Origin of the sequence: Erwinia rhapontici (assembly GCF_020683125.1) — a bacterium.
In the GTDB taxonomy this organism is placed as follows: Bacteria; Pseudomonadota; Gammaproteobacteria; order Enterobacterales; family Enterobacteriaceae; genus Erwinia; species Erwinia rhapontici.
Window position 1 is genome coordinate 1,778,359 of the sequence record NZ_CP085627.1, and the last position, 55,056, is coordinate 1,833,414.

The window sequence follows — 55,056 nt, forward strand, 5'->3', positions numbered from 1 at the left end:
CGGGCGCTCAATAAAGGCTTGTCCTGCATCAAGAATCGACTGTGTAAAGGTTTCGACGGCGGCTTCTTCTGCATGTTGATCGAACGTCAGGCCGTTCATGGTCGCTTCATGGTGGTAGATTTCCATCATATCCAGCGCATTGCGATAATAGGTTGCTTTCAGTACGCGGAAGGAATCGCTGGTGATACTGACCCCCATCGTGGCCATCTTGCGCAGTAACGACTGCACAATGTCGTTGCTCATGCGCTTCAGACCGCCAGTGCCGTCCTCTTCTGCCAGTGGCTGATGCTTATGATCGTAATTATCCGCGATCTCTACCTGGCAGCTCTGGCGGGTGGTGTAGTTGCGATATATTTCTGACAGTACGCCGATCTCCAGCCCCCAGTCGCCCGGCAGCTTGATGCCGTTGAGCACATGCGTGCGCATGGCGAACTCGCCGGAAAGAGGGTAGCGAAAGCTGGTCAGGTAATCCAGATAGTCAGAGTGACCGTATACTTTTTGCAGAGAACGTAACAGCGGTCCCACCAGCAGCCGTCCCACACGACCGTTGAGCTTGTTATCGGCTACCCGCGCATAGAAACCTTTGCAGAACTCATACTGAAAGCCGGGGTTAGCCAGAGGATAGAGCAGGCGCGCCAGCATTCCCCGTTCATAGGTAACAATATCGCAGTCGTGCAGGGCGACGCAGGCCGACTTGTCTGACGCCAGGGTATAGCCGGTGCAAAACCAGACGTTACGGCCTTTTCCCGGTTGCGAAGGTGATAGCCCCTCTTTGTCCAGCTCCGCATCCAGCGCCTTCAGGCGAGGCCCATCGTTCCACAAAATACGATGACGCTGTGGCAAACGTGAAAAGAACTCGCGGGCGAGCAGAAACTGGTCACGGTCCGCGCGATCCAGCCCGATAACGATCTCAGACAGGTAGGGGACTTTTGCCAGTTCATCGACAATATGACTGAGGGCGGGGCCTTCCAGTTCGGAAAAAAGTGAAGGCAGGATCAACCCCATTTTGCGCTTGCGCGAAAAGCGCACCAGATCTTTTTCCAGCGCCTCTACGGAGCGTCCGGTCAAATTATGAAAATTCGTTATTACGCCATTTTGGTAAAAATCGCTCATCGCTTACCCCTTAAAAATCGCCTCAGTTTACTGAGTGATAAAATGCGCCAGCCCTTCGCTCCAGCCTTCGGGGCCAAAATGCGCGGTATGATAGATATGATGTTTGTCCTGCCGTTGCAGGATGATGGGATTTTTACTGTAGCCTTTGATCACGACGGCATAATCGACGGCATCGAGCATCGGCGCATCGTTGGGGCCATCGCCCAGTCCGATGGTGACGGGCGTTTTGTCTCCCTGTGTGGTGTGCTGAAGCAGCCAGCGCAGTGCGGCACCTTTGCCGCTGCCCTGACGCATGACATGCCAGAAGCGTCCGCCCTGAACTAACGTCAATGCCCGGACTTCCAGTTGCTGGCAGAACAGGGCGAACTGTTCACTGCTATCACGCCAGATAAGGCTTTCGGAGGCTTCGCGCAATCGGGCCAGAGCAGCATCATGCGGCGTCAGTCCCGTCCATTCGGAAACCTCTTTTTCGCTCACCTCAGAAAAACCGGTGAACTTAAAGCCATACTGCAGCTTCAGTTGTGCTAACTGCCCGCACAATGCCGCGTAGTTAACGGTGCTTTCAGGAAGATGCGGTGACGGCGTACGGGCATGACCATCGCTCACAACGGCACCGTTTTCAGCAATAAAAGGGGTGCCACTTAGCCCCAGTGCTCGCTGTAGCGGAATGATTTCTGCTGCGGTTTTGCTTGAGCAGATCACCAGCGGAATGTGGTGCGCTTGCAAACGCGCCAGCCAGGGCTCAGCAGGCTGCCAGCTGTAGGTGTGGTGATCAAGCAGCGAGCCGTCGAGATCGGTGACGATCATCAGTGGGTCCTGCAACGTCGGCATAAGCCCTACCTCAGAGTGATATTTGGCAGTAGAACCGTCAGTATAGCTCAGCCATCGCATTGAGAAGGGTAGGGAAGGGATTGAGGCAAGGCTTCCACTCACTCCAGGAATTATCTTAAAAAAAACAGTGTTAAATAACGGGCGTGATTATCCCGGTAGGAAGAAGAAGCCAGATGTGGTGCAGCTTAGCGTCGTTTAAGCTGTACGAAAATTCTCAGGCTGTACACATTAGGCGGTGTATTAAGACTTATCCGAACGTGAGGATCGGTTAGTCTGCTAACGTTAAAGAATTCCCAGATGTAACGAACTTCATTTCCTGTGAGAAACACTTTTATCCCGGCCTGGTTTGGTCGGGATTTTTTTTGCCCATTGATATCAGGTCAGGGATTCAGAAGGGATGTACATTATTCAGGGCAAAAAAAAGCCCGCGCTGCGCGGGCAAAAATCCTTGTTACTTAGGTGCTGCCCATTGAGTGGACATCACCGTCTGCCCCTTTGGGGTTGGCGCAGTAAGAATATTCTAAGGGTTTACGCCGTGAAAAATCTCACTATGAATCGTAAAGAAAGTGAAAAAACCTGATGGGATAAGGCTTTACCCAGCTTTACCCGCCGCAGAGAGTGATGTGAATCCAGACTGGCTATACTCTTTGTGCGGGTCATCCCGTGCGATAAAACAGATAACGGAGAATTTATGGACTTTTTACGAATTGTAATTGCGATTCTATTACCCCCACTGGGTGTGTTTATGCAGGTCGGTTTTGCAGGTGCCTTCTGGCTGAATATCCTGCTGACGATATGTGGTTATATCCCGGGCATTGTCCATGCTGTCTGGGTCATCGCCCGTCGCTAATCATTGATGTGAGTGCCTGTGCAGAGTGAGATTTTCGGTTAAACTCATCCAAAAATGGCGCAGGAGGGGTTATGAAGGTCAATGAACGGGTAACAGTGAAAACGGATGGCGGACCGCGTCGTGAAGGTACGGTTCTGGCCGTTGAGAACTTCAGTGAAGGTACTATGTTTCTGGTCGCGCTTGAGGACTACCCATTGGGGATCTGGTTCTTTAATGAAGTCGGTCATGACGACGGCATTTTCGTCGAGCCGCATTCGTAATCTGCTGTACGGGGCGACCCTTTTTCGGTCGCCCCTCCGCCCTGTGATCAACGACTCAGAACGTTTCCCAGTGGTCATTGCTGGTGGATGCCAGCGCAGGCCGTGGAGCCGCTAATGCTTTGGATTGACTGCCTGTGTTGCTGGTTTTTACCGTGGCTGCTGCGGCACCATTCAATTTAAAGGCTGATACCGCCTGAGTCAGACGCGCCGCTTGTTCTTCCAGAGACGCCGCCGCAGAAGACGCTTCTTCTACCAGTGAGGCATTCTGCTGGGTGACGTTGTCCATCTCGGTCACCGCCATACTCACCTGCTGAATGCCTTTACTCTGCTCGTCAGAGGCAGCAGCAATCTCCGCCATAATATCGGTCACCCGACGGACGGCATCAACAATTTCACCCATCGTATTACCGGCGTGGCCAACCTGTGCCGAACCTTTGCCGATCAAATCTACCGATTCAGCTATCAGTCCTTCGATCTCTTTCGCTGCACCGGCGCTGCGCTGCGCCAGATTGCGAACTTCGCTGGCCACCACGGCAAAACCACGACCTTGCTCACCGGCGCGTGCAGCTTCAACGGCGGCGTTCAGTGCCAGAATGTTAGTCTGGAAGGCGATGCTGTTAATCACCGTAGTGATTTCGGCAATTTTCTTCGAGCTGGTGGAAATATTATTCATGGTATTCACCACGCCAGTGACAATATCGCCACCCTGGCGTGCTTTGCCGGAGGCATCCGAGGCGAGCTGGCTGGCATGATGAGCATTCTCAGCGTTCTGTTTCACCGTCGCCGTCAGTTCTTCCATACTCGCGGCGGTTTGTTCCAGCGCCGAGGCCTGCTGCTCGGTACGGGAAGAGAGGTCGGTATTCCCCGCTGATATTTCGCTGGAGCCTTGATAAATCGCCACGGCCCCTTCACGCACGGTGCCAACGGTTTTCACTAAGGCCTGCTGCATCAGTTGCAGGTTATTCCCCAGACTGCCGATTTCACTGCGTCCCCAGTTTTGCAGTGGCGCGGTCAGGTCGCCACGCGAAATATGTTCAATGCGTTCTACCGCCTGGCGTAATGGGGTAATAACCACACGGCGCAAGAAGATAAAGGTCGCCAGCGTTAATAACAGCGCAAGGCCAAACGCGCCAGCCATCATAATAAAGCCAACGCGGGTCTGAGACTTCGCCGCGTTATTAAGACCTTCAGCGCGTTCAGTACGCAATTTGATGGCTTTGAAAAGCAGTTCATTATAGGCATCATCCAGCTTACGGGTGTAGTCCGTCTCCTGGGCAATAACCCCTTCGAAGCTGCCGTCGCTGGCACTTTTAACCATCGGTATCAGCCCCTGGTTGATATAGGACTCAAAGCGTTTTTGCAGATCGATATCCAGTGCTTCTCCCTCCGGGGTTTTTACCGGACGGTGAAGGTAAATATTGAAGCTGTCGCGCGCCATTTTAATGCGCTTTTCCGTTGTCGCCAGATTCGCCTTGAATTCGTCCATTTCACCGATACGGGCAGAGGCCCCTGCATGGATCACCGTTAAACGGGCGGTTCGCAGGTGGTTAGAGCTGTTTGAGAGTGCGGTGCGTATCTGGATCTCTTCCGTCACATCATTCAGTGACTGATTACTCTGAATCAAAAAGTAGCTGGCGAGGCCGATACACAGGGCAAAAAGTAGCAAAATTCCGCCAAGAATGGCGGCGAACAATGGAACCAGACGCAGGTGTTGCCAGAAGCTGATAGCCTGATGTTCGTTAGATTGTAATTGTGATTTCATATCCATTGCTCTCTGTCAGGTAGGGACGAAGTCATACTCCGGTCGTCTACAAAACATCGGCATACGGGCTAAAAGGATTAGGGCTGGAAGTGCGAGCAGGCTCACAAAATGAGTATTATCTGATAGGAGGCGGGGGGCCGGTGAGTACCAGCCTCCCCTGGATGATTATCTTACGTTGACATAAATACCGCTGGTAACGTTATCAGTTAAACGAACCACATGATAAATAACCTGCTTGTTATGCGTTTTTATTTTACGTTTGATATTACCTTTGTGTGATGACACCGTTTTCGCTTTTATTTGCATTTTATCTGAAATCTGAATGGTGTCGTGACCTGACATCCACATCTTCAGCATGTTTGACTCCGTCTGACTGAGCGTCAGTGGATGTACGTCGAAGCCCGAAGAATAGCGAGGTGACAGATTAAGTTTCTTTTGAAAGTACGTGCTAAGTAATGAATCCAGGGTCGACGGCTTTATCGATTTTGATGTAATAATCAGATTCTTACGAACGTAGAGGTATTCCTCAAAATGGATATTAGAGATGGCCATAAAAATGAAAAACAACGTATCAGGATGCTGCATAATAATGTTTCTGATTCGTTGGCTTGCATCGGATTCATGAATGAAGCAATCTTCATTAATAAAAACAACGCCGGGTTGAAGCTGCTGGCACTTTATTTGTAACTGCTCAATATCGTTAACTGAGGTTATATTTTTCTTTTTAACCCCTTTCACTGCCATATAGTCAGTTAAACCTAGCCGTGTATAGTTACATGAATCCATAATAATCGTTGGCATAATAGCGACCCTCACCAATTTGTTATCCGTTTAAATCAACGATGAATTACGCGCGTTCGGTACGAGAGCAAGAGTTCTGTTTCACGGTCTTGTTATATTTACCCAGCGTTAGCAAAGCTTGCCATTGACGGCGAGGGTACTTAATTCATCCTTGCTGACAGGTAGTTTGAGTTTTGACGAGGTGAAAACCTGTCTGAGTACCAGGGTCAGTGCAAAAGCAGAGGTTCCGCTTAGCAATCTGACTTAACACAGCATTTGACGCAGCTTTCTGCCTGCATCGACACACTATCGCGCAGAAAACAGAAAACTCTGATAGGACGATTCTTAAAAACATTCATTTTCCGAAAGTGTAGACTCACGGAGTGCATTGACAATGCCGGAAAATGTATTTTAAAACAAGGAAAACCGCGAAAAATAAAATTCCCATAAAAAACAGTCGTTTGAGTGTTTTTTAACCGTTAACTCTTTCGCAACAAATCATCGGTTTGAGGGGATAAAATACGCTAAGTGCGTTTTAATAAGAATGATTTTCATCGTGCTAGTGCATTTATCAGAATTTCCTTAAGGATATTCTGCAAATAATGGCCCAAAAAATACACAGATGTATTTTCAACGCTTAACAATAACTTTGCACAAAAATGAGAATAGGTAAGTTTACTTACCGGGTAATTCACTGAGCAACGTTGCCAGCAAGTCGAACACTTCACTGAACAAATGTTCGCAGAAGGGCGCTAGCAGCGGCATCATCAGGCTAATGAACACCATACCGATTGATAAGGTAACAGGGAAACCAATAGCGAAAACGGAGAGTTGAGGTGAAACGCGGTTTAACAAACCCAGGGCCAGGTTTAAGGTGAGTAACAGAGTAATTAACGGTAGCGCTAATCTCATGCCATTAAGGAAAATCAGGCCTGCGGCTTTGGTCAGGGCCATAAACGCATTGCCGTTAAGCGGCTCCCCGCCGATGGGCAATGTATGAAAACTGTCAGCAACCATCGAAATCAGCCAAAGATGACCGTTGAACGACAGAAACAGCAGCATGGCCAGCATATCCAGAAAGCGTGCCAGCACCGGCATATTCAGGCGGCTGCTTGGATCGAAGAAGGTGGCAAAGGATAACCCCATCTGCAAACCTATCACTTCACCCGCTGTGCGCACGGCTGCAAAAGCAAACTGCATGGTAAAACCAATCGATACGCCAATCAGTATCTGTTGGATTAGCAGCCAGAAACCACCGACGGAGAATAATGTAACGGTAGTGGGGGGTAAGGAAGGCACCAGTACCCAGGTAATCATCACGCCCAGCCCGATTTTGACTTTACGGCTGATGGATTTTTCATTCAGTAACGGCGCAGACATGATCAAAGCCAGCACGCGGGCGAGGGGCCAGAATAGCTGACTTATCCAGAACAACAGCTGACTACTGTCAAAAAGAATCATTATCCGATCATATACGGCAGGTTACTGAACAGGGTGCGCATATAGTCGAGCACCAGATTCAGCATCCATGGACCGGCAATCACGATAGTGGTGACAACCGCCAGGATCTTAGGAATAAAGGAGAGCGTCTGTTCGTTGATCTGGGTTGCTGCCTGCAACAGGCTGATAAGAAAACCGCTGACCAGCGCAGCCAGCAGCAGCGGAGCCGCCAGTGCCAGCGCAATCAACATGGCATCATGCCCCAGTACCATTACCGATTCAGGTGTCATTGTCGTGGCTCCGCGTTAGGAATAGAAACTTTGGGCCAGCGAACCGACCAGCAACTGCCAGCCATCGACCAGCACAAATAGCATGAGCTTAAAGGGTAACGATATGGTCGCTGGTGGCACCATCATCATCCCGAGAGCCATCAATACGCTGGCGACCACCAGGTCGATAATCAGGAACGGAATAAAAACGGTAAAACCAATCTGGAACGCCGTTTTCAGTTCACTGGTCACGTAAGCGGGCAGCAGAATACGCATCGGTACGGCTTCGGGGCCGGCAATTGGCGGTGTGTTGGCTAAACGGGCAAACAGCGCCAGGTCACCCTCACGCGTCTGACGCAGCATAAACTCACGCAGCGGCTGGGAACCTTTCTCAATGGCTTCCTGCATGCTGATTTTGTCTTCGCTGAACGGCTGATAGGCATCGGTATAAATTTTGTCGAACACCGGGCCCATAATAAAGAAGGTCAGAAACAGCGCCAAACCCAGTAAAACCTGGTTCGGTGGTGCAGACGGTGTTCCGAGTGCACTTCGCAGCAGACCAAATACGATAATGATGCGCGTAAAGCTGGTCATCATCAGTAAGATGGCTGGCAGGAAGGTCAGCGAGGTAATAAATACCAGTGTCTGTACCGGCAGTGACCAGCTCTGGCCGCCATTGGCCATTGGTTTGCTGATCAGGCCCGGTAACTGGGCATAAACATCAGGTGCCAGCATCAGCAGGCCGAGCAGCAGCAGTGGAAGGGTGCGTTTCATTTTTTCTTCCCGGCGCTTTTCATTAATGACTGGAGAACCTGACGGAAATCGGGCTTTGGTTCCGCAGAGTCGGATGTCTCTTGCTGAGGTTTGGCAGGCAGCGTGTGCAGATGGGTAATCTGCTGTGCAGTAACACCCAGCACCAGACGCGCATCATCAACGTCGACAATCACGACACGTTCACGTTGACCCAGCGAGCAGCTTGCACTGATATTCAGTGTCTGACTGCCGCTGCGTCGTGAAGCAAAGCCGAAGCGTTTTGCCACCCAGGCACAAGCGAGAATAAGAATAATAATCGCTGCCAGCACGCCACTCACCTGAGTGAGCATAGAGCCGGTTGAAATGGCCGGCTGTGGGATGACCGGCTGCTGCTGCGTGGTATTCATTTAGCGACTCAGGCGACGCATACGTTCAGACGGGGTAATAATGTCGGTGATGCGTACGCCATACTTATCGGCCACCACGACCACTTCACCCTGAGCAATCAGATAACCGTTAATCAGGATATCCAGTGGCTCACCCGCTAATCCATCCAGTGCGACAACCGAACCTTGCGACAAGCGCAGCAGCTCTTTGATTGTCATTTTGGTACGGCCCAGTTCAACGGTCAGTTTGACCGGGATATCCATAATCATATCGATATCTTGCAGAGAACCGGACACATCGCCCACATCCAGCGATTTAAATACGCTGTCGGTGGAAGAGGATTTTACCTGTTCATTCATTGCGTCAGCCCACAGGTCGTCCGCAGAGATGTCGTCATCGGACGGCTTATTCGTATCACTCATCGGGCTGTTCCTCATTCAGCGAATTCAAAATCGGGTTGATCAGGTGTTCCACGCGCAGAGCGTACTGCTTATTCAGCGTTCCGTACTGGCTGGTCAACACCGGCACGCCATCCACATGGGCGATAATGCGGTCCGGTTTTTCAATCGGTAATACGTCGCCAGGCTTCAAGGCCAGCAGACGTGAAATTCTCATCGATACTTCGGCAAAATTCGCCACCAGCTCCAGCTCAGAGTGCTGAACCTGCTTCACCAGCGTGTCACGCCAGTTTTCATCTTCGCTGCGCGAGTTTTCTAACGGTGGGTTCACCAGCGTTTCACGCAGCGGTTCAATCATGCTGAATGGAATACAGATATTGAACTCACCGGTCAGGTTACCAATCTCAACCTGGAACGGCGTGGTAACCACGATATCGTTAGGTGAGGTGGTGATGTTGGTGAACTTCACCTGCATCTCTGAACGAACGTACTCGACATCCAGCGGATAGATTGGCTTCCAGGCCTCACTGTAACAGTCGAGCGCCAGCTTCAGCATACGACGGATGACGCGTTGTTCAGTGTGGGTGAATTCACGTCCCTCGACTTTCGTCGGGAAACGGCCATCACCCCCAAACAGGTTATCTACGGCGATAAACACCAGACTCGGCGAGAAAACCACCAGCGCCGTGCCACGCAGCGGCTTGAGGTGGATAAGGTTAAGGTTAGTTGGCACCGGCAAATTGCGGGCAAACTCATGGTATGGCTGAATCTTGATCGCGCCGACCGAAATATCCGGGCTGCGGCGCAACAGATTAAACAGCGCCATACGATAAGAACGCGCAAAACGTTCGTTAATGATCTCCAGTGCCTGCAGACGCTCACGAACCACGCGGCGCTGGGTATTGGGATCATAGGGGCGAATGTCGCTCTCGCCACCGCTACTGACCTTATCTTCTGTCACACTATCGCTGTCGCCATTGAGTAGTGCGTCAATTTCTGCCTGAGAAAGAATGCTATCGCCCATAAATATCCATCACCGCAGAATGAAGGCCGTGAAGAGGATATCTGTCACGACCTGCTGTGGTTGTCCCTGCACCAGCGGAGGTGCCAGTACCTGTTTTATCTGTGCTACTAATGCCTGCTTGCCTTGTTCATTCGCTAACGCCGAGGCACTTTGACGTGAAAGCAACAGCAGCAGACGACTACGGACTTCCGGGAGATAATCATTCATACGACGACGCGATTCTTCGTCTGGCAAACGCAGCGTAAAGCCCACGTACAGCACACGATCCGGGTCGTTATCTGGGTTGATCAAATTAACCGTAAAAGTATCCAGAGCAAAAAACACCGGCGCAGGTGGCGGCTCCGGCTTTGCTGCCGCAGCGGCATCAGCCGGAGTTTTCATCATGCGCCAGACTGTATAGCCCGCCACGCTGCAAGCGACCAGAGTCACAATGAGTAACACCGGTATCAGGAGCTTACGTTTGCCGCTTTTGGCTTTAGCGTTATCAGTCATATTAGCTGTAACTTCCTGTGATTATTTTCGGGGGCGGTGCCACGTAATCCACTGTCCCACGGCGTTATGACAAATTATCCCGCGTCTTGCGCCAAACAATAGGCAGAAAAGACGCGAGTTTTGCCATCAGCTTACGCGTTTGTTGCCGTCAGGCGAAAATATCAACAGCATTGGAGCCGGCTGCGCGCGCCTGCAGGGCGGCAGGAACGGCAATTGGCGTCACATCACTGTCATTTTCTGTAGCAAGACTAAACGGGCTTCCGTTGTTATTGCGCTGCTGTTCCTGCTGACCAGCAAAAGACTGGCCTTGCTGGAACGCATCGCTACTGACATTACTTTGACCCAGGTTGATGCCACTCTCAGCCAGAGAGGCGCGCAGTTGAGGCAATGCTGCCTCCAGTGCGGCCCGCACCTGGCTCTGATTTGAGACCATACTCAGCTGGGCCTGGTCATTATCCAGTTTCAGGCTGATCTGGATACTGCCCAGGTCCTGCGGATGCAGATGCAACTCGGCGGTCTGTTGCCCGTTGCGACTGAACATCAGGATCTGTTGTCCCAGTGCCTGCTGCCATTCCGGGCTTCCCAACTGAGAATTCAGCAGAGGAGTTGCCGGTGCACTTACCATCGAGGTTGACGTCGGGGTAAGTAATGAAGACGCGGTACTGATCACATTATTGGTTATCGTCGCGGTAGGGGCAGAACTTGAATTTTCTTTATCGATATCTTTGCTGACGTTGCTCATAACCTGCTGAAAAGCCGGGTCGAGAGTCACCGCGCCTGGATTTACGGACGCTTTACCAGTGCCCGTGCCGTCAGAAGATTTTGCACTAACGGGAACCAAAAGGGCGTTATTGCTGTTTTTAGCGTCAGCGCCAGTGGCATCACCTTCTTCCGTTGTCACTTTACCCAGAGCCGCACTCAGCGCATTCAGCGTCGATTGTTTATCGCTTTTATTCAGCCCAGCGGTGAGCAGATCGCTACTTTTTGCCGTAGCACTGGCAACCGGAACGGCGGCGTTGTTCGGCAGCATGGCATAAAGCGCCTGCAATGCCTGAAGATCGCTGTCGCTGAGTGTCACCGCAGGTGCCTCTTTCTCATCTGTCGCCACATCGTCTTTGCTATCGATTTTTGCCTGCTGTGGCTGCAAGAGGGCCGTCAGTGTATCGGGCTTATCCAGAGCGGCCAGCAGATCGCTGATGCCCGGCTTCTTAGCCTCTTTACCGTCATCACTGGCTGCAACCTCGACGCCATCGACTGCCACACCCGTTCCACCCTGTTGGGCCAGGGTGAGCAGGCGGTTGCCTAAAAGCGTCAGGAAGCCCTGCTGCGAGGTCTCCCCACCCACCGTTAATTCACTGCCGGTGCTGTCGAGAGTACTGTCGCCGGTGCTGCTGACTTTCGCGCTGCCGGTGGTTGCCGTCGTCGTGACCGCAGTTGGTAAGGTAATCATTCGCCTTTCCTCAATGATGCCCGTTGGGCAAATTCATCCATCCGTTTCTGATCGAGACGGTTTTCTTGTAACAGGGCGGTAGTCAGCGCGCGTGACTGAAGAGTCTCGTAGGCGTGCAGCCGTTGTTGTTTGTCGCGCCACAGGCGCAATGCATTTTCCACGCGCGTATTCCAGTGCAGCAGTTGCTGACGATGTTGCTCAATCGCGTTTTCCAGCGTCTGAATAAACTGGTGATAGTTGTACCAACGGGTACTGGCTATCCCTTCGCTCATGGTGTTGTTAAGGTTCTTGCGGTATTCGTCCTGATAATTGAGCAGCATGTTGAGCTGCTCATCGGCCTGTTTTTGCGCTCGACGCACGTCACCTAACTGGATGGCGGCTTTTTCCACATCTTTGTGCGCCAGATCGCGCAGCGTATCAATGGCTGAGACTGTTTTTGTCATAAAGCCCTCCAGTCAGGCGGCATCACGGCACAGGGCGTGATGCGACTTCAGATGAAACTTAACCAAAAATCGCCTGCAAATGCAGGCTGGCATCGTCGAAGGTGCTGCGCTCAAACATACCCTGTTGCAGGAAGGCTTCCAGTTCAGGGTAGAGTTTGATCGCTTTATCCAGCGTTGGGTCGGTTCCCGCCGCATAGGCGCCCACGCTGACCAAATCACGGTTGCGCTGATAGCTCGACAGCAGCTGTTTAAACTGACGCACGCGGGCGTAATGGGTCTCATCAATCAGGTGTGCCATTACGCGGCTGATCGAGGCTTCAATATCAATGGCCGGATAGTGGCCGGATTCCGCCAGGCGGCGTGACAGAACGATATGGCCATCAAGGATGGCGCGGGCTGAGTCAGCGATGGGATCCTGCTGGTCATCCCCTTCGGTCAGAACGGTATAGAAAGCGGTAATCGAACCACCGCCGTCGATGCCATTACCGGCACGTTCTACCAGTGCAGGCAATTTCGCGAACACGGAAGGCGGATAGCCTTTGGTCGCAGGGGGTTCACCGATGGCCAGGGCAATTTCACGCTGCGCCATGGCATAACGCGTCAGGGAGTCCATGATCAGCAGCACGTGCTGGCCACGGTCACGAAAATCTTCGGCAATACGCGTGGCGTACGAAGCACCCTGCATACGCAGGAGGGGAGAGACATCGGCCGGGGCGGCAATCACTACCGAACGCGCACGTCCTTCTGTGCCGAGGATATTCTCGATAAAGTCTTTCACTTCACGGCCACGCTCACCAATCAGGCCCACGACAATCACGTCGGCTTTGGTATAACGGGCCATCATGCCCAGCAACACACTTTTACCCACGCCGGAACCGGCAAACAGGCCCATACGCTGGCCGCGTCCGACGGTGAGCAGGGCGTTAATCGCACGCACACCGGTATCCAGCACATCGGTAATCGGCGTACGCTGCAACGGGTTAAAAGGCGGGGTATTCAGCGGTGCGCGATAGCCGGTTTCAGGTGCAGGCAGCCCGTCCAGCGGGCGGCCGCTGCCGTCCAGCACGCGGCCAAGCAGTTCCGGGCCCAGCATCATCTGTTTACCGCTGTTCTGTTTGTCGCCGGCGATACGTGCGTACACGCGCGCTCCGGGCAAAATACCTTCAACTTCTTCCAGCGGCATCAGCAGCAGCTTCTGGCCGTTAAACCCCACCACTTCACTTTCCACTTCGCTAACGCCCTGGCTGTCGTGACGTTCAATCACACAGGTGGCGCCCAGCGGCAGTTGCAGCCCGGTCGCTTCCAGTACCAGACCGGTAGCGCGGATCAAACGACCATAACGACGGACGTCCGGCACTTGTGCCAGACGTTGTTCGAAGTTGTCGAGTGCGCCAAGCCAGCGCGACAGGCGAGTGGTCATTATAATTCTCCCGGTGCGGCCAGGCGGCAGAGTTCGTGCCAGCGGGTGGCAATACTGGCATCCAGATCGCCATCTTCCGCGCTGACCTTGCAGCCGCCGGGATGGATGGTACTGTCACCGAGCAGACGCCAGCCGTGCAGGCTGAGCGTCGCGCCCAGCGTGGTTTCCACACGGGGCAAATCGTCGGGATGGACGCGCAACGTAGGTTTGCCGCTGAACATCGGTTCCTGTTGCAACATGCCCTGAATCTGACGCAGCAGGGCGGTACCGTCGACGTGAGGCGCCTGGCCAATCACCTGACGGGCCGCTTCCAGTGCCAACTGCATCAGACGTGAGGCAATCACGCTGTCCAGCGCTTCCAGCGTATGGTGAAACTCGGAAACCAACTGCTGCATACGCGCCTGTAATGGCGCCTGCTGCTGCTGTGCCTCTGCCAGACCCTGTTGAAAACCGGCGTCATAGCCGGCTTTCTGACCTTCAGAAAAACCGCGCTGCTGCCCTTCGGCGTAACCCAGACCCTGGGCTTCGTTGCGGACCTGAGCCTGCAACTGTTCTAACTGAAACTGCTGCTGCTCAATCGGGTCATCGGTAGTGACCTCGGGTAAGACCAGCTCTTCAAGCAGCGGACGATCCGGGCGCGCCAGGTCGTTTGGCTGCCAGCGTTGCCAAGGCAGTGACGCGTTATCAGACATAAGTTTCCTCGCCACCACCAATCACCATCTCGCCGGTTTCGGCCAGACGACGAACAATCAACAGAATCGCTTTCTGTTCGGTTTCCACCGCAGACATACGCATTGGACCGCGGTTGGCGAGGTCGTCGCGCAGGATGTCGGCAGCACGCTGCGACATGTTGCGCAGGAATTTCTCGCGCAACGGCTGCTCGGAACCTTTCAGAGCCACCAGCAGCGATTCGGATTCCACTTCCTGCAACAGGCGCTGGATACTGCGATCGTCCACTTCGACGAGGTTTTCGAACAGGAACATTTCGTCGATAATTTTCTGTGCCAGCTCGCCGTCGAACTCGCGAACCGCTTCGATAACCGCTTCTTCCTGCTGAGTTTTCATCAGGTTGATAATCTCTGCCGCGGTACGAACACCACCCATCTTCGCACGCTTGAGGTTCTGACCATCCAACAGGCCATTGAGCACTTCGGTCAGTTCTGCCAGCGCGGCTGGCTGTACGCCGCCGAAGGTGGCAATACGCAGCATCACATCGTGACGCAGACGTTCGTCGAACTGCGCCAGAATGTCGGCCGCCTGGCCGCGTTTCAGGTGCACCAGGATGGTGGCGATGATCTGCGGATGTTCGTCGCGGATCAGGTCGGCAGCCGCCTGTGGTTCCATAAAGTTGAGCGTGTCCATCCCGGAGGTGGTCTCGCGCGTTTCCAGAATATCTTCCAGCAGGGTAGACGCTTTCTCTTCGCCCAGCGCTTTGATCAGCACGGAGCGCAGGTAGTCGTTGGAGTTGAGGCTCAGCGCTGCAAACTGCTCTGCATCAATCTCAAACTCGCGCAACACATCGGTCAGCTGTTTATGTGACACCTGACGCATGTTGGCAATCGCGGTGCTGAGGTGCTGCACTTCACGGGCATCAAGGTGTTTGAACACCTCGGCGGCGCGGTCTTCGCCAATCGTCATCATCAGGATGGCGCTTTTCTCAGTACCGGTGAGACTCATAGTTCTTCCTTCATCCACTGGCGAATAACCAGAGCCACCACGCGTGGGTCATTTTCTGACATCTCACGAATACGCTGGCTCATCACCTCAGCACTCATGCGGTGCTGAGATTTACGTTCCTGGTCAAGTTCGTCTTTCGACAGCTTGACGGAGATACCGGACTCTTCATCTTCGGCCTGACGTGCAGCAGTAATGGCAGCAGCTTCCAGCGCGGCTTTCTCCTGCTCTGCTTTACGACGCAGCTGTGGACGAACCAGTTTGCGGTAGAGGATGTAAGCCACAATCAGCACCAGTAACCAGCGTCCGGCTTCCAGCATCTGCTCGATAAATGCAGGTTGTTTCCAGAATGGCAGCTCAGCGCCAAGGTCACTGTTTTCCGTGAACGGAGAGTTAACCACGTTCAGGCTGTCACCACGCTGCTCCGAGAAGCCCATCGCTTCGCGGGTCAGGTTTTCGATCTGCTTAAGCTGTGCATCATTCAGTGCAATAGGCTTACCGGCGGCATCGGTACGGTAGTTCACCACCACCGCAACAGACAGACGCTGAACTTCACCGACATTCATCTTGGTATGCAGGATGGTGCGGTTCACTTCATAGTTAGTCGTGTCATCGTTACGCGTATTGGACGGAACGATTTTCTGGGCGCTGCTGGTGGCTGCATTGGCTGCCGCATTATTCGCGTTAGCACCTGCGGCACCCGCAGCACCGTTAGCACCCGCTGCGCCATTGGCACCGGCGGCACCGTTAGCTGGGGTGGTAATCGGACCTGCGTTGGCCGGAGCCGGTTGGTTCGACAGGGCACCCGGAACGCCGCCAGGATACTGGCCACCAAGTTGTTCGCTGTTGCTGGTCTGGCGTGAGCGAATTGCTTGCTGGTCAGGGTTGCTGTTCGGTTTGTACTGCTCGTCGGTCTGCTCACGGGTATTAAAGTCGATTTGCGCGGTGACCTGCGCATGGACATTGCCGTTGCCAACGATAGGACCCAGGATGGCTTCGATACGCTGCTGGAAACGCGCTTCAACATCGCTGGCATATTTTAACTGGGTGTCATTGAGGTCACGCCCGGTTGGATCGTTCTGAGTCAGCAGACGGCCCGCCTGGTCAACGACGGTCACATTGCCCGGTGGCATACCGGCGACGCTGCTGGACACCATATGGACAACGGCGTTGATCTGACCTTCATCCAGCGCACGACCCGGCTGCAATGCCAGGGTCACAGACGCGGACGGTGATTTCTGCTCGCGCACGAACAGCGTTGGTTTTGGCATCGCCAGATGCACCCGTGCACCCTTAACCGGGCCGAGTGTTTCGATGGTACGTGCCAGCTCACCTTCCAGCGCACGCTGGTAGTTCACCTGTTCGCTGAACTGGCTGATACCGAATTTCTCTTTATCCAGCAGCTCGAACCCCACAGCGCCACCTTTCGGCAACCCCTGTGAAGCGAGGCGCAGGCGCAGCTCATGCACCTGTGCGGCAGGAACCAACAGCGCACCACCCTGATCGTCGAACTTATACGGTACGTTCATCTGGGTCAGTTGCGTGACGATAGCCCCGCCATCCTCATTACTGAGGTTGCTATAAAGGACGCGATAATCTGGCTGCTTGGCCCACAATACCATCGCAATAACGATGGCAATGACCGCGGCCGCAGCAACGATAATAGGGATGCGTGGGTTGGCGCGTAGGCGAGCGAACAGGTCATTCAAACCTTTCTTCTCTGGATTATCCTGCGTGACAGTTGCATTCATGACTCGTTCCTGCCTGACAGTTGACCGGACTGTTGCGTGTAGTGTCGTAACAAAACTGACTCCCTGATGCGCTGGCTTAAAAAATTTCCACCTCAATGGACTGCCATTATTTTCTGAAATGAGAAATTCGATGGCTGGATAAGCTGTGATTTATGCGGCTATTTAGGGGCTTTGTCTTATTGACATTGTGTTAAGTTTGTCAGCAATCGTAATCACCACATCGTTCGTTCGGGAGAAAACATGGCTATTCAGGGTATTGAGAGTGTGATGCAAGCGCTGCAAACCACCGCAATGCAGGCTGCTGGCGGTAAAGGCGCTGACAGTACATCGCAGGCAGATTTTGGTGCGGAGCTAAAAGCCGCGCTCAGCAAGATCAGTGAAGTCCAGACCGAGTCACGTGCTCAGGCGCAGGACTTCCAGATGGGTAAAGAAGGCGTCTCACTGAATGACGTGATGGTGGATATGCAGAAGTCCAGCGTCTCAATGCAGATGGGCATCCAGGTGCGTAACAAGCTGGTGAGCGCGTACAGCGACATCATGAACATGCAAGTTTAAATTGGTTAAGTACCTGAATAAAATTGTTTAAATACCTATCCGGTGTGAGTGTGGGGCAGTAGTGGGGCAAAGCCGTTTCAGGGCTGGTGATCATCAGCCCTGCCATACCGCGTGATAGTGAAAGCAGTCACTGATTAGCTGCGCTGTATCCTTACAGGTGCTTATCGACACGTCATCAATGTGTTTTTTATTCAGTGGTCATCGTTGATGCCGATGCTATGCCCCTGCCAGCCAATATAGACACACTCAGACAGTCTAAAGCCCTATGCGAATGATACTTAATATCATTTAACTTGTTAAGAATGCTTCTTACTTGTATTATTGCTTTGCCCCTCACAGAGCTAACACCACAGAGTGCCGGAGATAAGCGCCGGAAGGGGTATGTCACTCTCATCTTTTTCTCTCCCCCGGTCATAAATCCTGCAATCTGCCCTGTATTTTTCTTCGTCACTGCCGATAACTTTCAACAGCGATCCTGAGCGCGTGCTGTTTTTCCGCGCCGGCTGACAACAATGAATAATAACCTTGAGGTAGACATGGATAACTTTCAAAAAGAGATCGATGAGAGAGCGAATCTCGCATTATCGAATAAGTTCGAACTTTTGTTATTCCGCCTGGGGTCTGCTCATCAGGATGATAAGCCTGAGCTGTTCGGTATCAACGTTTTTAAACTGCGTGAAATTGTGCCGATGACCAACATCACCCGTGCGGCAGGTATGAAATCGCCGCTGCTGGGTATGGCGAATATTCGTGGGCAGTTGATCCCGGTGATCGATCTTCCTGCGGTGGCGGGTTGTACTCCTTCAACGGGCCTCAATTTATTGCTGGTGACCGAATACGCGCGCAGCACGCAGGCGTTTGCGGTGGAATCTGTTGAAGATATCGTACGCCTTGACTGGAGCCAGGTACATGCAGCGGAATCCGGTGTCAGTACCCGTAACATTACCAGCATTGCCTGCCTGGATAACAACAACAACATGGCCATGGTGCTGGATGTTGAGCAGATTCTGCATGATGTCATCCCTTCTGTTCGTGAAGTGAAAGAAGGCGACATTAAGGTGAAAACCTTCAAGCTGAAGCCGGGTGCGATAGCGATTGTGGCGGAGGACTCGAAGGTTGCCCGTCAAATGCTTGAGCAGGGCCTGAAAGCGATGGGGATCCCGGCCGAGATGCATACCACGGGTCTGGAAGCCTGGGAAAAAATTAAAAAGCTCTACAAAGAGGCTCAGGAAGAGGGCACTTCTATTCATGACAAGATCGCTCTGGTGTTAACCGACCTTGAAATGCCCGAAATGGATGGCTTTACGCTGACGCGTAACATCAAGAGCGATCACAATCTGAAGGATATTCCGGTGGTGATCCATTCTTCACTTTCTGGCAGTGCTAACGAAGATCACGTCCGTAAAGTCGGGGCGAATGGTTATGTGGCGAAATTCGAAATTAATCAGCTTTCCGCGGTGATACACCAGGTACTGGAAGATGCAGTCTACTGATTGTAATACGTTAAATATCCCTCCGTCCTAAGAGGGCAGTCAATGAAGAGAATGCAGCGGGCAGGACAGGTGCGACTGGCGCACCTGCCTGCTTTTACTTCTCCCTGCAACGCCTTTGCAACGTGGCGATAATCATTGCGCTAATTCACATATCAGAATAATTCACTTATCACTTGTCTGAAAAATCCTAGAATGAAACCGGGCATCGTTAAAAGGAGGCTGGAGGAAGTAAGGAAGAGAACGTACAAGGCCCGGTGCGTCGATTTGACGCGATCTGGATGGTGCGCTTGCTTACTGAGGTTCCTTCATCAGAACTTATGGATAAAGACAGTCATAACCCACCCGCCGATGTTCAGGCGGAAATTCCTGCGGACCCTCCACCGGACAGCACGGATTGTGCTCATCCGATTGCAGTGGATCTGGAAGGTTGGGTGTTAACACCCGCGCAGCGAACCTTTATTAAGTCCTTACTCAGTGAGGATGACGAAAGCGATACCGATCGCTAAAAACAAACAGGCCGCCAGTGTGCGGCCTTTTTTTTTATCTGTCCGGTACCGACTGAACAAACGCAGAGCAAAATGAGCAGCCTGAATGGTTGCCTGGGCCAGGTAAAGCACAATGCGGGCAATGATGTCCGACGGCAAATGTACTGCGCATAGTCAGACTTAACCTCGCACACTCTTCCTGACCCAGCAGATGACCAATTTTGCGTATCAATTTTTTTTCGCGCTGACGCGCAGCGATGGCAGCCGCACGTCGCGCCTTATAGCGGCTACGACAGGTACCGAATGGTGCTGCCGTTTTCCAAAATATCGTAGTCATAAAGACCTCCGGTGCAGGAACCCGTTCTCTGATTCCCCTTGCCATGTGCGGTAAAAACCCTCGTAAGCGCAGCTGATGAATCGCGCCTATAAAAACGATAGCTATAGTTATTATCAATATCAAATGTTATGAGTTAAATAACCTTTGCTATCAGCGTATTTATTTGAAATAACTGATTTTTAATATTTAATTTGGATTAATTGGCAGTTTAATGGCAAAGATCTGAAAAATTTTACTAACCTATTCAGTTATATCGATAGATGAACACTGTCATGCCCATGATGTGAGAGGGATGATGGTTTACCGCGAGGAAATACTGATGGTTTCTGTGTTGTTCAGGGTGTCTGGCGGTCACTACGAGGAGATCATCCTGCCGGAGCAGGAGGTGAGTGATTATCGTCTTAAATCGCGGATAAGGAAAATAGCCACACCGATTAAGCGGACTTCTCCCGCCAGCTCGACCGCGGGCAGGCGTGGGTCATCAACGGTTAAAAAACCATTCGAGGGCCCTTCCAGATAACGGTACACAGAGACGCGTGAATTCATCTCAGCCATGACGAGATCTCCAGATTCAACTGGTACATCGACGTCAATGATCACAACGCTGCCAGCGGTGGCTTCCACGCAACCGCTGTTGCGGTCAAGAATATAGGCCCGCCAGCTCTTTTTAGCCTTAACGCCGGTGGGGACAGCGACCAGTTCAGTGGTTTTTCCGCTGGCATCCCAGAGCGGCACAGTAGTGCCGCTTTTCACTTTGTCTGTGGGGCTCATTGTTGCCGCTCCGCGCATCTCTCCCGCGCCATTTGCCAGCCACTCCACGTTGATATCCAGTGCTCTGGCAATGTCGACCAGCTTACGCGATCCCTCTGCTTCACCCTTCGTCAGCCGCCAAATCGTTGGCTGTGATACGCCCGATGCTTTTGCCAAAGCACCCTGTGTCATTCCCATCATGGTCATAGCCATGTTCAGCCGCCAGGCGAGTGTATTCGGTTTCATATACCAGAATTTATAGCGATGCGTATTTTTCGTCAAACACGCTTTGCTATTATTTTTTATAATAGCCTTTGCTATTTATTGTCTTTTATCTATACCTTTAAGTATCGATATGGTGAGCGAATGGCATTCAAAAGCGTTTTTTTTGTTACCAGTCAGGAAAGCATGTCGGGTTCTATGTGGTGCTAACGGCCACATCCGGCGGTTCGGGAACAGGTCCAGTATTAACGTGACGTTGCAGGATAGTGTTGCACCGATATCGTCGGATTTCCCCTTATTGCAGGATATTTTTTACCGCTCTTTACCAACCCGGTCGTCCAGCCTAATCGCTGGTCTCATCTTCACGGTGGCGTAATGGCCACCCGTCCTGGTGTCTTTGCCAGCATCGTCACACTATCGGGAGATCGTGCCGACCTGGGCAAAACACTGTTTTGACACTCACCGTTGCAGGCCGACACCTGGCATAAATCGGGGCTGTCGGACAACCCTGCATGTGATAAAGGAGCAGGCTATGCGAGATATCAAAATACTATTAGAACGATGGGGCGGTTGGGCGGCGGCCAGTGGACACGGGCTGGGCTACTCTTCTGTCGCGGCGGGCTTCAGAGGCCTGGTCAGCGATCGTGGTCATCAGCGACTGACTTGCAGTGATAACGACGGCCTGATACTCGACGGCTGTATTAGCCGGCTGATGAGCGTGAATAAAGAACAGCACACTATCCTCGTGGCACATTACCTCTATCAAATTTCACTCCGTTCGATTGCCCGTCGTCGTCGCTGTGCTGACGGGACTATCCGTAAGCAGATTCAGACGGCTGAGGGATTTGTTTCTGGTGTTCTCACCGCACTGGAGTGTGAACTGGAATGTGATTCGCTTTGCAAACTCGAATAGGACACTTCCGGGTAAAATCACTCAACAACGCAATTGAAAAAAGAATATTAAAAAAATCAGGAAAATTTATTGCGTACGCAAATTCTGTCTCAAACTATCACTATCCACCTTTAAATAACATTCTTAAGCGTCACTGTTATTTCTCTTTTGTGAAAAAACTCGCCATTTTATTGTTCGACGTGATGAACAAGGCTGGCAAAGCAGCCTTTTTTTATTGCCTGTCAGTGAGGTGAACTATGAGTAAAGTCATTCAGATTTTAATGTATGAAGAAGGATACCAGGAGAAACCTTACCGGGATACGGAGGGATATCCGACGGTAGGGTGCGGAATTAAGATCGGACCCAAAGGTGCGGCGCTCGATAATTATATTTTCAGCCTGCCGCGAACGGTCGCCGAAGTCTGGTTACAAGAGATGCTAAACAGCCAGATGAAGGATATTAACCGTCGTCCTTCGATTCTGGCTGCGCTGCGGCAGTGCAACACGCCGCGCGCCGATGTGTTGTACAGCATGGCCTACCAGCTGGGTGTTGACGGGCTGTCAGCGTTCAAAAACACCCTGTTGCTGATTGCTGCGGGGAATTTCAGCGGCGCAGCGGAAGCGATGCTGGCCAGCCTCTGGGCACGACAAACTCCGACACGCGCCCAGCGCCATGCTGACGTGATGCGCAGCGGAACCTATACGCAATATCAGGAGGTCCTGTGAAATTTACCCTGTTTGTTTCGCTGGTGGCTGTGACGTCACTGGCAATCTGGCTGTTAGTCCATTATGGGCGGGTGGCGGTAGTCAATCATGCGCGCCTGTTGTTTAAAACCTGGTCTGTCTGGCTGGCGTCAGGGGGGTCGGCACTGACCGCATGGGTGCAGTCTTTTCCCGATGCTGCGCTAACGGCATGGAGTTCGCTACCAGAGGATGTTAAGTCCTATCTGCCACACAATTTCCTGGGGATGACGGGCGCTTTTATGGTGGCAATGGCAGTGATGGCGCAGTTTATAAAACAGAAAAACCTCAGTAAACAGCGTGATACGTTGAATGGAGGCAAGGTATGAGTGCGCTGCTTTCACTACTCAGCAGTAGCTGGCATGGCCTGCTGGCGATCGTTGCCGTGGTTGGGGCCTTTTTCGCCGTCTGGTTCGGCGGTAAGCAGGTGGGCAAAAGCCAGCAGCGAGCGAAAGCCCAGGTCGCCGAGGCGCAGAAAAGTGCCGCGCAGATTGCCGTTGTGGCAAAAAAACAGGCAGATAACAGTGAGGAGGCAAAACGTGTACAAACGGCCAATGCTGTGCTTGATGATACTGACGCTCGTCGCAAGTTGCAGCAGTCACAATTCAACTCCGACGATAGCCAGTGAGTTAATTACTGACTCTTCCTGCACCCTCTTTTCACCTATTTACACGCACGGTCAGGATGCACAGTTAATGGATATCAGAACGGTCAGGCAAATAAATGCCCATAACGATCTCTGGGTATCATTGTGTGCAAGTAAAAACAAGTAAGCCTCGCCTTTATTATTTTATTTAGGAGGTGTTACGCAGTTTGTTATTTATTGTATCCCACTCAACCCCATTTATTAATCCTGAATAAGGCGGCTGACATCTGTGCGCTGCCCGGAGGTTATTATGATTGAAGTTAACTCTTTTGCTGAATTACGCACCACCGCGCCATCAAAATCAGGCGAAATTGCGCTGTTAAAACGTTATTACGATAAAGACTCCACCTTTCGTGGTGGTGGTACTTTTGCTGGTTTCGTGACAACGGCGCTGCCGGTGGATGACAGTGGCACCTATGCCGTCGGAACAGGATTTTTCTGGAAACGGGTGGTGAACAGCCAGGACGAGCTGAATATCTATCACTTTGGCGGCAAAGGTGACGGTATCACCGACGACAGCGGTGCCTTTAAGCTGATGCTGAACTGGGCACAGAATGTGAATACCAGCAGCAAGGATCTTGGCGTTCGTTTCCCGGGCGGTAAGTTTCTGATCAACCCGATTGATCTCTCCGCCAGCGAAATCCCGTTCTTTTATCTCTATGGTGACGACAACCCCCAGGGGGGAATGCCGCGTACCACCATTGTTTCCGATAAATCCACCAGCCCGGTGTTCAAAGTGAACGCACGGCGCACGGCGATTAAAGGTATTTGCTGGAACGGTCAGGCCTCGGCGGATATCACCGCCAATAAGGGAGCGATCAGCGCTGAGATGTGTACCAACCAGCAGCCCTTCTTTGAAAATATTATGGTGGCAGGCCAGACGGTGCTGATCACCTGTTTCCGGGTACAGAATTCGGGGGGGACGGCGGTCAAGCTTCTGGATACGCTGGATACCAAGTTCGACCAGATCTACTCGATCAATACCTATGGGCGCGTCTTTGACGTCGGCTGGTCTGATACGGTGAAGGGCGTATGGGACCACTCCACGGCCATTGAGTTGTCGAATGCTAACTTCCAGAGCGGCTATGGTGACGCCACGCTAATGATGCCGCGCGTTGGCCAGGGGCTGATACGCAACGTCTGGATTGAGCACACCCGCTTCCCGGGGGATTTCAATAACGGGCAGTGGCTGGTGGATGCCCTGAGTCTGGAGGACTGCGCCAATCCGCTGAATATGGATAATGCCCGCGTGCAGATCCGCCAGCTCAATCTGCAATCCGGCGGCGCGGTCAGCCTGAACGCCGCCGCCGGGCGCTGGTTGTCCGGCTATGAATCCGGCTGGCGTCGGGATGAAAGCTTCGGTACACAGATGACCGGCACTATGCGCGCGGGCTGGTACAGCGGCTATAAAATTACCAACATCTCTACCAGCGACAAATGGTACAAGCTGGGTAAAGTCTTTATGCCAAAAGATAACCAGCAATGGATTATTGAGATGATCGGTAAGTCGACGAACGATGCTGTGACCGGGACGGCGGGAAGCCCGATCGGTGCCATGTCATCCGGCACCAGTTATCTGGCCATTTCTCGCTGCGCCACCGCGATTTACGGCGATATCCGGCATCATGGTTCTCCTGCGGTGCTGGATATCAAGTTCAACCGCATCGGCGTGACCACATCGGAGATTTGGGTCAAACTGAAAGCGGCCAGTGGCGATACTATGTTCAACCTGAAATCCACCGGACCGACGCGCTTTGAATCCGGTGAGTGCTCGCTGTTTACGCCGGACCTGAGTGAAGTCACGGATGCCACGACGATAGGCACCGTCTCTCCGGCGGCACGTATGAGCCTGCATAACGGGCTGGCGGGCGTGGGGGCGAATGAAAAAGGCGTGCTGACGGTGGCGACAGCGATCGCAACAGCGCCTGCCACCAGCACGGTTGCCGGTTATATCACTGTGAACGTCAATGGGACCGACAGAAAAATTGCGTATTATTAATCAACAGCTTAAGGCCGGGGAAATCCGGCCTTTTTTTGTCGTTTTCGCGGCTGTTAAAAAATGGTTATGAACTTTCTCCACCTCGTCCGGTCACAAAAAGGGTAGGCTTCTTTTAACGATGAAAGGAAATATCCATGAGTGATAACGAAAGCAAAACGCAGACTGACCACTTACGTGACGTGACTTCGCAGCTAAAAGAAATGCGCCATTATGCTCAGAGTAATACTGAAACGCTGTCAACACAGTGGCTGGCGTTCGATCAGGGGGAGCACAAAGACACAGGCTTTGCAGAGAAAATTAATCAGTTACTGACTCAGCAAGGTAGCCTGCTGGATGAGCTGGATACCACCATCCAGGATTTTGAAATCGAAGCGAACCGCATCGAAAACGAAGCATAATGCAAAAAAGCCGGCCTTTTCAGGTCGGCCCTTTATTCTCATCTGGTCTGACAGCATCACGTCTGGCCGCACCAGCCCTCGCCAAACCCGTAGTTACAAGATAAATTCCGGACGGACCTGATTTCTACCGCTGCTCTTGGCGATATAGAGCTGCTCATCGGCTTTGGTAATCGATTCGTCCAGACTGTTGACGTTATTGATATTGAGCGCGCTGATACCGATGCTGGCCGTCACGCTGAGATCGTTGCCGTCAAGCAGGATCGGGTTCTCTTCAATACTGTGACGCAGACGGTTGGCTAACAGAAAAGCGCGCGGCTGTGAAATCCCTTCTATTAATACCAGAAATTCCTCGCCCCCCATCCTGCACACCAGCGCTGACGCGGGCAATCCCTGACGAATACACTCCACCGTTTTTGCCAGCACATAATCGCCGCTGGCATGGCCGTAGGTATCATTAATGTTCTTGAAGCGGTCGATATCAATGACAAATACCGCACCAAAAAAGCCCTGTGGGCGGTTACGCGGGGTGACCAGTGTTTCCAGTTTGGAGGCGAGACCGCTGCGTGTCAGCGCGCCGGTCAGGAAATCATAGTCGGCACGCTTGGTAATCCGCGCCACCAGTTTACGGTTTGAGGCGGTACTCAGTGCCACAATCAGTGGGCTGATCAACATCGCTGCCACGCCCAGGCGCGCGGATGACAAACTGTCAATACGGAACAGGTCGTCTTTGCCCTGAATATTCAGCACGTTTCCCGCAACCAGAATAATTTCGCTAATACCGGTAAACAGCGTCAGGAAACAGGTAATAAACAGCGGATAGCTGATCGCACACCACAACAACGCCGGTAATGGGAACAGTAAACTGCCGCCGCCGCCGACCCAAATGCCGGTTACCGTGGTGAGCACCAGCGCCAGTATCGGTAGCACGCTGCTGTCGCGCAGGGCAGTAACCAGATGTACCAGTTCATCGCGTCTCGGCAGGCTGATCACCAACGGTAATAGCAGAATCGATGTCGACATCTGTTCGGAGAACCAGGAGAACCAGGCTTTAAACAGCTCATCTTCGAAGTAGCGCTCGCTGACGATGGCGCCGACCAGCGCACAGGCTGCGGCACCCAGCAGTGAAGCAGGAAACACATGCAACAGCGCCTGCAAGCGGCGGGGATGTCCGCGCGTGAAAAAAGGGTTATTCAGCAACACCCAGCGGGCGGTGGCGATAAAAAGAATATTAGCGATATCCAGACCGACGGCAATCCTCACCTGGGTACCATAAAGGATATCGGCACTGAGCATACCGAAATAGAGCACGACCAGGGTGCTGGGTTTGTCCAGTGATGGGAAGCGGATCAGCAGCCCCAGAAGAATGGCGTTACCCGGCCAGAACAGTGACAGTGAGGCTAAATTGCGCGATTCCAGGCCGATTGTGGATAGCAGCATGGCAAGGGCAAATAAGATGATGGCCCTGTTGAGGTTATATTTATAATTTGGCATCGTTAGGCTCAGGACGGTTAAAACGGGTCACTCTCGAGACGGTCGAGTTTACTGGCTGGCTGCAGGTAGATAACAGATCGACATCAGGGGATTGGCGCGAAATGACGCGCCCACAACATACGTGACAACCCGGATGAAAGCAATTCCTTAAGACTATTCCTGGTATTGCTATTAGCAGAATGGCGCAAGCACGATCTGACTATCACTTGCGCTACTCAATCAGTTAAGTATTTTTAATCTGTTTCCCGGCCAGCGCCGTTATGTGATGCCACATATAGCGCAAAACCCAGCAGCGATCGAATAAAAAAATACACAGTCAGGCGGTTTGGGAAAAATCCTGGTGATGCTAACTCACTGAGCTAAATCATAAAAGAAACTGACTATCCTGAGTGTTGCGCTATCCGCAGGGAGGCCAGCCCGCTGAAATAAGGGTAATGAATGGACTTGAGGACCACGCCAGAAAGGCGGTTTGCGGCGGGGGGTGATGGACCGTAACGCGAGGCAGGAGGGGGAAAAGTGTTTCAGCCATTGACAAAACAATGTGCGGACTCAGGGGCTTAGTGGTTCCATAACGCAGTGCTAACCTTTATTATCCTCCCCAATTGTTTACTGCCATAAGAAAGACGGATGTCATGTATCAACCTGTCGCCTTATTTATAGGCCTGCGCTACATGCGCGGGCGTGGTTCAGATCGCTTCGGGCGGTTTGTTTCCTGGCTTTCCGCTATCGGCATTACGCTGGGTGTGATGGCGCTGGTTACCGTGCTGTCGGTGATGAACGGCCTTGAGCACGAGCTGGAAAAAAATACCCTTGGCCTGATGCCGCAAGCGTTGATCACCAGCGACACCGGGTCGATCAATCCGCAACAACTGCCCGCCAGTAGCCTGCACCTCTCCGGGGTCAGTCGCGTCACCTCGCTGACGACCGGGGAAGTGGTGATGCAGAGTGCGCGCAGCGTTGGCGTTGGCGTGATGCTGGGCATTAATCCCGATGAAGCCGATCCGTTAACGCCGTATCTGGTGAGCGTACGCCAGCAGCAGCTGGAATCAGGCAAGTACAATGTGATCATCGGTGAACAACTGGCAGGGCAGCTTGGCGTAAAACGTGGCGATCAAGTGCGTCTGATGGTGCCTTCAGCCAGCCAGTTCACCCCGATGGGGCGTATTCCCAGTCAGCGTCTGTTTACTATTATTGGCACCTTTGCCTCGAACAGCGATGTCGACGGTTATCAGATTCTGGTCAACCAGCAGGATGCCTCGCGTCTGATGCGTTACCCGGCCGGGAATATCACGGGCTGGCGTTTATGGCTGGACAAACCGTTACAGGTGGATAGCGTCAGCCAGCAAACCCTGCCGAAAGGGCTGGTGTGGAAAGACTGGCGTGAGCGCAAAGGCGAACTGTTCCAGGCAGTGAAGATGGAAAAAAACATGATGGGCCTGCTGCTCAGCCTGATTGTCGCCGTCGCTGCATTCAATATTGTCACCTCGCTGGGCTTGCTGATTATGGAGAAGCAGGGTGAAGTCGCAATCCTGCAAACGCAGGGGCTGAAACGCCGTCAGATTGTGGCGGTGTTTATGGTGCAGGGTGCAACGGCCGGTATTGTCGGTGCGTTACTCGGCGCACTGCTCGGCGTGCTGCTCGCCAGCCAGTTAAATAACCTGATGCCGGTGATTGGTGCCTTCCTTGATGGCGCCGCCTTACCGGTTGAAATTTCCCTGACTCAGGTTGCCACCATTACCCTGACGGCGATTGTCGTGGCGCTGTTGTCAACGCTTTACCCTTCCTGGCGCGCGGCCGCCGTTCAACCCGCTGAGGCTTTACGTTATGAGTAACAAGATCCTGTTGCAGTGCGACAACCTGTGCAAACGCTATCAGGAAGGCAGCGTGCAGACCGATGTCCTGCGCAACGTTACCTTTAGCGTAGAACCGGGTGAAATGATGGCGATTGTTGGCAGCTCAGGTTCGGGGAAAAGTACCCTGATGCACCTGATGGGCGGGCTGGATACGCCAACCTCCGGGGAGGTGGTGTTTGACGGGAAGTCGCTGAATAGCATGTCCTCGGTCGCTAAGGCCGAATTGCGTAACCGCGAACTGGGTTTTATCTATCAGTTTCACCATCTGCTGCCCGATTTCAGTGCGCTGGAAAATGTCGCGATGCCGCTACTGATTGGTCAGACCGCCAAAGCCGAAGCTCAGCAGAGAGCGGTCGACATGCTGAAAGCCGTCGGGCTGGATCACCGTGCTGCACACCGTCCGTCAGAGTTGTCCGGTGGTGAGCGTCAGCGTGTAGCCATCGCGCGTGCGCTGGTCAACAACCCTCGCCTGGTGCTGGCCGATGAACCGACCGGTAACCTCGATGCGCGTAACACCGATGCCATCTTTGACCTGCTCAACGAGCTTAATCAACGCCAGGGCACGGCTTTTCTGGTCGTCACCCACGATCTGCATCTGGCGAAACGTATGCGTCGTCAGATGGAAATGCGCGACGGGCAGCTCAGTGACCAGGTCAAACTGGCAGGTAGCTTCTGATGGCGGGTTCTCTCTCTCTTCTGCTCGGCCTGCGCTTCAGCCGTGGTCGTCGGCGCGGAGGCATGGTTTCGCTGATTTCCGTGATCTCAACGGTCGGCATTGCCCTGGGCGTGGCGGTGCTGATCGTCGGGCTAAGCGCGATGAATGGCTTTGAACGTGAACTGAATAACCGCATTCTGGCCGTCGTGCCACACGGTGAAATTGAGCCGGTCAACCAGCCGTTTACTGGCTGGCAGGGGCTGGTGCCGAAAATGGAACAGATCCCAGGTATTGCAGCGGCAGCACCTTACATTAATTTCACCGGGCTGATTGAAAGCGGCAGCAAGTTGCAGGCCGTGCAGGTGAAAGGTGTTGACCCGCAGCAGGAGAGCCGCCTCAGTGCGCTGCCCTCCTATGTGCAGGGCGATGCCTGGCAGAACTTTGGCGCGGGCAAGCAACAGATCCTGTTGGGGCAGGGCGTCGCCAACAGCCTGAAGGTAAAACAGGGCGACTGGCTGACGATTATGATCCCGAACAGCGATGCCGGGCACAAACTGTTGCAGCCCAAGCGCGTGCGCCTGCAAGTGAGCGGTATCTTAAAGTTAAGCGGGATGCTCGATCACAGTCTGGCGCTGGTGCCGTTAGCGGATGCGCAGCAGTTGCTGGGCATGGGGGACAGTGTTACCGGCATCGCCATCAAAGCCACTGATCCGTTCAATGCGGTCAGCCTTGTCCGCCAGGCGGGCGAAGTCACCCACGCGTATGTGTACATTCGCAGTTGGGTAGGCACTTACGGTTATATGTACCGTGATATCCAGATGATCCGCGCGATTATGTATCTGGCGATGGTGCTGGTGATTGGCGTGGCCTGTTTCAATATCGTCTCCACCCTGGTGATGGCGGTGAAAGATAAAAGCAGCGACATTGCCGTACTGCGCACCCTGGGGGCGAAAGACGGCCTGATCCGCGCTATCTTTGTCTGGTATGGCCTGCTTGCCGGACTGGTGGGCAGCGTGAGCGGCGTGGTGGTGGGGGTGCTGGCTGCGTTCAATCTGACACCGATCATTCATGGGATTGAAGCGCTGACCGGTTACCATTTCCTTTCCGGGGATATCTACTTTATTGATTTCCTGCCGTCAGAGCTGCACTGGCGTGATGTCGGGATTGTCCTGGTCACGTCGCTGTTACTCAGTCTGCTGGCAAGCTGGTATCCGGCGCGCCGGGCCAGCCGTATCGATCCGGCACGGGTACTGAGTGGGCAGTAAAAACACGAGGGCATTGAGGGCGGTCTCTCACTCTCAGGATGCGGATTTTCCTGGGGTGGATATCACGTTTATCGGCACACTCTCAGTGCACCCGGGTTAATCACCCGTTATTATCAGGGACAGGTTCCGCACCGTACGGTGCGCCATTCCTGCATATTAAGGATTAGAGGATTTGATGATGCGCACACCCCGTCGCCGCCTCAGGCTGGCACGCTACAAGAAGACCCGACGCCAGGTTCACCAGCGTTTTCGTCAGCGCATTTTCGAACGTGACCGCAATATCGAAATTGCCCGTCATCCGCTGCCGCGTGTGGTGGTGCTGACCGGGGCCGGGATTTCCGCTGAGTCCGGCATCCGGACTTTCCGCGCAGCCGATGGCCTGTGGGAAGAGCACAAAGTGGAGGATGTCGCCACGCCGGAAGGTTTTGCCCGCGACCCTCAGCGGGTGCAGGATTTCTACAATGCCCGCAGGCGTCAGCTGCAGCAGAATGATATCCAGCCTAATGCGGCGCATCTGGCACTGGCCGAACTGGAAGCCGCACTGGGTGACCATTTTCTGCTGGTGACACAGAATATCGACAACCTGCATGAGCGCGCCGGAAACCGTAACGTTATCCATATGCACGGTGAGCTGTTAAAAGTGCGTTGCGCCGGCAGTGGTCAGATCCTGCAGTGGACGGATGATGTGAAACCCGACGATCGCTGTCATTGCTGTCAGTTCCCGTCCGTATTGCGCCCACACGTGGTGTGGTTTGGCGAAATGCCGTTGCAGATGGATGAAATTTACCAGGCGCTGGCGCAGGCCGATTATTTTGTGGCGATTGGCACCTCCGGGCACGTTTATCCGGCGGCAGGCTTCGTCCATGAAGCGCGTTTGCAGGGGGCTCATACCGTGGAGCTGAACCTGGAACCGAGCCAGGTGGGCAGCGAGTTTGAAGAAAAAGAGTACGGACTGGCCAGCGAAGTGGTCCCGGAATGGGTTCATGACCTGCTGAAAAACATCGCTGTACCGGTGCTGACCGGTGCCGATGCGCCTTCAGCGTTTGGCCAGCGAGAAGACCAGGTGGGCGATAACTCCGCCGACTAATCCCCAAAACGCGGCACCCACGCCAAGCAGGGTGAGGCCCGAGGCGGTGATCAGAAAAGTGATCACCGCTGCATCTCGCTGTTTCTCATCGCTTAATGCCCGTTGCAGACTCCCGGCGATGGTGCCCAGCAGTGCCAGCCCGGCAATCGTGTGGATCAGTGCCAGCGGCAACGCAGTAAACAGGCCGCTAATCGCCCCACCAAACACCCCTGCCAGTAAATAAAACACCCCGGCAGCGGCAGCGGCCCAGTAACGGCGCTGCGGATCGCTGTGCACCTCCGGTCCCATGCAAATCGCGGCCGTAATCGCGGCAATACACACGGTAAAGCCACCGAAAGGGGCCAGCAGTAGTGCCACCAGCCCGGTCCAGGCGATCAGCGGTGACACCGGAAGCGTATAGCCGTGTGCTTTGAGGGTGGCGATACCGGGTGCATTCTGTGATGCCATCGTGACCACAAAAAACGGTACGCCAATGCCCAGCAGCGTTTCAAGCGTAAAGCGCGGCATGATAAATTCCGGCATCACCAGGCTCTGCGTCTGCGTAGCATGAATATTGCCCTGGAGTGCCGCCACGCCTAACCCGGCCAGCAAGGTGAGAATAATGGCATAGCGCGGCAGCAGACGGCGTGACAGCAGATAGACCAGGCACATGGTGCCGCTCAGGGCGAAGTTAACCTGGATCGCGGCAAATGCATCCACGCCAAACCGCAGTAAAATTCCTGCCAGCATCGCGGCAGAGATCGCCTGCGGTATGGCATTCATCAGGCGGGCAAACAGTCCGGTAATGCCGCAAAGAAAGATCAGCGCCGAGGCGAAGACAAATACGCCAACGGCCTCATTGAGTGATGTGCCGGGCAGACTGGTCACCAACAATGCCGCGCCGGGTGTTGACCAGGCGGTGAGTACCGGCGTGCGATACCACAGTGAGAGGCCGAGCGTGGTGAGGCCCATCGCCAGCCCAAGCATGGTCAGCCAGCCGCCCGTTTGAGACGCGGTGGCCCCGGCGGCCGCTGCGGCCTGGAAAATAATCGCCGCAGAGCTGGTGTAGCCGACGAGCACGGCAACAAATCCGGCGACGATGGCAGGAAACGTCAGGTGACTTAATGTAAGCGGTGGGCGCATAGCGAGTGTCCTGGCAGAGGCAGACCAATGTGCGTTATAACGTACAAGGTAGCATCGTGCGTTATAGCGCACAAGGCGTTATACTCGTTTCATGCTTACAGGAGATCACAACGTGGACAGTCTGCAACACCATCTGGCGCAAACCCTGAAGACCCAGCGTAGCGCACGTGGCTGGAGTCTGACCCAGGCCGCGGATGCCACGGGCGTGAGTAAAGCGATGCTTGGGCAAATCGAACGCGCGGAATCCAGCCCGACCGTGGCAACGCTGTGGAAAATCGCAACGGGTTTTAACTTGCCATTCTCTGCCTTTATCGATCCGCCAGCCGTTGACAGTGCGGCACGGCACCAACGTCAGCAGGGCTACACTGCCTTTGACAGTACGATGCAGGTGTTCCCGCTGTTTCCTTTCGATGCCGCCCTGAATTTTGAAATGCTGGTGATTGAGCTGGCCTCCGGGGCATCCAGTGCATCCGACGCCCATGAACGCGGTGTGGTCGAACATGTCATTGTCATCGAGGGCGAGCTTGAGTTACAGGTTGATGGTCAGTGGCAGCGCCTTTCCGCGGGGGATGGGGTGCGTTTTCACGCTGACTGCGCCCATGCTTACCGCAATCCGGGCACGGAGCCGGTGCGTTTTCATGATCTCATCCATTATCCGCAACGTTAATGCTGCGCCAGCGTACTAAACTGACCTGAAACAATATTTAACATTGTTCCGCTATCCATAATAAGCACTGGCATCCAAAGGGAAGACAGATGAATAACTTACTTGATCGCTTCTTAAACTATGTGTCTTTTGATACGCAATCTAAAGGTAACGTTCGTCAGGTTCCCAGTACTGAAGGGCAGCTTCGCCTGGCGCAAAGATTGTGTGATGAGTTACGTGCGCTGGGACTGAGCGATGTGTCCTGCAGCCCACGCGGTATTGTGATGGCCACGCTGCCGTCAAACGTAAGCTGGCCGACGCCGGTCATCGGTTTTATTTCCCATATGGATACGTCCCCAGATTTCACTGCGAAAAATGTTAACCCGCAGGTGATTGAGAATTATCGCGGTGGTGATATTGCCCTGGGAATTGGCGATGAAATTTTGTCGCCGGTGATGTTTCCGGTACTGCATGAGCTGACCGGGCATACGCTGATCACCACGGACGGTAAAACGCTGCTGGGCGCAGATGATAAAGCCGGAATTGCCGAGATTATGACGGCGCTGGCCCATCTCACCTCCGGAGAAGTGGCGCACGGCGAGGTGCGCGTTGCTTTTACTCCCGATGAAGAAATTGGCCGGGGTATCCAGCACTTTGATGTTGCCGCCTTTGCCGCCGACTGGGCTTATACCGTCGATGGCGGGGGGATGGGGGAGTTTGAATATGAAAACTTCAATGCGGCTTCGGTTACGGTAAAAATTACTGGCAATAACGTCCATCCGGGAACGGCAAAAGGCGTGATGGTCAATGCGCTGGATGTGGCGATGCGTTTCCATCGTGAAGTGCCGGAAGATCAGGTGCCGGAAAAGACGTCCGGTTACGAAGGTTTTTACCATCTGCATAGTATCAAAGGCAGTGTGGACCGCGCCGAGTTGCACTACATCGTGCGCGATTTTGCCCGTAGCGGTTTTGACGAGCGTAAACAACGGCTGGCAGCTATTGCCCACCGTTTAGAGAAAACGCTGCCTGCCCCTGCGGCGATTGAGCTGGTGGTTGAAGACAGTTACTACAATATGCGTGAACAGGTTGAAGCGTGCCCGCAAAGTATCGAGCTGGCCCTTCAGGCGATGCGCGATTGTGACATCACCCCGCATGTGAAACCGATTCGCGGCGGCACGGACGGTGCGCAACTGTCGTTTATGGGTTTACCTTGCCCGAATCTGTTTACCGGGGGGTATAACTATCACGGCAGGCATGAATTTGCCTCGCTCGATAATATGGAGCAGGCAGTAAGGGTGATCACCCGGATTGCTGCACTCACCGCAGAGCAGGCCAAACCCGCAGGCTGACGGGCATTGGATTCGTCAGGGTGCGATCCCTGAGCGATCCCCACAAAACAAGACCGCCATTGCCTCTGGTGGCGGACTTGACCCGTGATGATGGTATGCACGACGGTCAAGGTCAAGATACAGGTCAACGTCAAGGGCGTTTCGCTTTCCCACTTCGTGGGCTGAGCGACCCAGGGCGGCCAGTCGCCGCCGCCCTGGGGACCCGGGCTTTGCGGCAGGCGCTGCGTCCACTGCGTGGATGCCTTCGCAAGCGCGGTTCACCGACGGACTGGTCGTGACGGCACATCCCTGTACCGGCTCTCCCTCTCACCGCCGTCCTGGCGGTTCGTCCTGGTTCACTGCGCTTCCTCAGCGCAGCTGAATGCCGCCTCAACGTCAAAACCTGGGTCTAAACCCAAAATCCTGATTCAAATTCATCCGCAGAGATCGTTATGTTGTGGTGGTTTTAAAACTAACAGCGAGCAACCATTCAGCGGGGATGGGGCCAGTTTGAGGTAAGCCGGACGTCACGCGGCAGGGACGCCGCGTGCCGAGGCCCGCAGGGATGCGGATTTTGCCGATCCGGCGTGCTCAAACTGGCCTCAGACCTGAAGTTAGACTGTCAGCGACAAAAAATGACTGGGAAGCCATCAGGGTACGACCCTTTTTCCGGTCGTCTCTGACGTAACCTCACTCGCGACAGGTTTCAGGCTGTGATGTTTTGACATCCGGCAGCAGCGTTAACAGCCCGCACAGCGCCATCCCGGCGCCGATCCACAGCGGGGCGCTCAGGCCGAAGCCATATTCAATACTTAGCCCGCCCAGCAACGATCCCAGCATCAGCCCGAACGTCACCATCGACGTATGCAGCGTATTCACCAACTGGCGATTACCGGCCGCACCCATCACGCGGGTCACCATCGCCGGGTTCATTGTTACCCCGAACAGACCCACGCCGACAACGCAGGCTATCGCCACCGACGGTAGCTGAATAAAGCTGGCAAACAGGGCGAAAAAGCCCACCAGCGCCAGTAAACCGCAGGCAATGACCGGCAACGCATAGCGCCCGGCCAGACGCCCCACAACCGCATTCCCCAGCACGGTCGCCATGCCATACACCAGCAGTAACCCGGTGACCTGGCCGCTGCTAAAGCCGGTTTGCGCACTCAGGATCGGCGTAAAGTAGCTGAAGCCCGCAAAGGTCGCGCCAATAATCAGCAGACTGGTGGAATAAGCACGCCACAGCGTCGGATTTTTCAGCGCCCGCAGCTCTTCTTTCAGATTAATGTCATCCGGAGCCAGCGTGGAGGGCAACGTTTTGTGCGTCAGCCACAGCGCCAGCAGCGTAATCACCACCACCGACCAGAAGCTGACGCGCCAGCCCGCCAGGTTACCGATAAAACTGGCCAGCGGCAGGCCAATCACCGTACCGATCATCAGTCCACCCAGCACCACGGTAATCGCCGCCGGGATCTGCTGCTCGGGCACCAGCTTCACGCCGGTACTGACCGCACAGCCAATATAGGCCCCGGCCACGGCACCGGTAAGAATGCGCGCAATCACCAGCGGCAGATAGCTGCCCGCCACCGCCCCCAGCGCCTGACTGGCAATAAACAGCGTCAGCAGGATCAACAGACTGCGGCGCGGCGGGTGTTTCAGCAGCAACAGGGCGAGCAGCGGGCCGCCAATCGCCATCGCCAGCGCATACACGGTGATCAGATAGCCGGTCATCGGCAGGGTGATATGCAGGTCGGTGGTCATAATATTCATCAGTGCGGCAACCTGAAACTCACTGGTTACCAGCGCAAAAACACCAAAGCCGAGCGTATACACGGCAGCGGGAAGACGGGAGGGAGACGACGACATAACGTTTCCTGAAAAGAGATAAGTGAATACGAGTGTAGAGCCTGAGGCCGCTGCGTCCAGCTAGCCTTTAGTAGAGGGGGGAGGGCAGATAGTTCATTTCAAGCGCCCGGCGAATCGCATGTTTCCCATTACTGACGCCCAGTTTCCGCGTGGCATTGGCGATATGAAACTTCACGGTACTGAGCTGAATCCCCAGGATGATAGCGATCTCTCCGTAGGTTTTACCCCGGCTGCTCCACAGCAACACCTCCTGCTCACGAGGCGAGAGCACCGGGCTGTTTTCGCGCCGCAGGTGGGTTTTTTCATGCAGCAGGATCAACAGCATCTGCAAATCCGCCAGCCGGGAAATCACGTCGTGGGAAAACGTCAGGTTGTCGTGGCGGCGTATCACGCTCAGCAGTGACATCTGTTGCTGCTCGTCGTGAACCGCAAAGGTAAATCCCTTCACCCGCTGGCACTGGCTGCCTGCATCGCATAGCCCGGCGTTGGGGCGCGTGCAATCCTGCCAGTTAAAGGGTGAGATGCGCTGCCGGGCGGCCAGCGCCACCGGATCTTTCAGATAGCGGCGGCGATCGCGATAGTCGCTGATCCACTCCTCTGAATGACTGGAAAGCACCAGCGCCTCTTCCGGGGCACGCTTGTTCTGGCGCAGATAAAGAAAATCTACCGCTCCCAGCTCTGCCAGTTTCTGGCTCAATACGGCCCCGGCCTGCACGATCTCGCTTTCGTTATCCATCTCTTTACCTCTGGTGATCTGCCCTCTATCCTGACACACCTGCACTCGTTTTAGAAACCGCTATCTGGCGCTAGCAACGCGCTTTCGCGTGGGGATAAATTCTGCCTGAACAGACGGAGATATGATGCTAATGCACCATCGTCATGGTAAATTGCTATGCATGTAAATCAACTCAGACTGCTTGATGCTGCTTTTTTGTTTTATTTTGATAAGGAAATGTATGAATTTTAATGAACAAAGTAATGTGACCATTGTCATTACAAGTTGTGGTCGTTTTGATTTACTAAAAGAAACAATTTATTCATTGGATAAGTTTAATACATATCCAATAAAGGCCGTCATCATTACTGAAGATTCTGGAAAGAATGAAGTGTCAGAGGTTATCCCTGAACACTGGCTGGAAAAAACCAAGGTCATTGTTAATAATCCTAAACTTGGGCAGATTAAATCGGTAGATCTAGCCTATAAACTGGTGGATACAGAGTATATCTTCCATTGTGAGGATGACTGGTCGTTTTATCGCAGTGGTTTTATTGAAGATTCCATAAAAATTCTGAAAAATGACAGCAATACATTGTCAGTCTATCTGCGTGACTTCACTGATGATGTCAGCGTGCATTATGACAACCATTATCTGAAAAATAAAAAAACCATTGATAATGTAGAGTATGCGAAATTATTGTGCAATAAAGGTGTGTGGGGTGGTTTTAGTTTTAATCCCGGTCTGAGAAGAAAATCAGACTATGAGGTCATTGGGCAATACGATACTGGAAAAAGTTCGGATATAAGAGAGCGCGAGTTATCAGCGCATTACTTATCCAGAGGGATGTATGTTTCTATTTTGACGAAAAGTGCCGTTAAACATATCGGCTGGGACAGTCACATCTTAACTGAAAATGAATTAAGACATCTGAAAAAAATAAAAAAGGTAAAGGTCAAATATTCACTGATCGGATTTGCTGTGGGTATTATTTTTGGACCACTACTGTTTTCCCTCTATGCCGCTATGTAAGGTTGTAAGATCGGTATGAGTTTAGCGCAGTAAGCAATTACACCCGATAGGAATGCTGCATGTTGCATGCGGCATTACCTGATGACAGCCAGGTTTTCTTTCCAGCCGCCATTCCCCCCTCTTTCGCTCCACGCTTTCCGGGCTGTTCCGTTTTCTCAGTCAGCAGCGTTACGCTCCCGCTGTCAGGTTCAGACACGTTTAAAAACCTTCATCTGGCGTTAACCGCACTGTCACACAACATCTTCAATGTAACTGCCATCAGTAGCAGGGACCTTAACGCAAATAACCCCGCTAACCGGCTTTGTTCTGTGGAGATTTTTTATGCTCAACTTATCCAGACATCCGACCACTTTATATCAGGCCATTGCGGCGCAACTGGAGGATGAACTGCGCAGCCGTTATCGCTGTGGCGAGTACCTGCCGTCAGAGAAACAGCTGGCGGCGCACTATGCCGTCAACCGCCATACCCTGCGCCGCGCGGTGGATGAACTGGTGGATAAAGGGCTGGTACAGCGCCGTCAGGGGGTGGGGATACTGGTGCTGATGCGGCCCTATAACTACCCGCTCCATGCCCAGGCACGCTTCAGTCAGAACCTGATGGAACAGGGAAGCCATCCCACCAGTGAACGCCTGCTGGCGGTGCTGCGCCCCTGCAATGCCGAAGTGGCCGCCGCGCTGGCCTGCAACGAAGGCGACACGGTGATCCATCTGCGCACCCTGCGCCGGGTCAACGGCGTGCCGGTCTGCGTGATCAACCATTATCTGCCCGACCTGACGTGGTGGCCGCACTTGCAACAGTTCAGCAGTGGCTCACTGCACGATTTTCTCCGTCAGCAACTGACTACCGGGCTGACGCGTAAACAGACACGCATTACCGCCCGCCGCGCGCAGGCGAAAGAGAGCGGTCTGCTTGAAGTTTCCCTGCATGCGCCGCTGCTGTGCGTACGCACCCTGAATACCTGTACCGACAACGGCCGGATGGCGGAATACTCCGTCAGCCTGACGCGTGCCGATATGATTGAACTGACGCTGGAGCACTAAATGGAAGCACATAAGGCACGTCAGCACTGGCTTTCCGTGCTGGCTCATAGCCAGCCGCAACAGTTGCTGGCGCATTGCCCCGCCGATCTCCCCACCGACTACCAACTGTTGCGCGCACCGGAAACCGGATTGACCCGTTTGCAGGCGCGAATGGGCGGTACCGGTCGTCGCTTTATTCTTGGGGATACCACCGTGACACGCGCCGTGGTGCGCCTGGCCAACGGACTCTGTGGATACAGCTACATTCTCGGGCGCGACAAAGTCCATGCCGAACGCTGCGCGCTGCTTGATGCCCTGTTGCAGGGTGACAGCTCACCGCATTTATATCAGCAGATTATCGCACCGCTGGCGGCCTTGCGTGCAGAGCAGCTGGCGCTGCGTTCGCGCGAAGTGGCCAGCAGCCGGGTCGACTTCTTTACCCTTGTTCGCGGAGATAACGCATGACCTTACTGGCCAGTTTTAGCCATCCCGTTGCTGATGCTCAGCGCGCCTTCCGCCGTATTCTCAAGGCGATGAGTGAACCGGGCGTGATGGTATCGCTGCCGACGCTGCCCGCCTGGGGCAACGCCTCCTGTGCCGCAACGGCGGTCATGATGACGCTGGTGGATCGCGAAACGCCTCTGTGGATTGACGAAGCGCTGCGCGATGATGCCCTGCTCAGCAATCTGCGGTTCCACACCGGTGCACCGATCACCGACAGCACAGATGCCCCGTTTGCCCTGCTGCATGCCAAATCCGGCACCAGCATCGACAGTTTCTCCCCCGGCGATAATGTGTCACCGGAGAAAAGCAGCACGCTGATTATTGACGTACCGGCCCTGAGCGGCGGCCTGACACTGCGCCTGCGCGGCCCGGGCTTGCAGGAGCGCCGCGCCATTGCTCCGCAGCTGCCAGAAAGCGTGCTGAGTTACCTGCGCGATCGCCGCCACCGCTTCCCGCAGGGCATTGACCTGATCTTCACCTGTGGTGAAAACATGATGGCGCTGCCGCGCACTACTGACGTGGAGGTCTGCTGATGTATGTCGCGGTGAAAGGGGGCGAGAAGGCGATAGCCGCCGCCCATCAGCTTCAGGAGAGTTTGCGCCGTGGCGCGGATGACCAGCCGGAACTCACCTGCACACAGATTGACCAGCAGCTTGGCCTGGCCGTTGACCGCGTGATGACCGAAGGCGGTATTCACGACCGTGAGCTGGCGGCGCTGGCCATTAAGCAGGCGAGTGGCGACCTGGTCGAAGCGATTTTTCTGCTGCGTGCCTACCGCACCACGCTGCCACGGCTGGCCGACAGCCTGCCGCTGGACAGCGGTGCGATGCGCGTTGAGCGCCGTATCTCTGCGGTCTACAAAGATCTGCCCGGCGGACAGCTGCTGGGGCCAACCTATGATTACACCCATCGTCTGCTGGATTTCACCCTGCTGGCCGAAGGCAAAGCGCCCGTGACACCGCGTGCGGAACAGCCACTGGCAGCAGAATGCCCGCATATGTTTGACCTGATGACGCGCGAAGGGCTGGCGCTGCGCGAAGAGGACGATGGCAGCGAGCCGCTGGATATCACCCGCGATGCGCCATCTTATCCGATGCCGCGTTCAGCGCGTTTGCAACAGCTGGTACGCGGTGACGAAGGGTTTCTGCTGGCGCTGGGCTACTCCACGCAGCGCGGTTACGGGCGCACCCATCCCTTTGCCGGGGAAATTCGTACCGGATCGGTCACTGTTGAGATTATCCCGGAAGAGCTGGGTTTTGCGCTGGAGATTGGCGAAGTGATGCTGACCGAGTGTGAAATGGTGAACGGTTTCACCACCCCGGCGGACGATGCGCCGCACTTTACCCGGGGCTACGGGCTGGTCTTTGGTCGTGCGGAACGCAAAGCGATGGCGATGGCGCTGGTGGACCGTGCGCTGCAAACCGATGAACACGGCGAACGCATTACCAGCCCGGCGCAGGACGAAGAGTTTGTGCTATCGCATGCGGATAACGTTGAAGCGGCGGGGTTTGTCTCTCACCTGAAACTCCCGCATTACGTCGATTTCCAGGCTGAACTGGAACTGCTGAAACGCCTGCGGGCGGAATACCAGGAGAAGCAGCGTGACTGAACTAAGCGGTTATAACCCCGGTTATCTGGATGAACAGAGTAAACGTACGATCCGCCGTGCCATCCTTAAAGCGGTGGCGATCCCCGGTTATCAGGTGCCGTTTGGCGGACGTGAGATGCCGATGCCCTATGGCTGGGGCACTGGCGGTATTCAGCTCACCGCCAGCGTGATTGGCGAACATGACGTGCTGAAAGTGATCGATCAGGGCGCTGACGATACCACCAACGCCGTCTCTATCCGCCGCTTCTTCCAGCGCGTCAGCGGTGCCGCCACCACGGAACGCACCGTTGACGCCACACTGATCCAGACGCGTCACCGCATTCCTGAAACGCCGCTGACGGAAGATCAGATCCTGATTTATCAGGTGCCGATCCCGGAGCCGTTGCGCTTTATCGAGCCACGTGAAACGGAAACCCGCACCATGCACGCGCTGGAGGAGTACGGCATCATGCAGGTCAAACTGTATGAAGATATCGCCCGTTACGGTCATATCGCCACCACCTATGCCTATCCGGTCAAGGTCAACGATCGCTATGTGATGGACCCGTCACCGATCCCGAAATTCGACAACCCGAAGATGGATATGATGCCCGCGCTCCAGCTGTTTGGTGCAGGACGCGAGAAGCGTATCTACGCGCTGCCGCCCTATACCAAAGTGGAAAGCCTCGATTTTGACGACCATCCTTTTACCGTACAGCAGTGGGATGAACCCTGCGCGCTGTGCGGTTCACGCGACAGCTATCTGGATGAAGTGGTGCTGGACGATCAGGGTTCGCGCCTGTTTGTCTGCTCCGATACCGACTACTGCCATCAGCAACAAGAGAATCCATCATGACGCGCGAAACACCGCTGCTGGCGGTCAATCAGTTAACGCATCTCTATGCGCCGGGCAAAGGGTTCAGTGACGTCTCCTTTGAGCTCTTTCCGGGAGAAGTACTGGGAATTGTCGGGGAATCGGGTTCCGGTAAAACCACGCTGCTGAAGTCGATTTCGGCCCGGCTGGCACCGCAGCAGGGTGAGATTATTTATCAGGGCCAGGATCTCTATGCCCTGAGCGAAAGCGAACGCCGCCGTCTGCTGCGCACCGAATGGGGCGTGGTACATCAGTATCCGATGGATGGCCTGCGGGCGCAGGTTTCTGCCGGGGGCAATATCGGTGAACGCCTGATGGCGGTCGGGCAGCGTAACTATGGGCAGATCCGCGAAACCGCCGGGAAGTGGTTACAGGATGTGGAGATCCCGCTGTCGCGCATCGACGACCTGCCGGGGACGTTCTCCGGCGGCATGCAGCAGCGTCTGCAAATCGCCCGCAATCTGGTGACGCATCCGACGCTGGTGTTTATGGATGAACCCACCGGCGGGCTGGATGTGTCGGTGCAGGCGCGACTATTGGATCTGCTGCGCAGCCTGGTCCGCGACTTGAATCTGGCGGTGGTGATTGTCACCCACGACCTCGGTGTGGCGCGTCTGCTGGCACACCGTCTGCTGGTGATGAAAGAGGGGAAAGTGGTGGAGAGTGGCCTGACCGACCGGGTGCTGGATGATCCGCATCATCCGTATACCCAGCTGCTGGTCTCATCCATTGTTTAAATACCCCTACGGGAATCATTATGAATCTGAAACTGCGTGTCGAAAATCTGTCAAAAACCTTTGTGATGCACAATCAGCAGGGGGCAGAACTGCCGGTGTTACGTAACGCCTCCTTACAGGTGGCTGCCGGGGAGTGCGTGGTGCTGCACGGTCATTCGGGCAGCGGTAAATCCACGCTGCTGCGTTCGCTGTATGCGAACTATCTGCCGGATAGCGGGCATATCTGGGTGGATCATCAGCAGCAGTGGGTTGACCTTGTCAGCGCCCCGGCGCGCCAGATCCTCAGCATTCGCCGCGATACGATTGGCTGGGTCAGCCAGTTTTTGCGCGTCATTCCGCGGATTTCCACGCTGGAGGTGGTGATGCAGCCGCTGCTGGAGCGTGGTGCGTCGCGATCCGAGAGCGAAGAGCGTGCCAAAGCATTGCTGGGCCGCCTTAACGTGCCGTCGCGCCTGTGGGCACTGGCACCGTCGACGTTTTCCGGCGGTGAGCAGCAGCGCGTCAATATTGCGCGCGGGTTTATTGCCGACTCGCCGATCCTGCTGCTGGATGAGCCGACCGCCTCACTCGATACCGCCAACAGCGCTGCCGTGGTGGCGCTGATTGAAGAGGCGCGCCAGCGCGGCGCGGCGATTGTCGGCATTTTTCATGATAACGCGGTGCGCGATCGCATCGCTGACCGTCTGCATGTGATGCAACCTGTTGCCCTGGAGCACGCCGAATGATCATCAATAACGTCAAACTTATCCTGGAAAATGAAGTGGTTGAGGGATCGCTGGCCTGTGAAAATGGCGTGATCCGCGCCTTCTCTGACACACAAAGCCAGCTTCCGGCAGCGATTGACGGTGAGGGCGGCTGGCTGATGCCCGGCATGGTCGAGCTGCATACCGACAATCTGGATAAGTTCTTTACCCCGCGCCCGAAGGTGGACTGGCCTGCACACTCTGCCATGAGCAGCCATGATGCGCTGATTGTCGCCAGCGGCATTACCACGGTGCTGGATGCGATTGGCGTGGGCGATGTGCGCGATGGCGGCCACCGCATGGAGAATCTGAATAAGATGATTGATGCGATTCGCCATGCGCAGAAGCACGGCCTGAACCGTGCCGAACATCGCCTGCACCTGCGCTGTGAACTGCCCCATGACTCAACGCTGCCGCTGTTTGAACAACTGATGTGTAACCCGGCACTGTCGCTGGTGTCACTGATGGATCACTCACCGGGGCAGCGCCAGTATGTGTCGCTGGCGGCATGGCGCACCTATTTTGGCGGCAAATATCAGCTCAGCGATCGGCAGCTTGATGAGTACGAAGCCGATCAGCTGCGCCTGGCGGCCCGCTGGTCCACACCGAACCGCGAGGCGATTTCTGCCTGGTGTCGTCAGTATCACATTCCGCTGGCCAGCCACGATGACGCCACCTATGAACACGTGGTTGAATCAAAAGGGGTAGGCAGCGTTATCGCTGAGTTCCCGACCACCGAAGAGGCCGCACGCGCCTCGCGTGAAATGGGCTTACAGATACTGATGGGGGCGCCGAATATTGTGCGTGGCGGCTCGCACTCCGGCAACGTGGCGGCCAGCGAGCTGGCACAGCTGGGGCTGCTGGATATTCTCTCGTCGGATTACTATCCCGCCAGCCTGCTGGATGCGGCATTCCGCCTTGCCGCCGATGAACGTCACAGCATGACGCTGCCTGCGGCCATTGCGTTAGTAACGCGTAACCCGGCCCGCTCCATCGGCCTTGACGATCGCGGTGTGATTGATGAAGGCAAACGGGCCGATCTGGTGCTGGTGCGTGCGCACCGCGATCAGGTCTATGTTGCCTCCGTCTGGGCGCAGGGCAGGAAGGTGTTCTGATGGGGCGGCTGATCTGGCTGATGGGTCCTTCCGGCTCAGGCAAAGACAGCCTGCTGCTGGCACTGCGCGAATGTGCCCCGGAGCGGGTGATTGTGGCGCATCGCTATATCACCCGCAGTGCCAGCGCCGGGGGCGAAAACCATATCGCCCTCAGCGAGCATGAGTTTCGCAGGCGGCGTGAATACGGTCTGTTTGCCCTCGACTGGCAGGCGCATCATTTTTACTACGGGCTGGGTATTGAGATCGATCAGTGGCTGGCAAGTGGGCTGGATGTGGTGGTGAACGGTTCACGGCTGCATCTGGCGGCTGCCCGTCAGCGTTACGGTGAGCGGCTGTTGCCGGTGTGTTTGCAGGTGTCGGCGGAGATCCTCGCCGGGCGACTGCGCCAGCGCGGTCGCGAGGATGAAGCCGCCATTGAACAGCGGTTGCAGCGTGCGGCAGAGCCGGTGGCGGCAGGGTGTATGACGTTAAGTAATGATGGGCCATTGAGTGAGACGTTACAGGGTTTTTCGGCGTTGTTAGCACAGCCCCGTTGACGGCGGGCGGGTCATGACCCGCCCCTACGCAACCCCCACTGACCTGCGCTTCTGTAGGGGCGAGGCATGCCTCGCCCGCGTCCCGTAATGCAACACCCACTGACCAGCACATTCTGCAGGGGCGAGGCATGCCTCGTGCGTCCCGTAATGCAACACCCACTGACCAGCACATTCTGCAGGGGCGAGGCATGCCTCGCGCGTCCCGTAATGCAACACCCACTGACCAGCACATTCTGTAGGGGTGAGGCATGCCTCGCCCGATGTTCCGTAATGCAACACCCACTGACCAGCACATTCTGTAGGGGCGAGGCATGCCTCGCCCGATGTCCCGCGTCAGCAACATTGACGTTCCGGAAAATTCCTGACTTAATTCCTCCTCCAGGGGGAGCCAGGCAACTGGCTGAGAAATCGTAAAAGATTCAGCGCGATGACCCTTAACACCTGATCCGGATAATGCCGGCGAAGGGATGGGGCAACTTACCTCTCTTTTGCCGGTAGTCTGCTTATAAGGACTACCTGATGACCACTCGTTTTACCGACACACTCCGTACACTGAGCCAGCCCACCTGGACACAGGCCGTCACGCATCGTTTTGTTCGCGAGCTCTATGATGGCAGCGTGGATCGCCAGGTGATGAGCACTTACCTCACCCAGGATCACCGTTTTCTCGACAGCTTCCTCACCTTAGTCGGATCGGCCATTGCCAGTGCCGACACCCCGGCAGCCCGTTTGCGCTTTGGTCGCTGCGCCGGGGTTGTCTCCGGTGAAGAGAACACCTATTTTCTGCGCGCATTTGAGGCACTGGACGTCAGCGCTGCGCAGCGCGACGCCGAACCGGACACTTCTCCCACTGCGGGATTCAAGGCGATCATGCTGGAGGCCGCTGCCACGCGCTCCTATGCGGTGATCCTGACCGTGCTCAATGTCGCCGAGTGGCTGTACCTCGACTGGGCGTCACAGGCCCCGCAGCCATTGCCTGTCAGTTTTGTTCACGCCGAGTGGATTACGTTGCACGATAACCCCGATTTCTGCGAATTTGTCGCCTTTTTACGTCAGGAGCTCGACCGTGTTGGCCCGGCACAGCAGGCGCAGTGTGAGGATTTCTTCCTGCGCGCCGTGACGCTGGAAAAGGCTTTCTTTGATGCGGCTTATCAATAAACAGATCTGATTATTCGCAGTGGCCGACCTTTTCGGGTCGGCCTTTTTGCCGGAGTGATAATGCCGTTGTGCAGGTTGATGAGACGACGCTTAATCGCTCTTTAACGCGGCGGTGACGTGGCTGATGGCGCGTAGCACATCGTCGGAACTGTCGCGTATATCAGCGATGACGCCGCCGGCTTCCTGCGCCAGCTCCACGCCGCGATCGGCACGTTGCAGGTTTGAGGTAATGCCTTTCTGCGCTTTGCTCGCCAGCAGGTGATTTTGCTGCACCATCTGTTCGATTTCGGTGGTGGCGCGGTTGATGTTTTGCGCCAGCGTGCGCACTTCGTTGGCCACCACCGCGAAGCTGCGACCCTGCGTGCCTGCGCGGGCGGCTTCCACCGCCGCATTGAGGGCCAGCAGGTTGGTCTGATCGGCAATACGACGAATACTGGTCACGATCTGGCCGATACTGTCTGAGGAATCCCCGAGCCCGGTGATATCGCCAGAGATCCCGTGCAGTTCACCTGCCAGTTCATTCATGGTCTGCACGCTGTTGGCAATCACGCTGGCACCGCGTTTTGTGCTTTCGCTGGTTTGCAGCGCCGTTTGATAAGCCTGTTGGGCTGCATCACGCTCTAGCTGGTTTTTCTCAACCTGGGCGGTGACATCGGTGGCAAACTTCACCACTTTATACAGCTCACCACTGTCGTCGAACACCGGGTTATAGGTCGCGCGCAGCCAGAGGGTAGACCCTTGCTTGTTGACGCGCTGAAACTGGCCGGAAATAAACTCACCACGGTTGAGCTTCTGCCAGAACAGTGTGTATTCCGGGCTGCTGCGCAATGTTGCGGAACAGAACTGGCTGTGATGCGCACCGATAATTTCACTGGCGCGATATCCCATGGTTTTAAGAAAATTATCGTTAGCTTTCAGCACTTCACCCTTAAGGTTAAAGGCAATCACTGCCATTGAGCGCTCAATAGCCGTGGTCATTGCCCGCTGCTCCTGGGCATCCATAATGTGCGACGTGATGTCGTTGGCGAGCTTAATGATTTTGAACACGCGCCCGTTACGATCCCGCACCGGTACATAGTTGGCTTCGAGCCACACCGGACGGCCGTTTTGCGCCACGCGCAGAAATTTGTCGCTGAAACTTTCCCCACGATTCAGCCGCATCCAGAAGTCCTGATACTGGCGCGACGCCAACAGGTCCGGCGTGCAGAACAGACTGTGATGCTGACCGACTACCTCATTCAGTTGGTAGCCCATTTTCTCAAGAAACAGGCTATTAGCCGTGATGATGGTGCCATCGGTCATGAATTCGATCATGGCGATAGAGTCTTTTAATGAGTCAAGCGTGGCAGAAGAGTGAGTGCGTTTCTGCCACGCAAGGCGTGACGTGATACCTGATGCAATAGTGGAAAACATGGTGGACCTTATTATTAGAGTTAGCTGTCCACAGGGTTATCGGCGGGAGGGGATAAACATTCAATCTTTGTGAATTTGCTCAGTGCCCTTTTCGGTCTGTCATGCTTCCATCACCCCTTTGTCATTAAACGTTCATCGCACAGGTGGTTAATAGGGCGCACAGCGGATAACGCGCAACCTGATAATGGACAACACATGGCACAGGCATTGTTAAAAATTGCCCCCCAGCAGCAGGCGATCCCCCACGCGGAGCATCGTGCAAAAGTGCTGTCAGTGAATGGACTCGGAAAATCATACGGCACACAGACGCGTGTCTTGCAGGACATTAACTTTGACCTGCACGCTGGTGAACTGGTGGCGGTCATTGGCCGCAGCGGCGCAGGAAAATCAACGCTGCTGCATGTGCTGAATGGCACCCTCCCGGCCAGCGAAGGCGCCATCCTTCACTTCAATGATCATGGCAAACAACAGAACATTGTTGAGCTGAATACCCGGCAGATGCGCCAGTGGCGCAGCGAGTGCGGCATGATCTTCCAGGATTTCTGCCTGGTGCCGCGGCTGGATGTGCTGACCAATGTCCTGCTGGGCCGTCTGAGCCAGACCTCGACGCTGAAATCCTTCTTTAAAATCTTCCCCGATGCCGATCGTGCCCGCGCTATCGGCCTGCTGGAGTGGCTGAACATGCTGCCTCAGGCCTTGCAGCGGGCAGAAAATCTCTCCGGTGGACAGATGCAGCGTGTGGCGATCTGCCGTGCGCTGATGCAGAACCCGAAGATTTTGCTGGCCGATGAGCCGGTTGCCTCGCTCGACCCAAAAAACACCCGGCGCATTATGGATGTGCTGCGTCAGGTGAGTGAAAACGGCATCAGCGTGATGGTGAACCTGCACTCGGTGGAGCTGGTGAAAGAATATTGTACGCGTGCCATTGGCGTTGCTAAGGGCCGCATTGTGTTTGACGGCCATCCGTCAGAACTGACCGATGATCTTTTGCATGTGTTGTATGGCGACGAAAACTCTGAACTTAACGATGCCCATCACGGCTGACGGTCACACCGCAGGCATGACGGGTAATAACACTTTTATGGGACACGGAACTCAGCAATGAAAAAAATGATTCTCGCAGCAGTAATCGGTAGTGTGATGGCAGCTAACGTCTCTGCCGCTGACGCACCGAAAGAACTGAATTTAGGTATCCTCGGCGGCCAGAATGCCACGCAGCAGATTGGTGATAACCAGTGCGTGAAAGATTTCTTCGATAAAGAGCTGAACGTTGATACCAAACTGCGTAATTCGTCTGACTATTCTGGTGTGATCCAGGGCCTGATCGGCGGCAAAGTGGATATGGTGCTGAGCATGTCACCGTCATCGTATGCCTCGGTCTACATCAATGACCCGAAAGCTGTCGATGTGGTTGGCATTGTGGTGGATGACGCCGATAAATCACGCGGCTATCACTCTGTTGTCGTGGTGAAAGCGGACAGTCCGTACAAAACACTGGCCGACCTGAAAGGCAAATCATTTGGTATGGCCGACCCGGATTCCACTTCCGGCTTCCTGATCCCGAACGAAAGCTTCAAGAAAGAGTTTGGCGGTTCGGTGGATGACAAATACAAAGGCCACTTCTCCAGCGTGACCTTCTCCGGCGGCCACGAGCAGGATGTACTGGGCGTGCTGAACGGTCAGTTCGAAGGCGCAGTGACCTGGGCCTCGATGATCGGCGATTACAACACCGGTTACACCAGCGGTGCATTCACCCGAATGATCCGTGCCGGTAACCCGGACCTGATGAAGAAAATTCGTATCATCTGGCAGTCACCGCTGATCCCGAACGGTCCGGTGCTGGTGAGCAACAAGCTGCCTGCTGATTTCAAAGCGAAGCTGGTCACGGCCATCAAAAAGCTGGATACCGAACATCACAGCTGCTTCGTCAAAGCCGTGGGTGGCGCCCAGCATATCGGCCCGGCTACCGTGGCTGATTATCAGGCGATCATCGATATGAAACGTGCGCTGACCAAAGCCCGTTAATCACCCGTTCTCTTCTCCGCTGATAAGGGTCGACTGCCGTCGACCCTTCACTCAGGTATCCGCATGACACATCCCGATTTTGAACGCTATTACCAGCAGATCCGCGGTAAGCAGAAGCGCGACACGCTGCTGTGGTCCCTGACGCTGCTGGTGCTGTACCTCGCCTCCGGCCAGGTGGCAGAATTTAATCTGCACACCATATGGGTGTCGTTGCCGCACTTTTTCGATTACCTCGCGGAAACCGTGCCCACGCTGAGCGCCTCACGCTTGTTTGCCGACAGCCATACGGAAGGCTCACTGGCTTACTGGGGCTATCGTCTGCCTATTCAGCTGCCGCTGATTTGGGAAACCCTGCAACTGGCGCTGGCCGCGACCCTGGCATCGGTGATGGTGGCGGGCGTATTGGCCTTTTTCGCTGCCAGCAACACCCAAACACCGCGCAGCGTGAGTTTCGCCATTCGTACCTGTGTGGCTTTCCTGCGTACCATGCCGGAACTGGCGTGGGCAGTGATGTTTGTTATGGCGTTTGGTATTGGCGTGATCCCGGGCTTTCTGGCACTGGCGCTGCACACCATTGGCAGCCTGACCAAACTGTTCTATGAAGCGATTGAAAGTGCGTCAGATAAACCGGTGCGCGGCCTGGCATCCTGCGGGGCATCGTCGTTGCAGCGTATGCGTTTCGCGCTCTGGCCGCAGGTCAAACCGGTGTTTCTCTCGTATGGTTTTATGCGTTTTGAGGTCAATTTCCGTCAGTCCACGATCCTCGGACTGGTGGGGGCGGGGGGCATCGGCCAGGAGCTGATGACCAACATCAAACTGGACCGTTATGACCAGGTCAGTATGACGCTGATACTGATTATCGTGGTGGTCTCACTGCTGGATATGGTGTCCGGACGGGTGCGTCAGCGTGTTGTGGAAGGAAACCGCTCATGATGGGATTAATCGGCAGTGACAAGCTGGAAGGCATGAAGCAGCAGCATCAGGCGCTGTTTGCCATTCAGCGCAGCTACCTGAGGCGCATCGGGCTGATTGCGGCAGCCATCCTGCTTTACTACGTGTTTTTCTTCACCCAGTTTGGCATCAGCTGGCAGCAGCTCACCATCGGCCTGGGCCAGCTGGCGCACTATTTTATGCGTATGTTTGTCTGGCATGATGTTGCGAACTGGCCATTTGCCTACTATTTCAGCCAGATTTTTATCACGCTGGCGATTGTCTTCGCCGGTACGATCACCGCCACGCTGCTGGCTTTACCGCTGTCATTTCTTGCAGCACGCAATGTGATGGCCACGCCTGTGCTGCGTCCGGTGGCGCTGGTGGTTCGTCGCCTGCTGGATATCCTGCGCGGAATTGATATGGCAATCTGGGGGCTGATTTTCGTGCGTGCTGTCGGCATGGGGCCGCTGGCCGGGGTGCTGGCGATTATCATGCAGGACGTCGGGCTGCTGGGGAAACTCTATGCCGAAGGGCATGAAGCCGTGGAACGTTCACCAGGACGCGGGTTAAATGCGGTGGGGGCCAACAGCCTGCAAAAACACCGTTACGGTATTTTCACCCAGTCATTCCCGGCGTTTCTGGCGCTGAGTCTGTATCAGATTGAGTCGAATACCCGTTCGGCGGCCGTGCTGGGCTTTGTCGGCGCTGGCGGTATCGGCCTGGTGTATGCCGAAAATATGCGCCTGTGGAACTGGGATGTGGTGATGTTTATTACCCTGATCATGGTCGTGATCGTAATGATCATGGACCATCTCTCGGCGAAACTACGCAAACGCTATATCAGCGGGCAACCCGTGCCGCTGTTTACGCCAGAAAAATAGCAGCAGGGGGCTCTCGATTTGTCGGGGCGGGGCATGCCCCGCCCGGGTCAGACATGTCTGACCCCTACGATACAACTAATCTGGGCACGGGGCGGTACGTCGTGTGATTATGCGTAGGGGCGGGGCATGCCCCGCCCGGTTCAACATGTCTCAACCCGACGATACAGCGTTCCACCACAGCTTATTCAGCGTGTAATAGCGGGCATCAGGATCGGGTTGCTTCTCCCATGCATATGCGGCTGCACTTCGGCATGCCAGCGTGGCATTCTGTGCTCAGTTCCACACCAGGGGATGCTGGGGGGAAAGATGTGGCTGTCGGCGAGGATAGCCGGTCGTTTCGCGAGTCATTGACAGTTCCTGTTCAGGACAATAACGGGTGAATGGAGGGCGATGGCAGGCAGTTCAGCCAGACGCTAAGCGTAGACGAAAAACCCCGCTATGAGGGCATAGCGCTGAGGGATCCCTACAAAACAAGACCTGCATTATTGGCAGCCACCTTCTTTAATCCTGATTCAAATCAATCCGCAGAGACTGTCACATGGTGGGGGTTGTAATACCCACAGCGAGCAGACGTTCTGCGGGGATGGGGCCAGTTTGAGGTAAGCCGGACGTCACGCGGCAGGGACGCCGCGTGCCGAGGCCCGCATGGATGCGTCTTTTGCAGATCCGGCGTGCTCAAACTGGCCTCAGACCTGAAGCCGAATGATCAGCCATTCATTTTTGTGGGAATACCTCAGGGCATAGCGGGGTAATTGTGAGTTGTACCGATTTAAAAGGGTTGTAGAGATTAGCGCTCAGGGCGCAGATAACGCAGCGTGGCATCCACCACTAACCGGCGGTTACGCGCCAGGCTCTGCTGTTCGGTTTCATTGCCGCCAAACAGCGTATGGAAGGTGTAATGGTTGCCGACGTTGTGGAAGCTGATGCTGCTGATCAGGCGGTGAACGTCCACGGTGGTGACATGCGGATCAAACTCACCGCTCTGTTTTCCGCGTATCAGTACCGCATCCAGTACATCCAGCGCGCTTTGGTTCAGCGTTTTGATCGTCTCTGACTGGCGAATATAGCGGCCACGCATGAGGTTCTCACTGCAGATCAGGCGCATAAAATCGGGATGCGAAATGTGATAATCGAAGCTGGCTTCCGCCAGGCGGGCAATGGCCAGGCCTGGTGACATCTCGGCCAGATTCAGGCCGGTCTCATGCTGGCGGATCTCGCGATACACCAGGTGCAGAACCTCGATATACAGCTGCTCTTTATTGGTGAAGTGATACACCACCATTCGCTTGGTGGTCTGCGCATCCTCGGCAATCTGCTCCATACGTGCACCCTGTAAGCCGAATTCAGCAAAGGTGGTGAGGGCGCTGGCGAGGATGCGTTTCTTTAACCCTTCCGGATCGTTTTTACGTTTGACGGGGGCTGGCATAGTGAATCTATATCCATCATTTTCAGTGGAAACCGCCGCCAGAGTAGCGCCTGAGGCGCTGATTTACAAATAGTGCCTCGCAAAATCGCCGTCAGCAAATAGCCAGATAAACCGGTCTGCGATAAAATAATTGTTCACATATTGTGACCATGAAGGGATGTCTGTATACTTTGCAACCATGATAACGAAGAGGGATCTATGCGTGTTATCTCAAGACGACCGTTTATCGAGGCTGCCCGCTGCTATCCGAACGCAGCACTCTCGCTTGATGATATCTGGAGGGTACTGAACTCAAGGGATTACATTACACCTGAGCAGTTGAAAGCCCAGTTTGCCTCACTGGACAGATTCAAGTATCGGCGTAAATGGTGGGTCATCAATGCCGCGGGGAACCACCTGCGCATCATTACCTATATCAAGTTTGAGACACAAAATGTATTTATTAAGCATATTGTTACGCACGATGAATACGACAGGTTAACGGACTACTATCGGAGGCACCCGGAATGAGGGTTGCAGAAAAAAAATTTCATACCGCACTCAGTGCCAGTGCTGCACTGATTCATGCGATTCCTTTCCTTGGTCGTCAAGCAACCACACATGACTATGAAGATGCACTGGTGCTGGTGGAGTACCTGATCGATCACGATGATGAAAATCCACTGATCGATATTCTGGCGAAGAAAATTTCCGCCTGGGAAAATGTTGCACCGGCATTCGCGGATTTTAATGCGCGTATTGATGCAACACCGCGCGAGCTGGCAGTACTGCGGGTTTTAATGGATCAGCATGGCCTGAACCAGAGCAGCTTCCAACAGGAGATTGGCAGCCGCTCGCTGGTGAGTATGATCATGAGTGGCCAGCGGGCCTTAACGCTGGAACATATGAGAGCGCTGGCGAAACGGTTCAGCATTCCGCTTGCCACTTTTATCGAATAATAGCGGGCTGACTACACTGTTGAAAACCACGGATGCATGCGCTCGGTGACGCTGGTGTGATGCTCTTTAATGCGGGTTTTCAGCTGTGCCTCCGTGGGAAGCGGGCGGCCGCGTAATACCGCTTCAGCGGTGGCGCCGAAGGTGATAATCCCCCGGGTGGCGATGTCGGCGGCGGCAACATATCCCGCCAGTGCATCCTGCTCGCCGCTGCTTTCTTCCGCCTTCTGGCGGCAACTCACCAGTAATCCTTCCAGCGCCCGGTACAGTTCACGCGCTTCACCCAGCACCGGGATCTTACCGCTGGAATCATTCAATACCTGCTCAAGCCGGGTAAACACCGCGGCATTATCGCCCGCGCTGAACAGGGTCTCCAGCGTTTGCTGCCAGTGGTGCCAGGTGCGGACAAACAGCGCATTCTGCACCAGCGGCAGGCTGGCATGCTGCCAGCGAAAGTGCTCACTCAGATGGCTGACACGCTGCTGCAGCTCAC

The 55,056-nt window shown here is 54.6% G+C and carries 60 protein-coding genes and 1 riboswitch (2 of these 61 cut by a window edge); of the genes, 34 read left to right on the plus strand and 26 right to left on the minus strand.

Features of this window, described 5'->3' with window-relative positions:
* Positions 1-1,113 carry the 5' portion of a glycosyltransferase family protein gene (locus LJN55_RS08480; protein WP_227536013.1) on the minus strand. Its footprint begins 108 nt before the window's first position, so the window shows 1,113 of its 1,221 coding nt (coding positions 1-1,113); it begins with the start codon at positions 1,111-1,113; its stop codon lies beyond the left edge, outside the window.
* Between the two features lie 27 nt (positions 1,114-1,140).
* A complete protein-coding gene (locus tag LJN55_RS08485) occupies positions 1,141-1,944 on the minus strand; it encodes a mannosyl-3-phosphoglycerate phosphatase-related protein (protein ID WP_227536014.1) in 804 nt (267 codons plus the stop codon).
* Positions 1,945-2,635: 691 nt separating this feature from the next.
* Here LJN55_RS08485 and LJN55_RS08490 point away from each other — a divergent pair.
* Entirely contained in the window at positions 2,636-2,794 is a 159-nt protein-coding gene (locus tag LJN55_RS08490) for a YqaE/Pmp3 family membrane protein (protein ID WP_133842872.1), read from the plus strand.
* A 71-nt stretch (positions 2,795-2,865) separates the two neighbouring features.
* A complete protein-coding gene (gene dsrB, locus LJN55_RS08495; protein WP_133842874.1) occupies positions 2,866-3,054 on the plus strand; it encodes a protein DsrB in 189 nt (62 codons plus the stop codon).
* Positions 3,055-3,109: 55 nt separating this feature from the next.
* On the opposite strand, the gene LJN55_RS08500 is transcribed toward dsrB, so the two are convergent.
* The 15 genes from LJN55_RS08500 to fliF all read right to left on the minus strand — a co-directional run bounded on the left by LJN55_RS08500 (position 3,110) and on the right by fliF (position 17,097).
* Positions 3,110-4,822: a methyl-accepting chemotaxis protein gene (locus LJN55_RS08500; protein WP_227536015.1), complete on the minus strand. Its 1,713-nt coding sequence runs from the start codon at positions 4,820-4,822 to the stop codon at positions 3,110-3,112.
* Positions 4,823-4,981: 159 nt separating this feature from the next.
* A complete protein-coding gene (gene rcsA / locus LJN55_RS08505) occupies positions 4,982-5,617 on the minus strand; it encodes a transcriptional regulator RcsA (protein WP_167864396.1) in 636 nt (211 codons plus the stop codon).
* Between the two features lie 654 nt (positions 5,618-6,271).
* The gene (fliR, locus tag LJN55_RS08510) at positions 6,272-7,057 is read right to left on the minus strand and encodes a flagellar biosynthetic protein FliR (protein WP_133842880.1); all 786 of its coding nucleotides are present in this window, start codon (positions 7,055-7,057) and stop codon (positions 6,272-6,274) included.
* Entirely contained in the window at positions 7,057-7,326 is a 270-nt protein-coding gene (gene fliQ, locus LJN55_RS08515) for a flagellar biosynthesis protein FliQ (protein ID WP_133842882.1), read from the minus strand. Before fliQ ends, fliR begins: the two co-directional genes overlap by 1 nt.
* 15 nt (positions 7,327-7,341) lie before the next feature.
* Complete coding sequence (fliP, locus tag LJN55_RS08520; protein ID WP_133842884.1) at positions 7,342-8,079, minus strand: flagellar type III secretion system pore protein FliP; 738 nt, start codon at positions 8,077-8,079, stop codon at positions 7,342-7,344.
* On the minus strand, positions 8,076-8,465 hold the full coding sequence (gene fliO, locus LJN55_RS08525; protein WP_133842886.1) for a flagellar biosynthetic protein FliO: 390 nt from the start codon (positions 8,463-8,465) through the stop codon (positions 8,076-8,078). Before fliO ends, fliP begins: the two co-directional genes overlap by 4 nt.
* Complete coding sequence (gene fliN / locus LJN55_RS08530) at positions 8,466-8,867, minus strand: flagellar motor switch protein FliN (protein WP_133842888.1); 402 nt, start codon at positions 8,865-8,867, stop codon at positions 8,466-8,468. It lies immediately after the preceding gene.
* The gene (gene fliM, locus LJN55_RS08535; protein WP_227536016.1) at positions 8,860-9,867 is read right to left on the minus strand and encodes a flagellar motor switch protein FliM; all 1,008 of its coding nucleotides are present in this window, start codon (positions 9,865-9,867) and stop codon (positions 8,860-8,862) included. Before fliM ends, fliN begins: the two co-directional genes overlap by 8 nt.
* Before the next feature lie 9 nt (positions 9,868-9,876).
* A complete protein-coding gene (gene fliL, locus LJN55_RS08540) occupies positions 9,877-10,359 on the minus strand; it encodes a flagellar basal body-associated protein FliL (RefSeq protein ID WP_227536017.1) in 483 nt (160 codons plus the stop codon).
* A gap of 148 nt (positions 10,360-10,507) precedes the next feature.
* Positions 10,508-11,809, minus strand: a complete 1,302-nt coding sequence (locus LJN55_RS08545) for a flagellar hook-length control protein FliK (protein WP_227536018.1) — start codon at positions 11,807-11,809, stop codon at positions 10,508-10,510.
* Entirely contained in the window at positions 11,806-12,252 is a 447-nt protein-coding gene (fliJ, locus tag LJN55_RS08550; protein WP_227536019.1) for a flagellar export protein FliJ, read from the minus strand. The genes LJN55_RS08545 and fliJ overlap by 4 nt, the downstream gene beginning before the upstream one ends.
* 58 nt (positions 12,253-12,310) lie before the next feature.
* Complete coding sequence (gene fliI / locus LJN55_RS08555; RefSeq protein WP_133842898.1) at positions 12,311-13,672, minus strand: flagellar protein export ATPase FliI; 1,362 nt, start codon at positions 13,670-13,672, stop codon at positions 12,311-12,313.
* Positions 13,672-14,364: a flagellar assembly protein FliH gene (gene fliH, locus LJN55_RS08560; RefSeq protein ID WP_133842900.1), complete on the minus strand. Its 693-nt coding sequence runs from the start codon at positions 14,362-14,364 to the stop codon at positions 13,672-13,674. The genes fliI and fliH overlap by 1 nt, the downstream gene beginning before the upstream one ends.
* Positions 14,357-15,349, minus strand: coding sequence for a flagellar motor switch protein FliG (gene fliG, locus LJN55_RS08565; RefSeq protein WP_227536020.1), 993 nt, complete (start codon positions 15,347-15,349; stop codon positions 14,357-14,359). The genes fliH and fliG overlap by 8 nt, the downstream gene beginning before the upstream one ends.
* Positions 15,346-17,097 (minus strand): flagellar basal-body MS-ring/collar protein FliF, encoded by a 1,752-nt coding sequence (fliF, locus tag LJN55_RS08570; protein ID WP_227536021.1) that lies wholly within the window; start codon positions 17,095-17,097, stop codon positions 15,346-15,348. Before fliF ends, fliG begins: the two co-directional genes overlap by 4 nt.
* Before the next feature lie 240 nt (positions 17,098-17,337).
* On the opposite strand from fliF, the gene fliE reads away from it, so the two are divergent.
* The 3 genes from fliE to LJN55_RS08585 all read left to right on the plus strand — a co-directional run bounded on the left by fliE (position 17,338) and on the right by LJN55_RS08585 (position 19,651).
* Positions 17,338-17,652 (plus strand): flagellar hook-basal body complex protein FliE, encoded by a 315-nt coding sequence (gene fliE / locus LJN55_RS08575; protein ID WP_159337066.1) that lies wholly within the window; start codon positions 17,338-17,340, stop codon positions 17,650-17,652.
* A 536-nt stretch (positions 17,653-18,188) separates the two neighbouring features.
* A complete protein-coding gene (locus LJN55_RS08580; RefSeq protein WP_133842908.1) occupies positions 18,189-19,145 on the plus strand; it encodes a chemotaxis protein in 957 nt (318 codons plus the stop codon).
* 317 nt (positions 19,146-19,462) lie between these two features.
* Entirely contained in the window at positions 19,463-19,651 is a 189-nt protein-coding gene (locus LJN55_RS08585) for a hypothetical protein (protein WP_133842910.1), read from the plus strand.
* Between the two features lie 709 nt (positions 19,652-20,360).
* Here the strand turns inward: LJN55_RS08585 and LJN55_RS08590 are convergent.
* Complete coding sequence (locus LJN55_RS08590) at positions 20,361-20,930, minus strand: helix-turn-helix domain-containing protein (protein WP_227536022.1); 570 nt, start codon at positions 20,928-20,930, stop codon at positions 20,361-20,363.
* 541 nt (positions 20,931-21,471) lie between these two features.
* Between LJN55_RS08590 and LJN55_RS08595 the strand changes: the two genes are divergently transcribed.
* From LJN55_RS08595 to LJN55_RS08620, 6 genes are all read left to right on the plus strand, one after another.
* Positions 21,472-21,852, plus strand: a complete 381-nt coding sequence (locus LJN55_RS08595; protein ID WP_133842912.1) for an antiterminator Q family protein — start codon at positions 21,472-21,474, stop codon at positions 21,850-21,852.
* A 236-nt stretch (positions 21,853-22,088) separates the two neighbouring features.
* Positions 22,089-22,556, plus strand: coding sequence for a glycoside hydrolase family protein (locus LJN55_RS08600; protein WP_133842914.1), 468 nt, complete (start codon positions 22,089-22,091; stop codon positions 22,554-22,556).
* 20 nt (positions 22,557-22,576) lie between these two features.
* The gene (locus LJN55_RS08605; RefSeq protein ID WP_227536363.1) at positions 22,577-22,900 is read left to right on the plus strand and encodes a DUF7940 domain-containing protein; all 324 of its coding nucleotides are present in this window, start codon (positions 22,577-22,579) and stop codon (positions 22,898-22,900) included.
* The gene (locus LJN55_RS08610; RefSeq protein WP_205945542.1) at positions 22,897-23,199 is read left to right on the plus strand and encodes a hypothetical protein; all 303 of its coding nucleotides are present in this window, start codon (positions 22,897-22,899) and stop codon (positions 23,197-23,199) included. Before LJN55_RS08605 ends, LJN55_RS08610 begins: the two co-directional genes overlap by 4 nt.
* A gap of 268 nt (positions 23,200-23,467) precedes the next feature.
* Complete coding sequence (locus LJN55_RS08615; RefSeq protein WP_227536023.1) at positions 23,468-25,216, plus strand: amylovoran biosynthesis protein AmsF; 1,749 nt, start codon at positions 23,468-23,470, stop codon at positions 25,214-25,216.
* 134 nt (positions 25,217-25,350) lie between these two features.
* On the plus strand, positions 25,351-25,614 hold the full coding sequence (locus tag LJN55_RS08620; protein ID WP_133842920.1) for a hypothetical protein: 264 nt from the start codon (positions 25,351-25,353) through the stop codon (positions 25,612-25,614).
* Between the two features lie 93 nt (positions 25,615-25,707).
* On the opposite strand, the gene LJN55_RS08625 is transcribed toward LJN55_RS08620, so the two are convergent.
* A complete protein-coding gene (locus tag LJN55_RS08625) occupies positions 25,708-27,105 on the minus strand; it encodes a GGDEF domain-containing protein (RefSeq protein WP_227536024.1) in 1,398 nt (465 codons plus the stop codon).
* Positions 27,106-27,737: 632 nt separating this feature from the next.
* Here LJN55_RS08625 and lolC point away from each other — a divergent pair.
* The 4 genes from lolC to cobB all read left to right on the plus strand — a co-directional run bounded on the left by lolC (position 27,738) and on the right by cobB (position 31,965).
* A complete protein-coding gene (gene lolC / locus LJN55_RS08630; RefSeq protein WP_133842924.1) occupies positions 27,738-28,937 on the plus strand; it encodes a lipoprotein-releasing ABC transporter permease subunit LolC in 1,200 nt (399 codons plus the stop codon).
* A complete protein-coding gene (gene lolD, locus LJN55_RS08635; RefSeq protein WP_133842926.1) occupies positions 28,930-29,634 on the plus strand; it encodes a lipoprotein-releasing ABC transporter ATP-binding protein LolD in 705 nt (234 codons plus the stop codon). Before lolC ends, lolD begins: the two co-directional genes overlap by 8 nt.
* Positions 29,634-30,878, plus strand: a complete 1,245-nt coding sequence (lolE, locus tag LJN55_RS08640; protein WP_133842928.1) for a lipoprotein-releasing ABC transporter permease subunit LolE — start codon at positions 29,634-29,636, stop codon at positions 30,876-30,878. Before lolD ends, lolE begins: the two co-directional genes overlap by 1 nt.
* 178 nt (positions 30,879-31,056) lie before the next feature.
* A complete protein-coding gene (cobB, locus tag LJN55_RS08645; RefSeq protein ID WP_227536364.1) occupies positions 31,057-31,965 on the plus strand; it encodes a Sir2 family NAD+-dependent deacetylase in 909 nt (302 codons plus the stop codon).
* On the opposite strand, the gene LJN55_RS08650 is transcribed toward cobB, so the two are convergent.
* The gene (locus LJN55_RS08650) at positions 31,915-33,087 is read right to left on the minus strand and encodes a benzoate/H(+) symporter BenE family transporter (protein WP_227536025.1); all 1,173 of its coding nucleotides are present in this window, start codon (positions 33,085-33,087) and stop codon (positions 31,915-31,917) included. The two genes, cobB and LJN55_RS08650, sit on opposite strands and share 51 nt — an antisense overlap.
* A 91-nt stretch (positions 33,088-33,178) precedes the next feature.
* Here LJN55_RS08650 and LJN55_RS08655 point away from each other — a divergent pair, with 91 nt between their 5' ends.
* Together LJN55_RS08655 and pepT are read left to right on the plus strand one after the other, a co-directional pair.
* Entirely contained in the window at positions 33,179-33,754 is a 576-nt protein-coding gene (locus LJN55_RS08655; RefSeq protein WP_133842932.1) for a helix-turn-helix domain-containing protein, read from the plus strand.
* 89 nt (positions 33,755-33,843) lie between these two features.
* On the plus strand, positions 33,844-35,082 hold the full coding sequence (gene pepT / locus LJN55_RS08660; protein ID WP_227536026.1) for a peptidase T: 1,239 nt from the start codon (positions 33,844-33,846) through the stop codon (positions 35,080-35,082).
* Positions 35,083-35,751: 669 nt separating this feature from the next.
* Here pepT and LJN55_RS08665 read toward each other — a convergent pair.
* The gene (locus LJN55_RS08665; protein WP_227536027.1) at positions 35,752-36,927 is read right to left on the minus strand and encodes an MFS transporter; all 1,176 of its coding nucleotides are present in this window, start codon (positions 36,925-36,927) and stop codon (positions 35,752-35,754) included.
* Between the two features lie 67 nt (positions 36,928-36,994).
* Entirely contained in the window at positions 36,995-37,663 is a 669-nt protein-coding gene (locus LJN55_RS08670) for a helix-turn-helix transcriptional regulator (protein ID WP_159337060.1), read from the minus strand.
* Positions 37,664-37,883: 220 nt separating this feature from the next.
* On the opposite strand from LJN55_RS08670, the gene LJN55_RS08675 reads away from it, so the two are divergent.
* The gene (locus LJN55_RS08675; protein ID WP_227536028.1) at positions 37,884-38,675 is read left to right on the plus strand and encodes a glycosyltransferase; all 792 of its coding nucleotides are present in this window, start codon (positions 37,884-37,886) and stop codon (positions 38,673-38,675) included.
* Positions 38,676-38,712: 37 nt separating this feature from the next.
* On the opposite strand, the gene LJN55_RS08680 is transcribed toward LJN55_RS08675, so the two are convergent.
* Entirely contained in the window at positions 38,713-38,871 is a 159-nt protein-coding gene (locus LJN55_RS08680) for a hypothetical protein (protein WP_227536029.1), read from the minus strand.
* A 125-nt stretch (positions 38,872-38,996) separates the two neighbouring features.
* On the opposite strand from LJN55_RS08680, the gene phnF reads away from it, so the two are divergent.
* The 10 genes from phnF (at position 38,997) to LJN55_RS08730 (ending at position 46,950) form a co-directional block, all read left to right on the plus strand.
* The gene (gene phnF / locus LJN55_RS08685; protein WP_133842940.1) at positions 38,997-39,716 is read left to right on the plus strand and encodes a phosphonate metabolism transcriptional regulator PhnF; all 720 of its coding nucleotides are present in this window, start codon (positions 38,997-38,999) and stop codon (positions 39,714-39,716) included.
* Complete coding sequence (gene phnG, locus LJN55_RS08690) at positions 39,717-40,160, plus strand: phosphonate C-P lyase system protein PhnG (RefSeq protein ID WP_133842942.1); 444 nt, start codon at positions 39,717-39,719, stop codon at positions 40,158-40,160.
* Positions 40,157-40,732 (plus strand): phosphonate C-P lyase system protein PhnH, encoded by a 576-nt coding sequence (gene phnH, locus LJN55_RS08695; protein WP_133842944.1) that lies wholly within the window; start codon positions 40,157-40,159, stop codon positions 40,730-40,732. The genes phnG and phnH overlap by 4 nt, the downstream gene beginning before the upstream one ends.
* The gene (locus LJN55_RS08700; protein ID WP_159337059.1) at positions 40,732-41,808 is read left to right on the plus strand and encodes a carbon-phosphorus lyase complex subunit PhnI; all 1,077 of its coding nucleotides are present in this window, start codon (positions 40,732-40,734) and stop codon (positions 41,806-41,808) included. The genes phnH and LJN55_RS08700 overlap by 1 nt, the downstream gene beginning before the upstream one ends.
* Positions 41,801-42,643 carry an alpha-D-ribose 1-methylphosphonate 5-phosphate C-P-lyase PhnJ gene (locus LJN55_RS08705; RefSeq protein WP_133842949.1) on the plus strand — a complete coding sequence of 281 codons (843 nt, stop codon included), beginning with the start codon at positions 41,801-41,803 and terminating at the stop codon, positions 42,641-42,643. The genes LJN55_RS08700 and LJN55_RS08705 overlap by 8 nt, the downstream gene beginning before the upstream one ends.
* Positions 42,640-43,398, plus strand: a complete 759-nt coding sequence (gene phnK, locus LJN55_RS08710) for a phosphonate C-P lyase system protein PhnK (RefSeq protein WP_133842951.1) — start codon at positions 42,640-42,642, stop codon at positions 43,396-43,398. The genes LJN55_RS08705 and phnK overlap by 4 nt, the downstream gene beginning before the upstream one ends.
* A gap of 20 nt (positions 43,399-43,418) precedes the next feature.
* Positions 43,419-44,123: a phosphonate C-P lyase system protein PhnL gene (phnL, locus tag LJN55_RS08715; RefSeq protein ID WP_227536030.1), complete on the plus strand. Its 705-nt coding sequence runs from the start codon at positions 43,419-43,421 to the stop codon at positions 44,121-44,123.
* A complete protein-coding gene (gene phnM / locus LJN55_RS08720; RefSeq protein ID WP_200640339.1) occupies positions 44,120-45,256 on the plus strand; it encodes an alpha-D-ribose 1-methylphosphonate 5-triphosphate diphosphatase in 1,137 nt (378 codons plus the stop codon). The genes phnL and phnM overlap by 4 nt, the downstream gene beginning before the upstream one ends.
* Positions 45,256-45,792: a ribose 1,5-bisphosphokinase gene (gene phnN, locus LJN55_RS08725; protein WP_212814048.1), complete on the plus strand. Its 537-nt coding sequence runs from the start codon at positions 45,256-45,258 to the stop codon at positions 45,790-45,792. Before phnM ends, phnN begins: the two co-directional genes overlap by 1 nt.
* 371 nt (positions 45,793-46,163) lie before the next feature.
* Positions 46,164-46,277, plus strand: a riboswitch (TPP riboswitch).
* 34 nt (positions 46,278-46,311) lie between these two features.
* Positions 46,312-46,950: a TenA family protein gene (locus LJN55_RS08730; protein ID WP_227536031.1), complete on the plus strand. Its 639-nt coding sequence runs from the start codon at positions 46,312-46,314 to the stop codon at positions 46,948-46,950.
* Between the two features lie 90 nt (positions 46,951-47,040).
* Here LJN55_RS08730 and LJN55_RS08735 read toward each other — a convergent pair whose 3' ends face one another.
* Positions 47,041-48,363, minus strand: coding sequence for a methyl-accepting chemotaxis protein (locus LJN55_RS08735; RefSeq protein WP_227536032.1), 1,323 nt, complete (start codon positions 48,361-48,363; stop codon positions 47,041-47,043).
* 195 nt (positions 48,364-48,558) lie between these two features.
* On the opposite strand from LJN55_RS08735, the gene phnC reads away from it, so the two are divergent.
* The 4 genes from phnC (at position 48,559) to phnE (LJN55_RS08755) (ending at position 52,202) form a co-directional block, all read left to right on the plus strand.
* Positions 48,559-49,407, plus strand: a complete 849-nt coding sequence (phnC, locus tag LJN55_RS08740) for a phosphonate ABC transporter ATP-binding protein (RefSeq protein ID WP_159337054.1) — start codon at positions 48,559-48,561, stop codon at positions 49,405-49,407.
* 57 nt (positions 49,408-49,464) lie between these two features.
* Positions 49,465-50,388 (plus strand): phosphonate ABC transporter substrate-binding protein, encoded by a 924-nt coding sequence (gene phnD, locus LJN55_RS08745; RefSeq protein ID WP_133842968.1) that lies wholly within the window; start codon positions 49,465-49,467, stop codon positions 50,386-50,388.
* Between the two features lie 63 nt (positions 50,389-50,451).
* Positions 50,452-51,321, plus strand: a complete 870-nt coding sequence (phnE, locus tag LJN55_RS08750; RefSeq protein ID WP_227536033.1) for a phosphonate ABC transporter, permease protein PhnE — start codon at positions 50,452-50,454, stop codon at positions 51,319-51,321.
* Positions 51,318-52,202, plus strand: coding sequence for a phosphonate ABC transporter, permease protein PhnE (gene phnE / locus LJN55_RS08755; protein ID WP_167864409.1), 885 nt, complete (start codon positions 51,318-51,320; stop codon positions 52,200-52,202). Before phnE (LJN55_RS08750) ends, phnE (LJN55_RS08755) begins: the two co-directional genes overlap by 4 nt.
* A 787-nt stretch (positions 52,203-52,989) precedes the next feature.
* Here the strand turns inward: phnE (LJN55_RS08755) and LJN55_RS08760 are convergent.
* Entirely contained in the window at positions 52,990-53,628 is a 639-nt protein-coding gene (locus tag LJN55_RS08760) for a TetR/AcrR family transcriptional regulator (protein WP_159337050.1), read from the minus strand.
* 198 nt (positions 53,629-53,826) lie between these two features.
* Between LJN55_RS08760 and LJN55_RS08765 the strand changes: the two genes are divergently transcribed.
* Both LJN55_RS08765 and LJN55_RS08770 read left to right on the plus strand, forming a co-directional pair.
* The gene (locus LJN55_RS08765; RefSeq protein WP_159337049.1) at positions 53,827-54,138 is read left to right on the plus strand and encodes a type II toxin-antitoxin system HigB family toxin; all 312 of its coding nucleotides are present in this window, start codon (positions 53,827-53,829) and stop codon (positions 54,136-54,138) included.
* Positions 54,135-54,566 (plus strand): helix-turn-helix domain-containing protein, encoded by a 432-nt coding sequence (locus LJN55_RS08770; protein WP_159337048.1) that lies wholly within the window; start codon positions 54,135-54,137, stop codon positions 54,564-54,566. Before LJN55_RS08765 ends, LJN55_RS08770 begins: the two co-directional genes overlap by 4 nt.
* An 11-nt stretch (positions 54,567-54,577) precedes the next feature.
* Here LJN55_RS08770 and LJN55_RS08775 read toward each other — a convergent pair whose 3' ends face one another.
* Positions 54,578-55,056, minus strand: the 3' portion of a protein-coding gene (locus LJN55_RS08775) for a hypothetical protein (RefSeq protein ID WP_133842980.1). The gene runs 286 nt beyond the window's last position; the window shows 479 of its 765 coding nt (coding positions 287-765); the start codon falls outside the window, past its right edge; the stop codon is at positions 54,578-54,580.

What these genes read in the sequence shown, in the direction of transcription:
- LJN55_RS08700 (WP_159337059.1), top strand. Translation starts at nt 40,732, where the DNA reads ATGTATGTCGCGGTGAAAGGGGGCGAGAAGGCGATAGCCGCCGCCCAT.
- rcsA (WP_167864396.1), bottom strand. Translation starts at nt 5,617, where the DNA reads ATGCCAACGATTATTATGGATTCATGTAACTATACACGGCTAGGTTTA.
- fliF (WP_227536021.1), bottom strand. Translation starts at nt 17,097, where the DNA reads ATGAATGCAACTGTCACGCAGGATAATCCAGAGAAGAAAGGTTTGAAT.
- LJN55_RS08490 (WP_133842872.1), top strand. Translation starts at nt 2,636, where the DNA reads ATGGACTTTTTACGAATTGTAATTGCGATTCTATTACCCCCACTGGGT.
- phnC (WP_159337054.1), top strand. Translation starts at nt 48,559, where the DNA reads ATGGCACAGGCATTGTTAAAAATTGCCCCCCAGCAGCAGGCGATCCCC.
- phnE (WP_167864409.1), top strand. Translation starts at nt 51,318, where the DNA reads ATGATGGGATTAATCGGCAGTGACAAGCTGGAAGGCATGAAGCAGCAG.
- LJN55_RS08600 (WP_133842914.1), top strand. Translation starts at nt 22,089, where the DNA reads ATGAGTAAAGTCATTCAGATTTTAATGTATGAAGAAGGATACCAGGAG.
- LJN55_RS08580 (WP_133842908.1), top strand. Translation starts at nt 18,189, where the DNA reads ATGGATAACTTTCAAAAAGAGATCGATGAGAGAGCGAATCTCGCATTA.
- LJN55_RS08590 (WP_227536022.1), bottom strand. Translation starts at nt 20,930, where the DNA reads ATGGCTATGACCATGATGGGAATGACACAGGGTGCTTTGGCAAAAGCA.
- lolC (WP_133842924.1), top strand. Translation starts at nt 27,738, where the DNA reads ATGTATCAACCTGTCGCCTTATTTATAGGCCTGCGCTACATGCGCGGG.
- LJN55_RS08765 (WP_159337049.1), top strand. Translation starts at nt 53,827, where the DNA reads ATGCGTGTTATCTCAAGACGACCGTTTATCGAGGCTGCCCGCTGCTAT.
- fliR (WP_133842880.1), bottom strand. Translation starts at nt 7,057, where the DNA reads ATGATTCTTTTTGACAGTAGTCAGCTGTTGTTCTGGATAAGTCAGCTA.
- phnF (WP_133842940.1), top strand. Translation starts at nt 38,997, where the DNA reads ATGCTCAACTTATCCAGACATCCGACCACTTTATATCAGGCCATTGCG.
- phnG (WP_133842942.1), top strand. Translation starts at nt 39,717, where the DNA reads ATGGAAGCACATAAGGCACGTCAGCACTGGCTTTCCGTGCTGGCTCAT.
- LJN55_RS08735 (WP_227536032.1), bottom strand. Translation starts at nt 48,363, where the DNA reads ATGTTTTCCACTATTGCATCAGGTATCACGTCACGCCTTGCGTGGCAG.
- phnN (WP_212814048.1), top strand. Translation starts at nt 45,256, where the DNA reads ATGGGGCGGCTGATCTGGCTGATGGGTCCTTCCGGCTCAGGCAAAGAC.
- LJN55_RS08485 (WP_227536014.1), bottom strand. Translation starts at nt 1,944, where the DNA reads ATGCCGACGTTGCAGGACCCACTGATGATCGTCACCGATCTCGACGGC.
- LJN55_RS08545 (WP_227536018.1), bottom strand. Translation starts at nt 11,809, where the DNA reads ATGATTACCTTACCAACTGCGGTCACGACGACGGCAACCACCGGCAGC.
- phnD (WP_133842968.1), top strand. Translation starts at nt 49,465, where the DNA reads ATGAAAAAAATGATTCTCGCAGCAGTAATCGGTAGTGTGATGGCAGCT.
- lolD (WP_133842926.1), top strand. Translation starts at nt 28,930, where the DNA reads ATGAGTAACAAGATCCTGTTGCAGTGCGACAACCTGTGCAAACGCTAT.
- LJN55_RS08620 (WP_133842920.1), top strand. Translation starts at nt 25,351, where the DNA reads ATGAGTGATAACGAAAGCAAAACGCAGACTGACCACTTACGTGACGTG.
- fliM (WP_227536016.1), bottom strand. Translation starts at nt 9,867, where the DNA reads ATGGGCGATAGCATTCTTTCTCAGGCAGAAATTGACGCACTACTCAAT.
- fliH (WP_133842900.1), bottom strand. Translation starts at nt 14,364, where the DNA reads ATGTCTGATAACGCGTCACTGCCTTGGCAACGCTGGCAGCCAAACGAC.
- phnM (WP_200640339.1), top strand. Translation starts at nt 44,120, where the DNA reads ATGATCATCAATAACGTCAAACTTATCCTGGAAAATGAAGTGGTTGAG.
- phnH (WP_133842944.1), top strand. Translation starts at nt 40,157, where the DNA reads ATGACCTTACTGGCCAGTTTTAGCCATCCCGTTGCTGATGCTCAGCGC.
- LJN55_RS08615 (WP_227536023.1), top strand. Translation starts at nt 23,468, where the DNA reads ATGATTGAAGTTAACTCTTTTGCTGAATTACGCACCACCGCGCCATCA.
- fliI (WP_133842898.1), bottom strand. Translation starts at nt 13,672, where the DNA reads ATGACCACTCGCCTGTCGCGCTGGCTTGGCGCACTCGACAACTTCGAA.
- LJN55_RS08770 (WP_159337048.1), top strand. Translation starts at nt 54,135, where the DNA reads ATGAGGGTTGCAGAAAAAAAATTTCATACCGCACTCAGTGCCAGTGCT.
- pepT (WP_227536026.1), top strand. Translation starts at nt 33,844, where the DNA reads ATGAATAACTTACTTGATCGCTTCTTAAACTATGTGTCTTTTGATACG.
- phnL (WP_227536030.1), top strand. Translation starts at nt 43,419, where the DNA reads ATGAATCTGAAACTGCGTGTCGAAAATCTGTCAAAAACCTTTGTGATG.
- fliE (WP_159337066.1), top strand. Translation starts at nt 17,338, where the DNA reads ATGGCTATTCAGGGTATTGAGAGTGTGATGCAAGCGCTGCAAACCACC.
- LJN55_RS08655 (WP_133842932.1), top strand. Translation starts at nt 33,179, where the DNA reads ATGCTTACAGGAGATCACAACGTGGACAGTCTGCAACACCATCTGGCG.
- LJN55_RS08675 (WP_227536028.1), top strand. Translation starts at nt 37,884, where the DNA reads ATGAATTTTAATGAACAAAGTAATGTGACCATTGTCATTACAAGTTGT.
- fliP (WP_133842884.1), bottom strand. Translation starts at nt 8,079, where the DNA reads ATGAAACGCACCCTTCCACTGCTGCTGCTCGGCCTGCTGATGCTGGCA.
- LJN55_RS08500 (WP_227536015.1), bottom strand. Translation starts at nt 4,822, where the DNA reads ATGGATATGAAATCACAATTACAATCTAACGAACATCAGGCTATCAGC.
- fliG (WP_227536020.1), bottom strand. Translation starts at nt 15,349, where the DNA reads ATGAGTCTCACCGGTACTGAGAAAAGCGCCATCCTGATGATGACGATT.
- LJN55_RS08665 (WP_227536027.1), bottom strand. Translation starts at nt 36,927, where the DNA reads ATGTCGTCGTCTCCCTCCCGTCTTCCCGCTGCCGTGTATACGCTCGGC.
- LJN55_RS08760 (WP_159337050.1), bottom strand. Translation starts at nt 53,628, where the DNA reads ATGCCAGCCCCCGTCAAACGTAAAAACGATCCGGAAGGGTTAAAGAAA.
- fliQ (WP_133842882.1), bottom strand. Translation starts at nt 7,326, where the DNA reads ATGACACCTGAATCGGTAATGGTACTGGGGCATGATGCCATGTTGATT.
- LJN55_RS08610 (WP_205945542.1), top strand. Translation starts at nt 22,897, where the DNA reads ATGAGTGCGCTGCTTTCACTACTCAGCAGTAGCTGGCATGGCCTGCTG.
- LJN55_RS08625 (WP_227536024.1), bottom strand. Translation starts at nt 27,105, where the DNA reads ATGCCAAATTATAAATATAACCTCAACAGGGCCATCATCTTATTTGCC.
- fliJ (WP_227536019.1), bottom strand. Translation starts at nt 12,252, where the DNA reads ATGACAAAAACAGTCTCAGCCATTGATACGCTGCGCGATCTGGCGCAC.
- cobB (WP_227536364.1), top strand. Translation starts at nt 31,057, where the DNA reads ATGCGCACACCCCGTCGCCGCCTCAGGCTGGCACGCTACAAGAAGACC.
- fliL (WP_227536017.1), bottom strand. Translation starts at nt 10,359, where the DNA reads ATGACTGATAACGCTAAAGCCAAAAGCGGCAAACGTAAGCTCCTGATA.
- phnE (WP_227536033.1), top strand. Translation starts at nt 50,452, where the DNA reads ATGACACATCCCGATTTTGAACGCTATTACCAGCAGATCCGCGGTAAG.
- LJN55_RS08585 (WP_133842910.1), top strand. Translation starts at nt 19,463, where the DNA reads ATGGATAAAGACAGTCATAACCCACCCGCCGATGTTCAGGCGGAAATT.
- LJN55_RS08670 (WP_159337060.1), bottom strand. Translation starts at nt 37,663, where the DNA reads ATGGATAACGAAAGCGAGATCGTGCAGGCCGGGGCCGTATTGAGCCAG.
- lolE (WP_133842928.1), top strand. Translation starts at nt 29,634, where the DNA reads ATGGCGGGTTCTCTCTCTCTTCTGCTCGGCCTGCGCTTCAGCCGTGGT.
- fliO (WP_133842886.1), bottom strand. Translation starts at nt 8,465, where the DNA reads ATGAATACCACGCAGCAGCAGCCGGTCATCCCACAGCCGGCCATTTCA.
- fliN (WP_133842888.1), bottom strand. Translation starts at nt 8,867, where the DNA reads ATGAGTGATACGAATAAGCCGTCCGATGACGACATCTCTGCGGACGAC.
- phnK (WP_133842951.1), top strand. Translation starts at nt 42,640, where the DNA reads ATGACGCGCGAAACACCGCTGCTGGCGGTCAATCAGTTAACGCATCTC.
- LJN55_RS08650 (WP_227536025.1), bottom strand. Translation starts at nt 33,087, where the DNA reads ATGCGCCCACCGCTTACATTAAGTCACCTGACGTTTCCTGCCATCGTC.
- dsrB (WP_133842874.1), top strand. Translation starts at nt 2,866, where the DNA reads ATGAAGGTCAATGAACGGGTAACAGTGAAAACGGATGGCGGACCGCGT.
- LJN55_RS08595 (WP_133842912.1), top strand. Translation starts at nt 21,472, where the DNA reads ATGCGAGATATCAAAATACTATTAGAACGATGGGGCGGTTGGGCGGCG.
- LJN55_RS08730 (WP_227536031.1), top strand. Translation starts at nt 46,312, where the DNA reads ATGACCACTCGTTTTACCGACACACTCCGTACACTGAGCCAGCCCACC.